This is a genomic window from Thiobacillus denitrificans (assembly GCF_001530125.1).
Taxonomy (GTDB): domain Bacteria; phylum Pseudomonadota; class Gammaproteobacteria; order Burkholderiales; family Thiobacillaceae; genus Thiobacillus; species Thiobacillus denitrificans_C.
Genome location: NZ_LDUG01000021.1, coordinates 66,882 through 108,288, shown reverse-complemented (window position 1 = coordinate 108,288; position 41,407 = coordinate 66,882). Strand labels below are relative to the sequence as shown.

The following is a 41,407-nucleotide window of genomic DNA, read 5'->3' as shown; positions in this document are numbered from 1 at the left end:
CCCCGGCACCCGCCGTGGCGGTCCCCGAATCGGCCAGCGCCGATGCCGCACCGGTGGCGGATGCGGACGGCAATTGCCGTTTCCGCATCGAACTGCCCGAGGTGCCGCAGCGCGATGTGGACGCGCTGGCGGCAGAACTGGGCCTGCTGGGGACGATCAGCCAGGAGAGCCTGGCCGACCAGCGCGTGGTGTTCACCCTGACCACCCCCGAGAGCCAGGACAGCATCGTCGCGATCTGCTCGTTCGTGCTCGACCCGGACGACCTCAAGATTACGCATGGTAGTGCGCAAACCGGCGCCGCTGAGGCGAAACCAGCAGCCGAAGATCCCGGTTACGGGCTATTCGAGCCGGAGAAAACGGATGCCGTCCAACCGGCCGTTGCAACGGCCGCTGCAACCGCAGCCGCTGCGCCCGCTGCCGAAGCCAGGAATCCTGGCCGTCGCGCCACCGACAAGGAAGGCACCGGCCAGGAATCCTCGTCGATCCGGGTCGGCATTGAAAAGGTCGACCAGCTGATCAACCTGGTCGGCGAACTGGTTATCACCCAGGCCATGATCGAGCAGCGCATCAGCGTGCTTGATCCGATCCAGTACGAACGCCTGCTCAACAGCGTCGGCCAGCTGACCCGGAACACGCGCGACCTGCAGGAAGCGGTCATGTCGATCCGCATGATGCCGATGGATTATGTGTTCTCGCGCTTCCCGCGCATGGTGCGCGACCTGGCCGGCAAGCTGGGCAAGAAAGTCGAGTTCGTCACGCGCGGCGCCGCCACCGAACTCGACAAAGGCCTGATCGAACGCATTGTCGATCCGCTGACCCACCTGGTGCGCAACAGCGTCGACCACGGCATCGAGATGCCCGAGAAGCGCCGTGCCAGCAGCAAGAACGAAACCGGCAAGCTGACCCTGTCGGCCGCACACCAGGGCGGCAACATCGTGATCGAGGTGAGCGACGATGGCGGCGGCCTCAGTCGCGAGAGGATCCTCGACAAAGCCAAGCAGCAAGGCCTGCCGGTATCGGACACGATGCCCGATGCCGATGTCTGGCAACTCATTTTTGCGCCCGGCTTTTCCACCGCGGAAGTCGTCACCGACGTATCCGGGCGCGGCGTCGGCATGGATGTGGTCAAGCGCAACATCACGGCGATGGGCGGCACCGTCGACATTCGTTCCGTTCCGGGCGCCGGCACCACGATCGCCATCTCGCTGCCGCTGACGCTGGCGATTCTTGACGGCATGTCGGTCAGGGTGGGCGAAGAGGTGTACATCCTGCCGCTGGGTTACGTCATCGAATCACTGCAGCCGGCGGCCGCAGACGTCAAGGAAATTGCCGGTCAGGGGCAGGTGGTCAAGATCCGTGGGGATTATTTGCCGCTGATCCCGCTGTATCAGATTTTTGCCATCGAACCGAACTTCACCGACCCGGCTCAGGGGATCGTCGTCATTCTCGAAGCCGACGGCAAAAAAGCCGCCCTGCTGGTCGACGCCCTGGTCGGGCAGCAGCAGGTCGTCGTCAAGAACCTCGAATCGAATTTTCGCAAGGTGGCCGGCATTTCCGGCGCCACCATTCTGGGAGACGGCGGCGTTTCGCTGATCCTCGATGTTTCCGCGCTGTTGCGCTCAAGCCGCCAACTCAACGCCGACCCCGTTTTTTCCTAAGGCCAGATAAGGATCAAAGCCATGTCGTACAGCACGCAGACGCAAGCACAAACCGAAGCCGGCGAGGTTGCCGGAAAAGAGTTTCTGGCCTTCACCCTGGGCAGGGAAGAGTACGGCATCGACATCCTGCGGGTGCAGGAAATTCGCGGCTACGAGCCGGTCACCCGGATTGCCAATGCGCCCGATTTCATCAAGGGCGTGGTCAATCTGCGCGGCATCATCGTGCCGGTCGTCGACATGCGTATCAAGCTCAACCTGGGCACGCCTACCTATGACCAGTTCACCGTGGTCATCATCCTGAGCATTGGCGGACGGGTCGTGGGCATGGTGGTGGACAGCGTCTCCGACGTCACCACGCTGTCGCCCGAGCAGGTGAAGCCTGCGCCGGAGATGGGGACGACCTTCGACAGTGATTATCTGATCGGTCTCGGCACGCTCAACGATCGCATGCTGATCCTGGTGGATATCGACAAGCTGATGTCCAGCAGCGAAATGGGCCTGATCGAGAAAATGGCAGCCTGAGCGGTCGGCAGAAAAATCAATGCTGCCATTCAAGTTAATCGGAGCGTTTTGAATGTTTGCAACCTGATCATCAAGCCGCGCCTGATCTCCAGCCTTGCTTCATTGGCTAGACCTCAGGCGAGAAGCGGGTCATCGACAAGCGTGTTTGGCCATGCGGCCATCGTTGGAATTGAAATGTGATTTTTTAAGTGAAGGCTTTGCAGATATGAAACTGAAATCAAAAATCGTTTTGAGCATGGGAATGGTATTCATGCTTTTCAGCGTTGCGATCGGCGTGGCGCTGACCGGCATGCAGAGCAACAAGAACCGGTTCGAGCATTTACTCGATCAGGATCTGGCGCTCGCCCAGGCGACCAACAATCTCTATGCCCACGGCCTGCAAATGGGCCAGGCCTTGCGCAACATCGTCATGGACTCGACCAACCAGGCGGCTTACAAAAACCTGGAGGCTTCGGCCGCCGAGTTCAAGGCAAGCAGCCAGACCGCCCTGGCACTGGCCGCGGCGAACCCCGCCGAGCTGAAAATCCTGGAAGAAGTGGTGGCCTTGCGCGAGCAGCAGGTGCCGCTTCAGGCCAAGGTCGTTTCGCTGGCAAGCACCGATCAGGCCGCGGCTATCGCGGTCATCAGCCAGGAAGAAACGCCGGTGTGGCGCAATATCCGGACGCGCCTGATGGATTTCAATAAGGCAAAAAGTGTCGAAGTCGAACAGACCAAGGCTGAGATGTCCGCATTCAGTGAGCGCATGCTGACGATCACGCTGGTGCTCGTGCTGGTGGCGCTGGTCGCGGCGAGCGCGATCGTTTACTGGCTGGTTCGTCACATCATGAAGCAACTGGGCGGTGAGCCTGCTTATGCCGTGGAAATTGCCCGCGCGATCTCCGGCGGGGACTTCTCCAGGTCCGTTACCGTTGAAAAAGGGGACACCTCAAGCCTGCTGTTTTCCATCAACGCGATGCGTGAAAACCTGACGGGAACAATTGGTGATATCCGCCATGCGACCGAGACCATTGCCACCGCATCGAGCCAGATTGCTGCCGGCAACCTCGACCTGTCCTCCCGCACCGAAGAGCAGGCGTCGAGCCTGGAAGAGACCGCCAGCTCGATGGAGGAGTTGACCAGCACCGTCAAGCAGAACGCCGAGAACGCGCGTCAGGCCAACCAGCTGGTCGTCTCCACCGCCGATGTTGCGGTCAAGGGCGGCAAAGTGGTGAGCCAGGTGGTCGACACCATGGCCTCGATCAAGGACAGCTCGCGCAAGATTTCCGACATCATCGGCGTTATCGATGGCATCGCCTTCCAGACCAACATCCTTGCCCTGAACGCCGCGGTCGAAGCCGCGCGCGCCGGCGAGCAGGGCCGCGGCTTTGCGGTGGTCGCCGCCGAAGTGCGCAACCTGGCCCAGCGCAGCGCCGGTGCCGCCAAGGAAATCAAGTCGCTGATCGAGGATTCGGTCGGCAAGGTCGACGCCGGCGGCAAGCTGGTCGACGAAGCCGGCAAGACCATGGACGAGATCGTCACCTCGGTCAAACGCGTCACCGACATCATGAGCGAGATTGCGGCGGCGAGCCAGGAACAGAGCGCCGGCATCGAGCAGGTTAATCAGGCCATCGGCCAGATGGATGACGTGACCCAGCAGAACGCCGCGCTGGTGGAGGAGGCCGCGGCCGCCTCCGAGAGCCTGCAGGATCAGGCCGGCAAGCTTGCCGAGGCGGTGAGCGTGTTCAAGCTGGAAAGCGGCTCCTACCGTTCGCAGGTCGAGCGTCCGGCTCTGGGCAGCCGGGCGGCGGCAATGCCGAAATCCACGTCCCGGGCAGCGCCGGCCAGGGCGATCGCCTCACCGAAGAAGCTTGCAGCTGCCGGCGGCGGCAATGAGGAGTGGGAAGAGTTCTGAGTATGGAATCGCAACCAGGAGGGTGGAGGGTCTTGTAGGAGGCCCGCCCTCGGGCCGAAGCCGTGGGGGTCGCAATGGTGTGAATTCGGGGCGAGGGCGCCCCGCCTACAGGCCCGCGGTGTCGTAGGAGGCCCGCCCCCGGGCCGATGGGTTGGTCGTCGCGGTGCGAATCGCGGCGAGGGCGCCGGTGCGTGGTTGTTGCCGCTTAAGCGGCTTACAACCATGGCCTACCCCTTGCGGGTGCTCCCACAGGTGGCGTTTGATGGCAGGCGTGTAAAGGTTTCTGGACGTGAAATCGGCAGCAGTGATTGTGTAAGTCCCGGATTAGGTTGTTTGAACGAGATGTAAAGGAAATAAAATGTTGGCGAACCTGACGATTAAATCAAGGCTGATCTTCGTGATCGGTTTCCTCTCCGCGCTGCTGGTGGGCATCGGGATCATGGGCCTGACCAGTCTGAACTCCACCAACAGCGCGTTCAAGAGCGTCTACGAGGACAGGGTGCTTGCGGTGGGGCAGCTGGAACGCATTTCCGCGATGATCAATAAAAACCAGATCATCGTTGGCGAAGCGGTTGTTGGCCAGCTCTCGGCCTTCCCTGAAGACGTGGCGGTGGTCGACAAGCAGGTGGTCGAGGCCCGGGCGGTGATCGAGGAAATCAACACCACCTGGAAGGCCTACATGGCCACCCGGCTGACTGCCGAAGAAACCAAACTCGCCGAAGCCTTCAACGCCAATCGCATTGCTTATGGACAGTCGGGCCTGAACCCGGCGCTGGCCGCCTTGAGCGGCCATGATTTCCAGCAAGCCAGCGAAATCCTGCAGGGGGAGATGAAAACGGCCTACCCGAAAGTGCGGGAAAGCGCGGAAGCGCTGATTGCATTGCAGCTCGCGATTGCCAAAAGCGAGTTCGAGGCAGCGCAAAGCCGTTATGTCATGGTGCGCAATATCTCCATGGCGGTCATTGTGTTCGGCGTGCTGCTGGCCACCCTGATTGGCTTCTTGCTGATCCGCGCCATCACCGGTCCGCTGAACGCTGCCGTGAAGCTGGCACGCGGCGTGGCCGCGGGCGATCTGACACAACGCATCGAAGTCAGCTCGACGAATGAAGTCGGTCAGCTGTTGCAGGCGCTGAAAGACATGAATGACAGCCTGGTCAGTGTGGTCGGTCAGGTGCGCAACGGTGTTGACACCGTTGCGCACGCGTCGAGCCAGATTGCCGCCGGCAACCTCGACCTGTCGTCTCGTACCGAAGAGCAGGCGTCGAGCCTGGAAGAGACCGCCAGCTCGATGGAAGAGCTGACCAGCACCGTCAAGCAGAACGCCGAGAATGCGCGCCAGGCCAACCAGCTGGTGGGGTCCACTGCCGACGTTGCGGTCAAGGGCGGCCAGGTGGTCGGTCAGGTGATCGACACCATGGCCTCGATCAAGCAAAGCTCGCGCAAGATTGCCGACATCATCGGCGTCATCGACGGCATTGCCTTCCAGACCAACATCCTTGCTCTCAACGCTGCGGTCGAAGCCGCGCGTGCGGGCGAGCAGGGGCGCGGCTTTGCCGTTGTCGCCGCCGAAGTGCGCAACCTCGCGCAGCGCAGCGCGGGTGCGGCCAAGGAGATCAAGGGCCTGATCGAGGATTCGGTCGGCAAGGTCGACGCCGGCGGCAAGCTGGTCGACGAAGCCGGCAAGACCATGGACGAGATCGTCAGCTCGGTCAAACGCGTCACCGACATCATGAGCGAGATTGCGGCGGCGAGCCAGGAACAGAGCACCGGCATCGAACAGGTCAATCAGGCCATCACCCAGATGGATAACGTGACCCAGCAGAACGCCGCGCTGGTAGAGGAAGCCGCGGCTGCGGCTGAGAGCATGCAGGAGCAGGCGGCCAAGCTTGCCGAGGCGGTGAGCGTGTTCAAACTGGAGAGCGGGGCGTACAGCACACAGGCTGCGCTTCCGGTCCTGAAGGACGTCGTGTCTGTATCGACGAGGTCCAGCCCCAGGGCAATGCCGGCACCGGCTGCGCGGCCGAAGAAACTGGCAGCCGCTGGCGGTAATAACGATGAGTGGGAAGAGTTTTGAGGTGCGAAAATCGCGGCGAGGGCGCCGCGCCCACAGGTTCCGCGCTGTTGTAGGAGGCCCGCCCTCGGGCCGATGCCGTGAAGGTTGCGACGGCACGAAATTCACGGCGAGGGCGCCGCGCCTACATCCGAAAGCAATTACTAAAAACTATCGTTTGAGGGAAACAAGCAATGCGATCGAACATGCCGGTAACCAATGTCGAATACGTCCTGCAGGACACCGAAACGGTGGTGTCGAAGACGGACCTGCACGGCAACATCACCTACGTCAACCAGGACTTCATCAACATCAGCGGGTTCAGTGAAGCCGAGCTGATCGGGCAGCCGCAGAATATCGTGCGCCACCCCGACATGCCGGTCGAGGCGTTCGCGGATTTCTGGAGCACGCTCAAGGACGGCAAGGCGTGGACCGGCCTGGTGAAGAACCGCTGCAAGAACGGCGATCACTACTGGGTGGAGGCCAATGCCGCGCCCCTCATCGAAAACGGGCAAATGGTCGGGTATTCCTCGATTCGGACCAAACCCGCCCGGGACCAGGTTCAGGCGGCGGAAGGCGCCTACCGTGCCATCAAGGGCGGCGACAAGGGGCTGAAAATTCAGGAAGGCAACGCGGTCAGGCCTTCTTTCCTGCAGCGTTGCTGCCTCAGCAAGTTGAGCGGCTTGTCCCTGAAAGCGATCCTGACGCTGGCCGCCATTTCGATGACCATCCTGTTTGTGGCGATGGGCATTCTGGCCTGGCTGGCAACAAACGAAGCCAATCAGTCGTTCACCGGCTGGCTGATCACGATTGCCGCATTGGGCGTGCCGCTGGCGGTCTTGTTTGGTGTGATGTGCTACCGCATTGTCGTCGTGCCCCTGGAGCGCGTGCGGGACGATATCGAGCGCATGAGCGCAGGCGACCTGACCGGGCGGATCGTGGCCAGTGGTGCCGACGAGGTGTCCAGGCTGATTCAATCGCTGCGGGTGCTGCAGATCAACATCAAGTTGCTGGTCGGGCAGATCAAGCAGAGCACCGAGATCGTGAGCATGGGGGCCGGCGAGATCGCTACCGGTAACGCCGACCTGTCCGGACGCACCGAGTCGCAGGCGTCGAGCCTGGAAGAAACCGCAAGTTCAATGGAGGAGCTGACCAGCACCGTCAAGCAGAATGCCGATAATGCGCGTCAGGCCAACCAGCTCGTCGTCTCCACCGCCGATGTTGCGGTCAAGGGCGGGAAAGTGGTGAGTCAGGTGGTCGAGACCATGGCCTCGATCAAGGAAAGCTCGCGCAAGATTGCCGACATCATCGGCGTCATCGACGGCATTGCCTTCCAGACCAACATCCTGGCGCTGAACGCCGCGGTGGAAGCCGCGCGTGCCGGCGAGCAGGGACGCGGTTTTGCGGTCGTCGCCTCCGAAGTGCGCAACCTTGCACAGCGCTCAGCGAGCGCGGCCAAGGAGATCAAGGGCCTGATCGAGGATTCGGTCGGCAAGGTCGACATCGGCGGCAAACTGGTGGACGAAGCCGGCGAAGCCATGGACGAGATCGTCAGCTCGGTCAAGCGCGTCACCGACATCATGAGCGAAATTGCAGCGGCGAGCCAGGAACAGAGCGCCGGCATCGAGCAGGTCAACCAGGCCATCACCCAGATGGATGAAGTGACCCAGCAGAACGCCGCCCTGGTCGAACAGGCCGCAGCCGCCTCCGAGAGCATGCAGGAGCAGGCGATGAAGCTTGCGGAGCTGGTGGGCGTTTTCAGGCTGGTGCAGGGCGGGCAGGGTCAGGTTCGTCAGCAGGCACGGGCACCCGTCAAGGCGGCCGGCAGGACGAAGGCATTGGGGCTCCGCCCGACCACAGGACGCAAACAGCTGGCTGGCACTTGATGGCGAGGGGCAGGATGCCGGCTGATGAATGAGGCGTGGTGTTGTACAGTACGGTTATATCGAGCTCGCTTTAACGCGCGCACATGTTGAAAACAGAGCACTGAGCACACGAATAATTTCGACATGAAGCCCGCATTGAAAAAACAGCAGGACAGCACCAAGATATTCGAATTCACGCCGCGTGATTTCGCGCGGGTGCGTGCCCTGATCTACAAGCAGGCCGGGATCTCGCTCGGCGAAAGCAAACAGGAGATGGTCTACAGCCGTCTGGCGCGGCGCCTTCGGGCAAAAGGTCTGAACACCTTCGAGGCATACCTCGACGGTCTGGAAAGTGGCCGTGACAACGAAGAGTGGGTGGCCTTCACCAATGCGCTGACCACCAACCTGACCTCGTTTTTTCGCGAGGCGCACCATTTCCCCATCCTGGCCGAACATCTCCTGAGCAGGAAGGCGTCGCTGTCGATCTGGTGTTCGGCCGCTTCGACCGGGGAAGAGCCCTATTCGATCGCCATGACGGCATGCGAGGCATTCGGCACGCTTACGCCGCCGGTCAATATCGTGGCCACGGACATCGACACCAACGTGCTGGAAACGGCGGCCAACGGGGTATATCCGGCCGAGCGTATCGACAAGATGGCGCAGGATCGCGTCAAGCGCTTTTTCCAGCGCGGCCGTGGCGAGCGTTCCGGGCTGGTGCGGGTGCGCCCCGAACTGCGCCAGTTGGTGACCTTCAAGCCGCTCAATCTGCTGGCCAGCAGCTGGCCGGTGAGCGGGCCGTTCGACGTGGTGTTCTGCCGCAATGTCATGATCTATTTCGACAAGCCCACGCAGGGCCAGATTCTTTCGCGATTCGTGCCGCTGATGAAGCCGGACGGCTTGCTGTTCGCCGGCCATTCCGAAAACTTCATGTACGCCTCCGATGCGTTCAAGCTGCGCGGCAAGACGGTCTATGAGCTGGACCCTCGCCATGGGGGGGCAAGGAAGCCGGCATGAATTCCGCCATTGAAGAGCAGCTTGCGACCAACCTGTATTACGACCGGAACTTCGACTGTGAAACCGCCAAGATATTGCCCGGAGAGTATTACTTCACCGGCAAGCCGATGCTCATCGTCACGGTGCTGGGTTCCTGTGTGGCGGCGTGCATACGCGACCGCGTTTCGGGCATCGGCGGGATGAACCATTTCATGCTGCCGGACAGCGGTGGCGATGCCGGCAGTCCGGCCTCGGCGTCGATGCGCTACGGCGCCTATGCCATGGAAGTGCTGATCAACCAGCTGCTGAAGGCGGGCGCGCGCCGCGAGAACCTGGAAGCCAAGGTGTTCGGTGGCGGCAATGTGCTGCGCGGCTTTACCAGCATCAACGTGGGCGAACGCAATGCCCGCTTCGTGCGCGACTTTTTGCGGACCGAAAATATTCGCATCGTGGCGGAGGACCTGAACGACGTGCATCCGCGCAAGGTGTATTTCTTTCCGGCCACCGGCAAGGTACTGGTGAAAAAACTCAAGCAGCTCAACAACTACACACTGGTGAAGCGCGAGCAGGACTATGCCAGCCGACTCAAGACCAATCCGGTGGGCGGCGACGTCGACCTGTTCTGACCGGAAGAAAACTAGCATGGTAAAAATCAAGGTTCTGGTTGTGGATGATTCGGCGCTGATCCGCGGCGTGATGAAGGAGATCATCAATAGCCATCCCGATATGGAAGTGGTGGGTGTGGCGCCCGACCCGCTGGTGGCGCGCGAGTTGATCAAGCAGACCAACCCCGACGTACTCACGCTGGACGTTGAAATGCCGAAAATGGACGGCCTGGAGTTCCTCGAGAAACTGATGCGATTGCGGCCGATGCCTGTGGTGATGGTGTCGTCGCTGACCGAGCGGGGATCGGACATCACCCTGCGCGCGCTGGAGCTGGGCGCAGTGGACTTCGTGACCAAGCCGAAGATGTCGATCCAGAGCGGCATGCTTGAGTATGCCGAGCTGATTGCGGAAAAAATCCGCGTCGCGGCGCGGGCCAACATCAAGCCACGCGTCACGGTGCAGAGCCACACCGACGGCACCCCGCTGGCGGCCGTGCGCAATCCGTTTGTCAGTAGCGAAAAGGTGATCATCATTGGTGCCTCCACCGGCGGCACCGAAGCGATCAAGGATTTTCTGATCCAGCTGCCGCCCGATTGCCCCGGCATCCTGATCACCCAGCACATGCCGGAAGGCTTCACCCGCTCGTTTGCCAACCGGCTCGACAAGCTGTCCAGGATTTCCGTCAAGGAAGCCGAAGGCGGCGAGCGCGTGCTGCCGGGCCATGCCTATCTGGCGCCGGGGCATTCCCACCTGCTGCTGGTGCGCAGCGGCGCCAACTACATGACCAAACTCGATCAGGGGCCGCCGGTGAACCGCCACCGTCCTTCCGTCGACGTCCTGTTCAACTCGGCCGCAGTGAGTGCGGGCAAGAACGCGGTCGGCGTCATCCTCACCGGCATGGGCCGTGACGGCGCAGCGGGAATGTTGGAAATGAAAAAAGCCGGCGCCTACAACCTGGCGCAGGACGAAGCCTCGTGCGTGGTCTTCGGCATGCCCAAGGAGGCCATCGCCATCGGCGCCACTCATGAGGTCGGTCCCCTGCACGAATTGCCGGGACGGGTGCTGAATTTTTTTGCGGCGCATGGCAACCGGGCGATGCGGGTTTGAGTCCAGCTTGAACCTTCGCGTGAATCGATTTTCTGTCGGCTTGACGGCTCAAGTTTGACGCCGCTTTGCCGATTCTTCCAGTAGCAAAATAAACCGCATTTTTGGAGTTATGCATGGCCGATCCGAACACGAAATTTCTGGTTGTTGACGACTTTTCCACGATGCGACGCATCGTGCGCAACCTGCTCAAGGAACTGGGTTATTCCAACGTTGAAGAAGCGGAAGACGGCGTCGACGGCCTGGCCAAGCTGCGCGCGGGCAACTTCGACTTCGTCGTATCCGACTGGAACATGCCGAACATGGATGGCCTCGACATGCTGAAGAATATTCGTGCCGATGCCGCGCTGTCCAAACTGCCGGTGCTGATGGTGACGGCCGAAGCTAAAAAGGAAAACATCATCGCCGCGGCGCAGGCCGGTGCCAGCGGCTACGTGGTCAAGCCTTTCACCGCCGCCACGCTCGATGAGAAGCTCGCGAAGATATTCGAAAAACTTGAAAAAGCAGGGGCCTGACGTGGATACGCAATTCGCCAGCGCTGCCGCGGCTGCTGCCGCGCCCGATGCCGCGCCCGATGCCGCGCCCGATGTCGTGGGCGTCGAAGGGAACGAACACGACGAGATGCTGGCGCGCGTCGGCCAGATCACCCGCACCCTGCACGACAGCCTGCGCGAGCTGGGTTTCGACAAGGTGCTGGAAAAGGCGACTGCGGATATTCCCGATGTACGGGAGCGCCTGAACTATGTGGCGCGCATGACCGAACAGGCGGCGCAGCGCGTGCTCAACGCCACCGATGCCGCCATCCCCATGCAGGAGCGCATCGATGCAGGTGCCGACGAAATCCTGAATGGCTGGCAGGCCGCCTTCAAAGCGCCCTTTTCGGAAGCCAATTACCGCGACATGGCCACGATGACCATGCAATGCCTGACCGATATGCGCAACGACACCAGCGCAACCAAGCAGCAGTTGCTGGACATCATGATGGCGCAGGATTTTCAGGATCTCACCGGCCAGGTGATCCGCAAGGTGACCGATCTCGCGCATGGCATGGAGCAGCAGCTGGTGCAGCTGCTGATCGACTATGCGCCGGCCGAGGTGAAGCGGGAATCCAATAGCGGCCTGCTCAACGGCCCGCAGATCAACCCGGCGAACAAGAGCGACGTGGTGGCCGACCAGGGCCAGGTCGACGACCTGCTCGATAGCCTGGGTTTTTGATTAGTCCGGCCACCTGTAGGAGCGGCGCCCTCGCCGCGATTTTCGCACCGTCACAACCGCCACCCCATCGGCCCGAGGGCGAGCGTGCGTGGTTGTTGCCGACTTGTCGGCTTACAACCACGGCCTCCCCCTTGCGGGGGCTCCTACAACCCCACCTGTTCCACCTGCGCCTGATGCCCTTCAGGTGCTCACCGCGATTTCGGTAGCACTAATTCTTACCGGCCACCTGTAGGAGCGGCGCCCTCGCCGCGATTTTCGCACTCCTCTCGGCCCGGGGGCGGACCTCCTACACTCCGCCCGGGCGCAGCGTCTGGATCACCATGGTCGTGGCTTTGAACCCATTCTGGAGCATCTGTTCAAGCTGGGGGACGAAGTAGGGCAGGGTGAGATCCAGCACGATCAAGCCCACGCCCAGGGTGATGGGGAAGCCGATCGCAAAGATGTTGAGCTGGGGCGCCGAGCGCGTGAGGATGCCGAGCGACAGGTTGGTCATCAGCAGGATGGCGATCAGCGGCAATGCGAGCTGCAGGCCGGCGGCAAACACGGTGGAACCGAAGGCGGCCACGTTGTAGAACCCTGCGGCCGAGAGCGGTTGCGGGCTGATGGGCAGGCTCTGGAAACTGTCGACCAGCACGCCAATCAGCAGCAGGTGGGCATTCACTGCGAGGAACACCAGCAGCGCCAGCATATTGAAGAACCGGGCGAGCACCAGCGTTTGGCCGGCACTTTGCGGGTCGAAAAAGGATGCAAACCCCAGGCCCATCTGCAGGCCGACGATTTCGCCCGCGGCTTCGACCGCAGCAAAAACGATGCGCATGATGAAGCCGATCGCCACGCCGATGAGCAGCTGCTGTACCAGAATGAACAGGCCATGCCAGGACCCCAGGCTGACGTCGGGCATCGGCGGCAGAGTGGGCGCAATGATCAGGGCGATGAAAATGCCGAGTCCGATCTTGACCCGCCCAGGTACGGCACGGTGTCCGAATACCGGCGCCACCATGATCAGCCCGAGAATGCGGGTGAGCGGCCAGATGAAATTGATCAGCCAGGCATTGAGCTGGGCATCGGTGAGGCTGATCATCCTAAAAAAGAAGTTGAACCACAGAGGCACAGAGACACAGAGGAAAAGCAACGACTATGAAACATGGCAGGATCAACTCCATTGGGTGAGCCGGCAAAAATTGCTCACGCATCGTTTTCTCTGTGTCTCTGTGCCTCTGTGGTGAAAGAATTGCCGTTTTAAGTAGCATGGTTTGCCCGAGGCGTGACTAGCCGATGATGCCGGGCAGGCCGGTCAGCACCCGTCGCATGTAATCGGTCATCACCGTCAGCATCCACGGCCCGGCAAGGGCAAAGGTGACGAGCACCGCGAGCACCTTGGGAATGAAGGAGAGGCTGGGATCGTTGATCTGGGTGGCGGCCTGGAAGACGCTGACGGCAAGGCCGACGGCCAGCGTGACCAGCAGAACAGGAGACGCCACCAGGATGGTGATTTCCAGTGCGGTGCGGCCTATGGTCATTACACTTTCGGGCGTCATGGCGGGACTCGGTCAGGTTAATCCTGGAAAAGCATTTGAACCACAGAGGCACGGAGACACAGAGGAAAAACAAGAGGTTGCGGCACGCTGCGTTTTCACTCATTGGGTGAAAGCCTCATCGATGCAACACAAGTATTTAACGGGTTTCTCTGTGTCTCTGCGCCTCTGTGGTAAAGAATTCGGGTTAATAAAAGCTTTGCGCCAGCGAACCCAGCAGCAGATTCCAGCCGTCGACCAGCACGAACAGGATGATCTTGAAGGGCAGGGAGACGATGGCGGGCGACACCATCATCATGCCCATCGCCATCAGGATGCTGGCGACGACCATGTCGATGATGAGAAACGGGATGAACACGGCAAAGCCGATCTGGAAAGCGGTCTTGAGCTCGCTGGTGATGTAGGCGGGGATCAGCACGCGCATCGGCACGTCGGCGACCGAGTTCATCGGGCCGTTGCCGGACATTTTGGCGAACAGGGCGAGATCGGTCTCGCGCGTCTGCTTCATCATGAACGCGCGCAGGGGAACCGCGCCTTTTTCAAGTGCCTCCTGCATCTCGATACGGTTTTCCGACAGCGGCTGGTAGGCCTCGACGTAGATCTTGTCGAAGGTCGGGCCCATCACGAACAGTGTCAGGAACAGCGCCAGGCCGATCAGCACCTGGTTGGGCGGTGTCGACTGGGTGCCCAGCGCCATCCGCAGCAGCGACAGCACGATGATGATGCGGGTGAAACTGGTCATCATCAGCAGCGCGGCCGGCAAAAACGACAGCGAGGTGAGCAGCAGCAGGGTTTGCAGGCTCAGCGTGTAGGACTGGCCGCCGCCGGGAGCCGGCGTGCTGGTGAACGCAGGCAGACCTGCCCCCTGGGCCAGCGCCAGGGACGGCAGCAGCAGCGCTGCCAGCACGGTGCCAGCCTGCGTCAGGGGCAGCTTGGAAAGCACTGAACAAGCCCAATTGCCTGTCATTGCGAGCAACGCGAAGCAATCCAGTGTCTTGCCTGGCGAGCAAAGTCTGGATTGCCCTAAAGGACTCCGATCCACTATGGGCTGAAGCCCATGTGGAATCGTATGCCACGTCGCTGCGCTCCTCGCAATGACGAGTTGTTCAGGGCTTACCTTATTTGACACGGCGCTTCTCGATCATCTGATGCAGGCGCGCAGCAAAGCTGGCGTTAAGGCCGGGCGTGGTTGCTGACTGGATGTCACCCTTGGGCAGGGTCATCAAGGCATTGACGCTGCCGGGGGCCACGCCCACCACCAGCCAGGATTCCCCCACTTCAACCACCACGACCCGCTCGCGGGTGCCGACCGAAGCGCTGCTGACCACCCGCAGCAGACTGGTCGAGCCGCCCTGGGTGACGCCCAGCCGCTTGGCCACCCAGGCGGTGCCGGCAATCAGCAGCAGCACGGCCACCAGGCCGATGAATACCTGCAGCAGGCTGCCTGCGGCGGAGATGGCGGGTTCCGCGGGGGCGGCTACCGGGGTGCCGGTCGCCAGCGCCAGCGCCGGCAGGCTTAGCAATGTGCATGCAGCAATGAAGCCACGTTTCATTCTAAATTCCTTACCACAGAGGCACAGAGATATGTCCCGCAGGGACGGTATCCCTTGGGACACAGAGGAAAAAACAAAGACTTACATCGCGATGCCCAGTCACCTATCGGGTGAGTGGGCAAGTGCGGGCAAGCTATTGATTTCCTGTCTTTCTCTGTGTCCCAAGGGATACCGTCCCTGCGGGACATATCTCTGTGCCTCTGTGGTTCAAATACGGTTTTCAGCTTCATTTGTTAAGTTTCCGGATCCGCTCGGCGGGGGTAATGATGTCGGTCAGGCGCACGCCGAACTTGTCGTTTACCACCACCACTTCGCCTTGCGCGATCAGGCAGCCGTTGACCAGCACGTCCATCGGCTCGCCCGCCAGACCGTCGAGCTCGACCACCGATCCCTGCGCCAGCTGCAGCAGGTTCTTGATGGTGATCTTGGTGCGGCCCAGCTCCACCGTCAGCAGCACCGGAATGTCGAGAATGAAATCGATATCCTTGGCCAGTCCGCCGGAGGTGGTGGTGCCGGACAGCTCCTTGAAAATTTCCGGCGCCGTTGGTGTGGCAGTCACCGCTGGGGCCTGTTCGGCCATGGCGGCCGCCCAATCGTCTTCGGCAATGGCTTGGGTAGAGTCTTCAGACATGTTTTTCTCCTGTTTGCGGCTCGGTCGAGTTGCTCGACAGCAATTTTTCGACGCGCAAGGTGTATTGGCCGTTGAATTTTCCGTATTCGCATTCCATCACCGGCACGCCGTCGACCTTGGCCTCGATGGTTCGCGGAATGTCGAGCGGAATGATGTCGCCCACTTTCATGTCGACGATGTCGCGCAGGCTGATCGCTGCCGTGCCCAGATCGGCGACGAGCTCGACTTCCGCCAGCTGGATTTGCTGCCGCATCAGGCGGATCCAGCGCTTGTCCACTTCCAGGTTTTCAGCCTGCAGGCTGCTGGTCAGCAGATCCTTGATGGGTTCGATCATCGAATACGGCATGCAGAAATGCATTTCGCCGCTGATTTGGCCAAGCTCGATGGCAAAGGTGACCGCGACCACCACTTCGTTGGGGGTGGCGATGTTGGCGAACTGGGTGTTCATTTCCGAGCGGACGAACTCAAACTCGATCGGATAAATCGGTTCCCAGGATTTCGAGTAGGCCTCGAAAACGATAGCGAGAATGCGCTGGATGATGCGGTGTTCGGTCTGCGTGAAGTCCCGGCCTTCGACGCGGGTGTGGAAACGTCCGTCGCCGCCGAACAGGTTGTCGACCATGAGGAAAACCAGGTCGGGGTTGAAGATCATCAACGCCGTGCCGCGCAGTGGCTTGAACTGCACCAGGTTCAGGTTGGTGGGCACCACCAGGTTGCGGATGAACTCGCTGTATTTCGAGACCCGCACCGGGCCGACCGAAATTTCCACCCCGCGCCGCAGGAAGTTGTAGAGGCCGATGCGGAGCAGCCGCGCAAAACGCTCGTTGATGATTTCGAGCGTCGGCATCCGGCCACGCACGATGCGTTCCTGCGTGGCCAGGTTGTACGAACGCACCTCCGAACGATCTTCCTCGACCGGTACCTCATCGGCTTCGCCGGTCACGCCTTTCAGCAGCGCGTCGACTTCATCCTGCGAAAGAAAATTGTCGGCCATAAACGGTTTACTGGATCACGAACGAGGTGAACAGGACGTCGTCCACCTGTTGGGGTTTGCCTTTGGCGTAAAACGGCTGCTTCACCTGCGCCAGGATTTCCTGTGCGAGTTTCTGCTTGGCCTCGGCAGTGGTCAGCGCCTCGGCATGCTTGCTGGAGAGCAAGGCCAGCAGGCGGCTGCGGACGCGCGGCATGTGCAGCTTGATGGCGTCCGCCTGGGCCTGATCGGCCACCTGCAGCGTGACGTCGACCTGCATATAGCGCTCGCCGTCCTGAAGGTTGACGGTGAAGGTTTCGAGCGCCAGGTAGATAGGCGCTGTCTGCGGTTTTTCCTTGGCTTCCTTGGGGGCACCGTCTGACTGGGTGAAGAACCAGGTGGCCGCGCCGCCTCCCCCCAGCAGAACCACGAGGGCGCCGATGATGATGAACAGCGTCTTCTTCGACTTCCCGGCTGGGGCGGCTTCTACAGCCTCGTCAGGTTCGGCGGATTTGGCGGATACGGCGGATACGGCAGGTCTGGCCATCGATACGGTTCCTCTGTAGGGACAATGCGGTGTGGATGTTTGTCATTATTGAAAGAAACAAGCGCCTTCGATACCGGGAAAAGAGGGGGAAAAGGGACGCATATCGTTCAATGCAGGCGGCAGGTCTGCGTCAGTGCGGTTTTCAACCAAGGCGCAAATCCATCCGCCCTGCATCATTCCTGTGGGAGCACCCGCAAGGGGTAGGCCGTGGTTGTCCCCGCAAGGGGGAGGCCGTGGTTGTAAAGCCGACAAGTCGGCAACAACCACGCACTAAAGCCGACAAGTCGGCAACAACCACGCACGGGCGCCCTCGCCCCGAATTTCGCACCGTCGCAACCTCCACGGCTTCGGCCCGGGGGCGGGCCTCCTACAGGGGCACGGACCTGTGGGAGCGGCGCCCTCGCCGCGATTTCGCACCGTCGCAACCTCCACGGCTTCGGCCCGGGGGCGGGCCTCCTACATCGGCACGGACTTGAGGCTTTCGTGTAGGAGGGGCGCCCCCGCCCCGATTTCGTCCCGTCACCCCAGGCTCCGGCAGGCGGCGGGCCGTCAGGCGAAGGTGTCGATCAGTCCCCGCCCGGATTGTTGGATTGGTGCATGAATAGTCTGCAAGCCAGCCGTGACGGCTTCATCCGCGCCAATCGGCGGGGTGACCCGTTGTGCCTGGTGATCGGACGGATTGTCCTGCCGCGGCGTGTCCGCGCTCACTGTCGCCTGCTCCAGCTGGATGCCGGCTTCGTTCATCATTTCCTTCAGGCGGGGGAAGGCGGCCTCCAGCGCCTGGCGAACTTCGGGCTGGGCGGAGAAGAAGTTGGCCGTGGCCTGGTCGTTCGCAAGGTTCAGCACAATCTGCAGCGGCCCCATGTTGGGCGGGTTGAGCGTGAGCGTGGCCGTTTGCTGGGCACCTGCCGCCATCCACACGACCTTCTCGCCCAGGGCCTGGTTCCAGGCCGTTGTGCCCAGCGTGGGGGCCAATTTGGGGGATGCTACTTCATTCAGCGTGTGCAGGGTTTCAAACGCGGCCTGCGAGGCGGGGCGCATGGCGGGATTGCTCATGAGGTCCGACATGAACTCGCCTTTCATGGCATCGCCCTGCCGGGCCGCTGCCAGCTGACCCGAAAATGCGGTGGCCATGGCAGCCGTCGTTGACGCCTGCAAATTGGCTTTGCCAGACAGGGCGGGGTCGATTTTCTGCGTGTCGTGCGCATTGCCGGAAAATTGCCCGGCCTGCGCTGTCCGGCCCTTGCGGGAATTCTGGAAGGGCAGGATGCTGGCGTCCTCGTCGGATGGCTGATTTGCGTCAGCGCTGTCCATCTTGGCCGGTGCCGGCTTCAGCTGGTCCGGGTTAATCGCCAGTCCGAGCAGGGTCGCCGGATCGGTCTTGGCGTTCTCGGCCAGGGGCGGGGCAAGCGGATCGCGTACGGATTCACCAGCTTCCGTTGCCTTGGCTGCGGCATTCTCGCCGGATTCTGTCGGGCGGCCCGCCTGCGCCGCCGCGTCCTTGCCGGCATCGGCATCGGCGCCTTGCCTGGTCTCGCTGTTGCGCCGGTTCTGCGCCATCTCGCTCGACAAGACCTGGCTGAACGGCACGTCCGGCGCGGCGGAATCCTGCTGTTTGCCGGCGGCAGGCTGCGGCTGCGCAGCATTGACCGGATTGATATTCATGGGGGTCGCGTTCATGGTCTTGTGTCCTGTCAGATTTCAGGAAGGGTTGCGCTTGTACAGCGCGGTCCGGGCGGCGTGTTCGTCGTTCTGCTTCTGGTCGAGCCACAGTTCGCGACGCGCGGTTTCCTTGCTTGCGCGGTCAGCCAGTGTGACGAACGACATTTTCTTCTGCTCGCAGGCCTGCCAGACGACACGTGCCTGGGCGATCTGCAGTTGGGCGTCGCTGACGACTTTCTGCTGGCCGGCGATGGCGTGGTCGAGCTTTTGCATGAAGACCTGGAAGTTGTTGAAGTGCGTCGTGCTGATCCCGCTGGCCAGATTGGACTGGCAGCGCGCGGCATAATCGTCGCGGTACTGCGTCAGCAGGTCGAGTTTCTGGCCCGCCTCCTCGCCGGCGCGCAGCGTGGCGCCTAGCCGTTTCGCGGCCGCGTCGGTTTCCTTGTTCGCGAGATCGATCAGCGTATCGAGTGCGGAGGGATGAGCCATTCAGTGTGCCTGTCGTTCGGTGAGGGTTATTGGAACAAGGCTTCGAGTTCGTTCAGGCTTTGCTGGACGTTTGAGTGCTCGGAAATGGTTTGCTGCAGGAAGGCTTCAATGCCCGCCTGCAATTTGATGGCTTCGTCCAGCAGCGGGTCGGTGCCTGCCGCATAGGCGCCGACGTTGATCAGGTCGCGGCTGCGCTCGTAGCGCGAAACCAGTTTTTTCAGGCGGTGTGCGCGTTGCTGGTGTTCCGGCGTGGTGATGCCCTGCATGACGCGGCTGATCGACTGCTCGATATTGATGGCGGGGTAGTGGCCGCTTTCAGCCAGCGAACGATCCAGCACGATGTGGCCGTCGAGAATCGCGCGCGCGGCATCGGCAATCGGGTCCTGCTGGTCGTCGCCCTCGGTGAGCACGGTGTAGAAAGCAGTGATCGAGCCGCCGCCCGGCTTGCCGTTGCCGGCGCGTTCGACCAGCGCCGGCAGCTTGGCAAACACCGATGGCGGATAGCCCTTGGTGGCCGGCGGCTCGCCGATGGCGAGGGCGATTTCGCGCTGCGCCATGGCATAGCGGGTAAGCGAATCCATGATCAGCAGCACGTGCTTGCCCTGGTCGCGGAAATGCTCGGCGATCGAGGTGGCGTAGGCCGCGCCCTGCATCCGCACCAGCGGCGGGGTGTCGGCGGGTGCGGCCACCACGACGGCGCGTGCCAGGCCTTCCTCGCCGAGAATCTGTTCGATGAATTCCTTGACCTCGCGGCCGCGTTCGCCGATCAGGCCGACCACGATCACGTCCGCGCTGGTGTAGCGCGCCATCATTCCCAGCAGCACGCTCTTGCCGACGCCGGAACCGGCGAACAGGCCCATGCGCTGGCCGCGCCCCACCGTCAGCATGCTGTTGATCGCACGCACGCCGACGTCGAGGATGCTGTTGATCGGCGCGCGCGACAGCGGATTGGCGGCGCGGTTGTTCAGTGGTGCGGTGGCGGTGGTCTGCACCGGGCCGAGGCCGTCGAATGGCCGCCCGCTGCTGTCGAGCACGCGGCCCAGCAGGCCGTCGCCGACCGGCAGGTGCCGGGCGCGGTCGCTCGGCCGGCGACGGGGGTGATTCACCAGGCCCAGGCCGGGCAGGGTGGGGATCACCTCCACCGGGAATACCCGGGCGCCGGGCACGATGCCCTCGACGTCGCTTTGCGGCATCAGGAAAATCCGGTTGCCGTCAAACCCCACCACCTCGGCCTCCAGTTGCGTCCCGTTGGGCAGCGGAACGGTGCAGGCGCTGCCGACCGGCAGTTTCAGGCCGACCGCCTCCATCACCAGGCCGGCCACGCGGGTGACGCGCCCCGATACCTGCATCGGCTCGGCGATCGCAAGCAGTTCGCGGCAATCCTGCAGATAGGCTTTCCAGCGGGCGCTGTGGGGCTGCGTGTTCATCCTAAATTCCTCACCACAGAGACACGGAGGCACAGAGAAAGACAAGAGGTCAATAGGCTACCCGCACTTGGCCACTCACCCGACAGGTGACAGGGCGTCGCGATGTCAGTCTTTGTTTTTTTCTCTGTGCCTCTGTGCCTCTGTGGTTCAAATGCGGTTTTCGGGTTCATTCGTGTACCTCAGGCGGCCAGCCAGTCCGAATCCTTGCCGAGCGCAGCGGCCAGGCGTTGCCAGCGGGTGGGCAGGGTGGCATCGATCTGGTTGCTGGCGGTTTCCACCCGGCAGCTGCCGCGCCCAAGTTGTGCATCGTCGGTCAGCTGCCAGCCCGTTTTCGTGAGTTCGTCGCCGATCCGCTCCCTGACCAGCACAGCATCATCCGGATTCAGGAACAGCAGGGCCGGCTGGTGCAGCGCCGGCAGGTAGCGAACCGCTTCCTTGACGATGGGGATGACCAGTTCGGGGCGGACTTCCAGCGCCGATTTCAACAGCGCACGGGCAAGATCGACCGACAGATCGAGGACGTGCTGCGAGATGGTTTCATCGGCCTTGCCGACTTCCGTCGTGAACGTGTTTGCCAGGTCGCTCAAGCGGGTAGCTTCGAGCGCCGCTTGTTGCTGGCCCTCGGCATAGCCCTTGGCAAGGCCCTCGGCATGCCCGGCGTTGTAGCCTTCCTGTCGCGCCTGATCCTGGATGCCGCTGATCTGTTCGATCGTCGGCAGGGTGATGCCTGGGTGGCTCGCTTTATTGACCGAGTGAGGCGAGCCCTCGAAGCTGGCCATCTCCCAGGGCTTGAAGGCTGGCTGTTCCACGCTGCTAGACATATTGCTCTTCCCCGTTTCCGCCCAGCGAGATCTGGCCTTCATCGGCCAGGCGGCGAACCACCATCAGGATTTCCTTCTGTTGCGCCTCGACCTCGGACAGGCGAACCGGCCCCTTGGACTCCAGGTCTTCACGCATCATGTCAGCGGCACGCTGCGACATGTTCTTGAATATTTTTTCCCGCATGTCCTCTGACGCGCCCTTGAGCGCGATGATGAGCGAGTCGGACTGCACTTCGCGCAGCAGCAGCTGGATGCCGCGGTCCTCGATGTCCATGATGTTCTCGAACACGAACATCTCGTCCATGATTTTTTGCGCCATCTCGGGGTCGTAGCTTTTCAGGTACTCCATGGCGGCGGATTCATTTTCGCCGTTCATGAAGTTGAGGATGTCGGCCGCCGCGCGCGTGCCGCCCATCGGCTGCTTCTTCAGCACGTCGTTGCCAGACAGCAGCTTGGTCAGCACGTCATTAAGTTCGCGCAGCGCGGTCGGCTGTACGCCGGAGAGCGTGGCAATGCGCAGCAGCACGTCGTTGCGCAGGCGCTCGGTGAAAAAGCCCAGCACCTCGCAGGCCTGGTCGCGTTCCAGGTGAACCAGAATGGTTGCGATGGTCTGCGGATGTTCGTTGTGGACGAGGTCGGCCACCGATTCAGCGTCCATCCACTTCAGGCTTTCGATGCCGCTGGCATCGCCGCCGCCGCCGAGAATCCGGTTCAGCAGCGAAGACGCCTTGTCGTCGCCCAGCGCATTTCTGAGGACGGTGCGGATGTAGTCGTTGGAATCGAGGCCCAGCGAGGAATTCAGGTCCACCACCGTGTTGAAGTTCTCCAGCACGTGCTCCACATCCTCCTGCGGAATGGATTTCATGCTGGTCATGGCTTCGCCCAGCTTCTGCACTTCGCGCGGGCCGAGAAACTTCATCACTTCCGATGCGCCGGTCTCGCCCAGCGCAAGCATCAGGATCGCGCCCTTGGTCACGCCGCTTGGTTCACTCATTGCTGCCTACCCAGGTTTTTACAATGTTGGCGACCACGCGCGGATCCTCGTTGGCCATCTTTTGCGCCCGCGACAGGTTTTCCTGATAGTTGCGCTGGCCGGGAAGCGCCAGCATTCCGGCATCGGCGTGCTGCAGCTGGGCAGTTTGGCTGACCGGGGGCTGCGCCATCGATGCAGAGAGTTTCTTCAGCATCGGCTTGAGCACGCGCAGATACAGGATGAGCAGGAGCAGCGCCATCAGCAGGTATTTGCCTGCGGTCTTGGCCATCTGGATGTATTCGACATTTTCAGATTGCTTCCACCAGGGCAGGTCCGGGAGCGCTTCCGGTTGTTCCGCCAAGGCGAAGGGCGTGTTCACCACGTTGACGGAGTCGCCGCGTTCCGCGTTAAAGCCCATGGCCTCCTTGACCAGATTGTTGATCTGGGTCGTCTCGGCCCCGGTCAGCGGCGTCATGACCACCTTGCCATCGGCGTCGGTGGTTTTCTTGTAGTTGACGACCACAGCAACCGACAGCCGCTTCAGCCCGCCGACGCCCTGCTGCACGTATTGAATGGTCTTGTCGACTTCGTAGTTGACGGTTGCGTCCTTGCGCGTGTTGGTGCTGGCTTCCCCGTTGGCCGGGGCGACGGCGTTCTGTTCCGGCGCATTGATCGGCGCCGCATTGATCGGAGCGGTGGCCGGAGCCGGCGGCTGGTTGGTGAGCGCGCCCGGCACGCCGCCCGGGTTGCCGGTGCCGTTCAGCGATTCGCTGGTCTGCTGGCTGCGGATCACCATCGCGTCGGGCGTCTGGTTCGGCTTGTAGGATTCCACCGCCTGCTGGCTGCGCGAAAAGTCGACGTCGGCCGTTGCTTCGGCGCGCACGTTGTTGGGGCCGACGATCGGGGTGATGATCGATTCGATCCGCTTCACCACGTTTTGCTGCAGCTCCTGCACATATTTGATCTGGCTGGGGTCCATGCCGTTGGCGCTGGCCATCTTGCCGGTTTCGGAAAGCAGGTTGCCGTGCTGGTCGACCACGGTCACGTTCTTGATCGACAACTCGGGCACGCTGCTGGCCACCAGGTGCATGATGGCGCTGATCTGCTGCACATCCAGCACGCGGCCGGGATGCAGGTTGAGCAGCACCGAGGCAGTGGGCGTCTTCTGCTCGGACACGAAGACTGAATCCTTGGGCATGGCCAGGTGTACGCGCGCAGACTGCACCGAGGAGACCGATTCGATCGAGCGCGCCAGTTCGCCTTCCATCGCGCGCTGGAAATTGACGCGCTCGACGAATTGTGAAGCGCCGAGTTTCTGGTTTTCCATCAGCTCGAAGCCGACATTGCCGCCCTTGGGCAGGCCTTGCGAAGCCAGTTTCAGACGCGCATCGTGCACGCGGTCGGCGGGCACCAGCACCGCGCCGCCGCCTTCGGAGTATTTGTAGGGGACGTTCATTTTTTCCAGCTCGGCGACAATCGAGCCGCCGTCGCGATCGCTGAAATTCGAGAACAGCACGCGATAGTCCGGCTGCTGCCCCCACATCCAGACCGCGCCCATCACCGCAATGGCTGCGGCCACGCCCAGTGCCAGCATGATTTTTTGCCCGCCGGCAGTCCGGGTGAAATCCATGACGTTGCCCGGAACCACAATCTCGCCGCCTGCTGCCATATTATTCTGCCCCCCTCGTGCTGGCGTCATGGATCGCCTTGTTTCTGATTGTCGTGTTCATGTCGTGCTTTCCCATGAGGTATGCCCTATGTGATCGAATTATCGGCACTGCCAGGGTTTTCAATCGGGGGAATAGGCGCCGGTTTTCCGCGCTTATCGAACTTATGGCTTGCGGCCCGGCTGATAAGGTGAGCACGTGAAAAACCGCCTGCGCAGGCGGTGAATTGAGCGAAGGAGGACGCGATGAGCATTGGTGCAATCGATACAAGCCGGATAGAAGCGATGATGGCGCAGCTGCAGGCTGCGGCGGCACGCACGTCCCCTGCCAACGTCAACCCCCTGAGCGACGGTGGGCTGCAGACCAAACAGGCTAGCGCAGTCGACTTTCAGTCAGTTCTCAAAACTTCGCTCGACCAGGTCAACCAGGTCCAGCTGCAATCGCAGCATCTTGCCCAGCGTTTCGAGATGGGCGACAGCACGGTCAGCCTGTCCGACGCCATGATCTCATTGCAGAAATCCAGCATCGCCCTGCAGCAGACCGTGCAGGTGCGCAACAAGCTGGTGTCCGCCTATCAGGAAATCATGGCGATGGGCGTTTAAGCTACACCGCTGCGTGGCGGGTCCGGAATTTGTAGGAGGGGCGCCCCCGCCCCGATTTTCGCACCGTTGCTACCTTTACCCCATCGGCCCGAGGGCGGGCCTCCTACTTGTGCAGTCCGGAATTTGTAGGAGGGGCGCCCCGTCCCGATTTTCGCACCGTTGCTACCTTTACCCCATCGGCCCGAGGGCGGGCCTCCTACTTATGCAGCGCCTTGCGCAGCGCATTCGCCAGATCCTCGGCGACAAACTTCGCCACATAGGCATCCGCGCCCACTTTCTTGACATGCGCTTCGTTGGTCGAACCGGTCAGCGAGGAATGAATCACCACGGGAATGGAACTGAAGCGCGGGTCCTGCTTGATATTGCGGGTCAGGGTGAAGCCGTCCATTTCGGGCATTTCCAGATCGGTCAGCACCAGGGCGATCTTGTCGTGCACGGTTTTGCCCTCGGCTTCCGCCTTGTTGGAGATGGCCTGCAACTGGTCCCAGGCTTCCTTGCCGGTCTTGCACATGATGAAGGGCAGGCCCATGGCTTGCAGTCCCTGTTCGATCATGGTGCGAGCGATTAATGAATCGTCCGCTGCCAGGATGACGGTGCCGGGTTTGATATTCACCGTGGCGCCAATGCTGGCGGAGTCAATTTCATCTTCGGCCGGTGGCATGACCTTGCGCAGGATCGTTTCCACGTCCAGCACCTGCGCCAGGCTATTGCTGTTTTCGCCGTCCAGGCGGGCGAGGCTGGTCACCATGCCGCCCGCGGCATTGCCCTCGGCGGATAGCACCTGCTTCCAGTCGAGGCGAACGATATCCTCGACCGATTCCACGGCAAAGGCCTGGGTGCTGCGGGCATATTCGGTGATCAGCAGGATATTCAGCCCGGTTTTGGGGGTGCATCCGGTCACCGCCGGCAAGTCGATGACGGGGATGATCTGGCCGCGCAGGTCGACCACGCCCATCATGTGGGCATGCGATCCGGCCACCGCCGTGATGATCGGCATGGGGATGATTTCCCGTATCTTGAAGACGTTGATGCCGAACAGCTCGTTTCGATCGAGATTGGCATCCTCGCCCAGACGAAACAGCAACAACTCCAGCTTGTTGGAGCTGGTCAGATTGGTTCTTTCGTCAATTTCCTGCTGGATCGTTTGCATGGCGGAGATTCCTCGAATTATCTTAAAAACTTCAGTTCATTCACCACAGAGACACAGAGGCACAGCGTTAAAAGCAAGAAAAAAACATTTACCCGTCGTCCACCGGGGGGACAGCAAGTCTTCCGGCAGCTTCTTGCTTTTCTCTGTGTCTCAGTGTCTCTGTGTCTCTGTGGTTAATTGTTTTTTTTCTGGTGCGGGCGCTTCTAAAGGCTGTTGCGCCGTGCACGCTCGATATCCATGACAAAGCGTTGCAACTTGGCCGCCATGTCGTTGGGCAGGTCAATAAACTTGCAGCCAAGACGAGTCTGGAAGGCGCCGTTGGGCAGGCGGATCTGGGCCGAATTGCGCACTTCCAGCGACGTGGTGATCGTGTCCGACTCGGGCAGCAGCAGTCGGCAGTTCGGCAGGATTCGGCCGGTTTCTGGACCGAGACGGCCGCCGGTTTCGGCAATGGCCACCCCGCCGCAGCTGATATCCACGAGGTGCGTGGTGATCGGGTCGGTGTCGCCATCCGCTGTCGACGGCACGATGCACTTGACCGGGTTGGCGATGGGCATCGGCACCCTGAAGTGCTCGCGGCGCTGCAGGCGGACCAGCGACATGGGAAGCGCAATGCGCAGCGCGGGCAGCCCCTCGTACTTGCACCAGGTCACCGGGCCGGTGGCAAACGAGATCGAGACCCCGTCGAGCTGGGCGACGAACTCCGCGCCCTTGCCGGACATCAGTTCCTGGTTGAGCGCGTCGCCGCGGGCGCTGTCGAGAATCAGCGTGTTTTTGGCCTCATTCACCATGAGCACCGAGGTGACGATGATCTGCCGGCTGCCCAGCAGATCGAGATTGACCAGCAGCTTGCGTTTCTGGATCGCGCGCAGCTGGAACAGGATTTCCGAGCGCGAATGCAGGGTGTAGCGCGCCAGCAGGTCGTCGTGGTCGGCAGGATTCGGGTCGTGTTGCGGTGAGGAAAGCATAGGATCAGGCGTAAGGGTCAACGACGCGAAGCGCCACGATAGACCCCCTCGCCCGCAAGCGGGAGAGGGTCGGGGTGAGGGAACGGACATGGCGATTGGCGACGGTCATGATCCGGGACGGCGCTGATCGCCATGTTCGTTGGGGTTCGGAAGGACCTTTTCGGCCTCTTCCAGATGATAGAGCCAAGCCAGCAGTTCGGCCACGACGATGTATAACTGAGGCGGGATGTGGCTGTCGAGGTCGATCTGCATCAGCAGCGCCAGCAACTCGCGCGATTCGTGAACGTACACCCCGGATGCGCGCGCCCGCTCGATGATGGTGTCGGCCACAATGCCGCGCCCCTTGGCGACCACGCGCGGCGCGCCATCGCCTTCGCGGTAGGCGATCGCGGCGGCGGCGCGCTGCTTGTCAGGCGTCGCCATCGTGCTGCACCGTCAGGGCCTGGAGCGTGCAGCCCGCCGCCGCCAGCTGCTCGATCAGCCGCCCCTGGTTCTGCCGCAGCAGGGGTTCGACTTCGGCTTGCGCCGGCACCACGCGGATGCTGAACGCCTGATTTGCGTCGAGCTTGATGTGCACGGTCAGGGTGCCGAGTTGCGGCAAGGTCAGCTTGAGTTTCGATTCCCAGCCTGCGTCGGTCTCGTTGGCAGCCGTCGCAGCCGAGTGATCCTGCGCCTGTTCGGATTCATGGCGCAGCAGCCATTCCAGCGTCTGCCCCGGCCACACCTCGCTCCGCCAGACGAACTGGGGCGATTCCAGCACCTGCAACTGCTGCGACAGCAGGGCATGCATCGGATTAAGCGGTTTCTGGCCGGCTGCTTCCGCGGCGTTGAGCAGGGCCAGCGGGTTGGCCGCGGCGCGCGCGGCCTCGGCCGCCGCCAGCTTGTTTTGCGGCTCATGCATCAGGCCGTCCAGGCTGTCTTGGCCGACCGCCCAGTTGGCCAGATGCGACTCATAGAACAGCCCGCTGCGGACCAGCGCGGTGCGCAGCGCGAGGGCGATCAGGGCCGGGTTCGTCGTCGGCTGGTCGAGCAAGGGGCCGGGCGGGGTGAGCGTGGGCAGGGCGTTGCGGCCCGGCAATTGCTGCATCAGATCGCTCAGCATGCGTGCGGTCTGGCTCAGCTGCGGGGCATCGCTGGCTGCGGATTCGGGGGGGGCAAGCAGAAACACCGCCTGCGGCATGTGGCCGGCAAAGCGCAGGCGCAGGGTGTCGCCGGCCGCTGCCGGGTGGGGCAGGCGCATCGCAACAGTTTGCCCCTCGACCTCGACCATCGAAATACCCTTCGCCTGGCTCTTCACCAGGCCAGTGAGCGTTTGGCCGACCGTCAGCTGGTCGAATGCGGCACGCGGCCCAGCCTGGTCGCGTTCGGTGGCGTTCAGTACCGGCTGGACCCCTACCAGGCCGGACAGCGGCCGCCCGGGGGCGTCCGGCGTGGGCGGGACATCCAGAATGCGGGCCAGATACTGAACCGGGAACATGAAATCAGCAGTTACACGCGCTGCGCGCCGTAAGCATCGACGCCGCGCTGGCCGCTGCGCATCATGTGCAGGTTTTGCTGCAACTCGTGCAGGCGCGGCTCGGTGAGGGCGCGGATTTTGGCGTCGTTCTGCAGAATGGTGCGAATGATCGCAACCTTGGTGCGCTGCTCGTTCTCGTTCAGCGGCAGCGGCGCGGCCTGCATCAGGCTGCCGACGTAGCCTTGGCAGCGCTGCTCCAGCGCGGCCAGGTCATCCCATTCGCCCTGGCGGGCGGCGTTCAGCATGGTGCCGGTCAGTTCGGAGAGCGATTCGTAGGTGGTGAGCATTTCGTTGCTGGTCATGGTGGTCTCCGGTTCAGGCGGCATAGGAGTGAGAAGATTGCTGCGCGACCTGGCTTGCGGTGCCGATCTGCTGCCACGCGTCACGCAGTTCGCGCAGCAGTCCCAGCACCTCTTCCAGTGGCGCGGTCTGGTTGTTGACGTGGGCGAGCATGAGGCGATTGTTCATGTAGTCGTACAGCGCATCCAGCCGTTGTGCGATTTCGCCGCCCTGCTGCGGGTTGAGCGCAGCTTTCAGGCCATCCAGGATGATGCTGCTGGCCTTGCTGATGGCGGTGGATTTCTTCGCGATCTCGCCCTCGTTCATGTGCTTGATCGCCATCCGCACCGCAAGCTCGGCGCCTTCGTACAGCATGATGATGAGCTGGTGCGGGCTGGCTGCAACCACGCCGGTTTCCAGACCGACGTTGGCATAGGCATGGGCGGCGTTGCGCGAATTCGAGTACACGGTCTTCTCCTGATTTATTAGTTCTGGCTGCTGCCAGGCAAACTGGCCAATTGCTGGGCCAGGAATGAACTGGTGGTATTCATGCTGCTGAGCATGGTGTCTAGCGCACTGAACTGCGCGCGGTAGCGTTTTTCGATCTGCGCCAGCCGCGCTTCGAGCTGCAGCTGACGTTGATCCAGGCTTTTGATACTGCTGTCGATACCGGTGGTGCGGGCCTTTAGGCTGCCGTCATTAGCGAGCACAGCGCTGAGATAGGTGTTGATCTGATAGGCATATCCCGTGCTGAAGGTCACGGTACCGCGCGCGCCTAGCGCGCCGCCGTTGATGAGCAAGCTCAGGCCTTCACTGACCCCGCCGGTTGCGCCCGTTAGAATCTGGCCGCTGCCAGCTGCGATAGTGCCATCAATGGTGCCGACGACATCGACGCCTGTGATGGGGGTGGGCGCGCCAAACAGGCTGGCTAAACCGTTGCCGCCAGTGAGCGCCGCTTGCGAGGCGCTGCCATAGCGTGCCGAGGTGATGCTGAGTATCCCTGCGCTCTGGCTGACCACCACACTGCCCGCGCTGCCTGCCGCGCCATTGGTCTTGCTCTGGATTTCTGCGGCCAGTGCGCTTGCGCTGGCATACGTGGCGGCCGCGAGGGTGACACTGATGGCTGTGCCATCGACAGTCAGGTTAAGTTGGTCATTAACCCCAGCAGTTACCGTCAGCGATGCAGCCAGCGTCCCTTGTGAAACGCCACGCGTGGCCAATTGGCTGACGTTGACGGCATAGGCACCCGGTTGGGTTTTACTGGTACTGGCGCTCAGGCTGACCAGGCTGTCCGTGGCTTTGGCCGCTTTGGCGAATAGCGCGGTGATATCACTGAAATTCGTGCTGATTGCGGTGTTGAGCTTGGTGCTGTCGAGTGCCAGGGTGCCGTCGCTTTTAAAGCTGACGCCAATCTGCGACAAGGTGGTGAGGCTGCCGCCACTGTCGATCGAGGTGTTCAGCAGGTTGCGCATCCCCACCTGGATGCCGCGCGCCGTGCTATCGCCGAGCAATACGCCGTTTTGTGAACCCACGCCCTTGAACGCGGTGAGATTCTTGAGCGTGCCGCTGGTGCCGTTGTATGCGGTAACAAACGATTGCACCGCGTCGGTAATGGTTTTGGTGTCGCGGCTGACATTCAGTGTCAGCGGCACGCCGACATTCGTCGTGGCAAGATTCAGCGTCACGCCGTCTATCGCATTTTTGACCGTATTGGTGGATTGATTCACCGTAATGCCATCGATTTTGAGTTGCGCGCTTTGAGCAGCGGCCACCTGGCTGAGATTCTTGCCGCTGCCCACCGCTGCCGTCGGATTGTAGGCAAGTGCGGACAGGCCACTCATGTCGGTGCTGATTGTGTCGTCGTCGGTGACGCTGATTTTTAAGCTGTTGTTCGCGCCGCTGTCGGTTGAGGTGAGCACCAGCCGGTTGCCGGTGGCGCTGCCGTCGTTGACGATGGTGGCTGAAACGCCTGCATTGGCAGCATTGATCGCATCGCGCACGCCGGCGAGGGTGTTGTTGGCCGGGGCGATGGTGATGGTTTTTGTTGCCTTGTCGGCGTTGGCGGTGAAGGTGTTCAAACCGCTGTCATACGTACCGAACTGAATCGTCAGCGTGCCCGACCCCACGACATCGCTGGTTGCGGCATAGCCTGACGAAGCCAGTTTATGTTGTTGTGCCAGTTGCAACACTTCGAGCTGATAGCTGGCGGGGGTGGCATTGCTGCTGGCACTGGCGCTGAGCACCTTGGTGTCGGATGCGGTGGCACTGAGCGCCTGGAACTTGCTGCCGCTGCTGAGATCCTGCAACGCGGTCTGAAAGCTGGCGAGTGTGCTGCGCACCTGGCCAAAGGCCGATAACTTCTGGTTATACGTTTGTTCCTGCCGAGCCAATGCAGCAAGCGGCTGGCGTTCGGCCGCCATCAACTGGCTGACGATGCCGTTAACGTCGAGTCCTGATCCGATACCGGGGGCTGAAATCATGACCGGCTCCTCAGGCTTCGCGATTGATCAACAGACCCTGCATGCGGTCGATGGAACGGGAAATGGCCAGCATTTCCTCGCTTGGGAACTGGCGCAGTACTTCCTCGGTTTCGGTGTCGATCATCCTGACCACGGTGTGGCCGGTGTCCTGGTCAAGCGAAAACTGCAGGTTGCTTGAAACGGATTGCATGTACGCATTGGCCGACTGTGCGGCGGCAGCGATCGCTTCCTGGGTGACGGGTGGCGCGGGCGCGAAAACGGGGCTGTCGAGCGTGGCGCGCTGCGCGGGGGTAATGGGTGCGGATGGGGGAGCCTGCCGCATGGGGGCAAGGTCAACTGAATCGACTTTTCCAATAGACATGATCATCTCCTAATTTATGCGGCAAGGGCGGAGCAGGGTAAAACCCCTTGCTCCGCCGCTTCGCCCAGACGCGTGAGCGCCTGTTTACTGCTTAACGCAACAGCGAGAGCACGTTGTTCGGCAGCGAGTTGGCCTGCGCCAGCATCGCCGTACCGGCCTGCTGCAGGATCTGGCCACGGGTCAGCGCTGCGGTCTCAGCTGCGAAGTCGGCATCCAGGATGCGGCTACGTGCTGCGGAGACGTTTTCTGATGTGGTTTGCAAGTTGGCGATTGCCGAGCTGAAACGGTTCTGGTAAGCGCCCAGATCGCCGCGCGAGCTATTGATCGTAGCCAATGCGGCGTCGATTGTGGCGATGGTGCTTTGCGCGCCGCTAGCGGTGGCGATGCTGGCCGCAGCGACAGACGCAAGGGTGCTGGTATTAATGCCAGCCGAAGCAAAGACATCCGCGTTGGCGCCAGTGGTGGAAATTGTTCCCTTGCTGCTGGACAGTAGTACGGTGCCAGTTTTGATCGAGGAGTCGTTGCCGATACCGCCGGTCAACGTTTGCCCAGAGAAGCTGACTGTTTTTGTGGCTCCTGAATTAGTAAAGTCCAAGACACTGATATCGCGACCGTCGGCGGCCGTCAGTGTCAGCGAGTTGGTGAGCCCGGAGGTGGTGAAGCTGGCCACCACGCCGGTGGAACCGGTCGAGGCGTTGATTGCGGACAACAGGGTGCTGTAATCGGAGGTGGTCACGCCTGTTGCAGATATCGCAGCACCGTTGAGCGTCATGGCCACGGTACCGTCGCTGGCAATGCTGCTCAATGTGGCGCTGTTCGTGGCCGTGGCTGTAACGCCGAAGCCAGATGCTGCCGTATTGATGGCGGCGGCAATGGTTTTGGCGTCAGAGTTTGCCGCGTAGGAGATTGCAGTTGATGTGCCGCCGTTAGCCGTTGTGATGGTCAGGTCGGTTTCGGCGCCAATAGTGTTGCCGCCAGTAAGGTCAGTCGCTGCCGCTTTGGTGTTGCCGGTTACTGTTCCATCCAGCGTCAGATTGTGGGCACCGAGCGCGGTGGCCTGGGCGTTGCCAATTGAATCGAAGGTGATTGTCTGGTTGGCATTGGCGCCCACTTGGAATGCCTGGCTGGCGAAACTGCCATTCAGCAGATTAATACCGTTGAACTGGGTCTGGCTGGCGACACGGGTGATTTCTTCTGTTAGCTGGGTTGCTTCCGCCTGCAGCGAAGCGCGGTCAGAGGCGCTGTTCGTGGCGTTGGCGGACTGTACTGCCAACTCACGGATACGCTGAAGGTTGTTACCGATTTCGCCGAGCGCGCCTTCAGCGGTCTGTGCCAGTGAAATACCGTCGTTGGCGTTGCGCACAGCCTGGTTCAGGCCACGGATTTGCGAAGTCATGCGCTCGCCAATCGCCAGGCCCGCAGCGTCGTCCTTGGCGCTGTTGATGCGCAGACCGGAAGACAGACGCTGGATCGAGGTGTTGAGCGCGGACTGCGACATGCCGAGGTTGCGCTGGGCGTTGAGCGATGCGATGTTGGTGTTGATTACTGCTGCCATGATATTTCTCCTTAAGTGGGTCGATTGATTCGGCTAGGTGCCGTCAACTTTGGTCTGCCCGCTGGGCTACATGAACCGCCGTTGTGTGAGGAATCGTCGGGGGTTGGAGAAAGTTAAGGCTGTTCTGTAAAAAACTTCATGGCGAGAATGTGTAAAGTCAAATTATTCATCAAGCGAACACCCCTGTAGGAGGGCCGCCCCCGGCCCGAAGCCGTGGAGATCGCGACGGTGCGAAAATCGGGGCGAGGGCGCCCCTCCTACAGGTTCGCGCTGTTGTAGGAGGCTCGCCCTCGGGCCGATGGGGTGGTCGTCGCGCACGCGCATTCCTGTCCAGTCGACTATCCGGCTTCCGCGGGCGCCGCAGGCGCCACGCACACGCGGTTCTTGCCGCTGTGCTTGGCTTCGTACATGGCGCCGTCGGCGCGTCCGATACTGGCTTCCTGCGATTCACCGGCGATGCGTTCGGCGATACCGGCGCTAAAGGTGATCAGCACCTTTTCGTTGTTGTCGAGGAAGTATTTCTTGGTGAGGCTGCGCTGCAGCCGGGTGACGATCTGCGCGGCCTCGTCGAGCGGGGTGTTGGGCAGGATGATGAGGAATTCCTCGCCGCCCATGCGTGCGATGTGGTCGGTGAGCCGCAGTTCTTCGCGGGCGATCTTGACCAGATGGATCAGTGCTTCGTCGCCGGTCTTGTGGCCGCGCTTGTCGTTGAGCACCTTGAAGTTGTCGATGTCCAGCACGGCGATGCAGAACGGGGCCTTGTAGCGGTCGGCGCGCGAGGCCTCGCGGGCGAACTCGTCGTCGAGCCCGCGCCGGTTGAGGCTGTGGGTGAGCGGGTCTTCGCGCACCAGGGTGCTCATCTGGGCAAGCTGGTTTTCCAGTTCCTGGATGCGGCTTTCGGCCTGCAGCGCGGCGTCGCGCTCGTGCACCAACTGGTCGTGCGCGCGCCGGTTGTCGGCCTGCGCGCTGCGGGTTTCATCGATCAGGCTTTCGAGAATGCGGTTGAGCTCCCGCACGTCTTCGGTGCCCTTGATGCGCTCGACGTGGGTGCTGATCTTGCCCTGGTACTCGTCGTTGGCGGCCAGCACGTCGCTGAGGCGGCTGACGAAGGTGGTCATGGTGGCCTTCAGCGTGGCGGTGGCCTCGCGCAGGCCATGCTTGACCATGCCCTGCTTGTAGATCACTTCCTTGAGCCGCTTTTCCGCTTCCTGCAGCGACTGGATCTTGATCGGGCCGGCAATGACCTGCTGGACCATATCGAGCTGGCCGCGCAGCCAGGTGTCGTCGTCCAGCAGTTCGCCGATGTTTTCCACCAGCAGCAGCAAAATGCGCTTGAGCGTTTCCTGCTGGTTGTGGACGTCGGAGGCTTGCAGCTCGATGCTGACCCACAGGTTTTTCAGCCCGGATGCGGCCTTGAGCAGGGCGGCGGCAGTGCCGGACTCGCGCACGGCAACGGCCAGCTGCTGGGTCTGCTCCACCAGGTGTGGGTTGTGCGTGAGCTGCGACGCGACGCCGAATTCCAGGGTTTTGGCCAGCAGGTCGCGCAGCTGGGCCAGGTTTTCCCCCTGCTCGCGGTCGCCACTGTCGACCGGCGGCCTGACCGGCTGCGGCTTCAGCTGCACGGCGATTTCGGAAAGCTGCCAGCTGCATTGCCGCCAGTCGCGCTTGCTGATGGCCTTGTTGAGGCTGGCCACCTGGGCCGAGAGTGCGGGGTGATGTTCCTGCAGGTCGCTGACCAGTCCGGCCAGCGCCGTTTCGGCGGAGGCCTTGTTGGCCGGCGCGCTGGGCACGCCAACGATTTCGTCGTACAGCGTCTGGTAGTTGTCCGGGGTCGGGGAAATCCGCCGCATGGCAAGGCGGCGCAGGGTTTCGCGCGCCACCTCGGTGGGGTTCGAAAGATCGATCTTGACGCTGGGTTCAGCCATGTTTGCGCTCCGGCACCGCTTGGGCCTTTTACTATGCTTCGCATGGTAAGGCGGGCAGGGGCGGGGTGAAGTGCGGATTAGGGCAGGAAAAGCCCGGTATTTCCGCGCCCTGCAGGTTATCACCCTGATGGAGCCATGGCCTAGGGAGACGCTGATTAATCCGTCTTTGCGAGGAGCGAAGCGACGCGGCAATCCAGAAATGCCTGCTTAATCAATGCGCTGGATTGCCGCGCTTCGCTCGCAATGACGGTTATATCGAATTAATCAGTGTTTCCCTAGCGGAAAGGGGCAGGTCCGCGCGGCTGTAGGAGGGCCGCCCCGGCCCGATGCTGTGGAGATTGCGATGGTGCGAAATTCGGGGCGAGGGCGCCCCGCCCACAGGGATGCTGTCGCCTTTGCCATCCGCGCAGCTGTAGGAGGGCCGCCCCGGACCGATGCCGTGGAGATTGCGATGGTGCTCCTACGGTTGGGTATGATGGCGTGCCTACAAACATCCAATGACCGATGTCCATTTCAGCGAGTGCGCCGATGCCGGATAAACACGCCAAGCCGCACGGGAAGGATTTGCGCAAGGGTCGCGTGTCACTGCCCGGGCAGGTCTACCACATCACCACCATCACCTTCGACCGGCGGCCGGTTTTCTCCGACTTGCGATCGGCGCGCTTGCTGATCAATGCCCTGCGGGAAGCGCAGGCGTGCGACGAGGCGACGACGCTGGCTTTTGTGGTCATGCCCGATCACCTGCACTGGTTGCTGCAACTGGAGGCGGACGCTTCATTGTCGGCAGTGGTGGGTGCGGTTAAAGCCGTGACGGCGCATGGCCTAGGGGAGCGAATCTGGCAGAGCGGGTTTCATGATCATGCCCTGCGCCAGGAGGAAGACCTGGCGAAGCTGGCCCGGTACATCGTGGCCAATCCCCTGCGTGCCGGCCTGGTCCTGCGGGTGGGGGATTACCCGCATTGGGATGCGGTCTGGCTGTAGGAGCCCCCGCAAGGGGGAGGCCGTGGTTGTAAAGCCGACAAGTCGGCAACAGCCACGCATGGCCGCCCTCGGCCCGATGCCGTGGTGGTTAGCAAAGGTGCGTAAATCGCGGCGGGGGCGCCGCGCCTACAGGTGGATGCCATAGGCCCATCCATCCGCGTTTTTGTAGGAGGGCCGCCCCCGGCCCGATGGGGTGAAGTTTGCGAAGGTGTGAAAGGGCGCCGGTGCCCCGATACCGTGGTGGTTAGCAAAGGTGCGTAAATCGCGGCGGGGGCGCCGCGCCTACAGGTGGATGCCATAGGCCCATCCATCCGCGTTTTTGTAGGAGGGCCGCCCCCGGCCCGATGGGGTGAAGTTTGCGAAGGTGTGAAAGGGCGCCGGTGCGTGGTTGTTGCCGCTTTAGCGGCTTTACAACCACGGCCTCCCCCTTGCGGGGACTCCTACATTAATCAAGCAGCCCTTGCTTGATGGCGTAATGGGTCAGTTCGGCGTTGTTCTTGAGCTGCATTTTTTTCAGCAGGCGGGCGCGGTACATGCTGATGGTCTTGACCGACAGGGCGAGCTGGTCGGCGATGGCGGAGACGGGCAGGCCGGAGGCGATCAGGCACAGGGTCTGGTATTCGCGGTTGGAGAGGCCTTCGTGCGGCAGGCCGTCGCGTTCGCCGCTGACCTGGCTGGCGAGTTCCTGGGCGACTTCGGCGCTGATGTATTTCTTGCCGGAGGCGACCAGGCGGATGGCGTCGACCAGCTGATCGGGCGCGCTTTGCTTGTTGAGGTAGCCGGCGGCGCCGGTCTTCAGCGCGCGCACGGCATACTGGGTTTCGCGATGCATGGACAGCATCAGCACCTTGATGCCGGGATGCTCCTTTTTCATCAATTCCAGGGTCTCGAGCCCACTGCGGTCGGGCATGGAGATGTCCATCAACACCATGTCCCAGGGTTCGAGTCGGGCCATCTGCAGGGCGCGGCTGGAGCAGTCGGCCTCGCCAGCGACTACGATGTCGTCGACTTCGGCCAGGATCTGCTTGAGCCCTTCGCGAACGATGGCATGGTCGTCGACGATGAGAATGCGATACGGTTTTGCAACAGCCACGTGAGTTCTCTGCTTGGAATTATGGATAGATTATGCCGTTATTTTGCCGCGTCGGGCGTCGGCATCGGGATGCGCAGGCTGACCTGGGTGCCCTGACGCCTGGCGGGCGCTACCGCGAGCTCGCCGCCCAGCGCGGCGGCGCGCTCGCGCATGCCGAGCAGGCCAAAGCCGTGCTCGCTGTTTATGCCTTGCGCCGGCTGGATGCCCCGGCCGTTGTCTGTGACCGTCAGCAGCAGGCTGTCCGGTTCCCGCGCAAGGGCCACTTTGACCCGGCTGGCGTGGGCGTGTTTGGCCACGTTGGTCAAGGCTTCCTGCGCGATGCGGAACACGGCGATCGCGATGTCGGGGCTGAGTGGAATGGCTTCATCGGGCGCGCTGAATTCGTAGGCGAGGTCGGTGTTCTGGCCAAAGCGCTCCAGTTGCCATTCGATGGCGGACACGATGCCGAAATCCAGCACCGGCGGCCGCAGGCTGGCCGCAATGCGGTGCGTGGCGTCAATGGTCTGGTTGGCCACGTTGTCGAGATAGGCGGTGCGCTTGTACAGGTTGATCTCGTCGGGCGGCAGATGCCGCATCACCCACGACAGACCGATCTTGATGGCGGTGAGATTGCCGCCGAGGTCGTCATGCACCTCGCGCGCCAGGTGCAGGCGTTCCTGCTCCCTGACCGTTTCGACGTGCGCGGCCAGCGCGGCGAGCTGCGCCCGCGAACGCCGGATTTCCGCTTCGGCCAGCTTGCTTTTAGTCACGTTCAGCATGATGCCGTCCCAGATCAGGCCGTCCGCCGCCGCGCGCTGGCTGACGCGGATGTTCACCCACTTCACGTCCTTCCAGGCTTCCATCCAGATGCGGCCTTCCCAGTTGAAGCTCATGTGGACGCTGCCTGCTTCGGCCAGACGCGCCAGGTAGTCGGCCTTGTCCTCGTCCATGATCAGCTTGAAGAAGCGTTGCGGGTCGGCGCGCAGGGCAGCCGCCTTGATGCCCAGCAGCTGCGCGGATTGCTCGCTGACGTAGCACAGCGAGGTGCTGCCGTCGGGCGTGCGCAGCACTTGGTAGGCCATGCCCGGGATGTGCGCGACGATGGCGCGCAAATCCGATGCTGAATGCGCCAGCGCCTGCTGGGTGGCTTCGCGTTGGCTGACGTCGCTGGCGATCCAGATGAAGATCGGCTTGCCCGGGCCAACCGAGCGCGACAGTTTGGCTTCGACCGGATAGCAGCTGCCGTCGCTGCGGCGGCAGTGGGCATTGAATGAGGCCCGGCGCTTTTTGCCGCTTTGCAGGGCGGCCAGCAGGGTGGTGAAAGCTTGCGCATCCTCAGCTGACAGGCAATCCAGCGGCGTCGACTGGCGCAGGGCCTTGAGCGGGCGCTGCAGGTTTTTTGCCGCGGACGGATTGGCCTCGATGATTCGCAGGGTCTCCGCGTCGAAGACCAGAATCTCGTTGGCCGATTCCTGCAGGATCGCCTTCAACAGCGCGTCTTCGTCGGCAGCTTTGAATGAACGCATGCTTTTCTCATTGGTTGAACCTGGAAACGATCGCGATTTCGGTCGCCTCGAGCGGAACATTATCGGCCGAAACGCGCTGTCTGGCAGGCCCGGCTTGAAACCCTGGCAATTCCCCCGCATCTACTAAGCTTGATGAAGGAGGGAATGCATCATGCCTGCTATCCGACCCGCCGCCATGGCGGGAATGTTCTATCCGGACAACCCCATTGTGCTTAGGCAAACGCTTGTCGACCTGCTGGCGAATGCCCCGGCGGCCGACGCGCTGCGCGCGCCGAAGGCGCTGATCGTGCCGCACGCCGGCTATGTCTATTCCGGTGCGGTAGCCGCCAGCGCCTATGCGCGGCTGGCCGGGCTGCGCGGCCACATTTGCCGGGTGGTGCTGCTCGGTCCCACCCATCGCGTCTATGTGCGCGGGCTGGCGCTGCCCGGGGCAGAGCGTTTTGCCACGCCGCTCGGCGAGATCCAGCTGGATCGTGAGGCGATGCAGGGCATTGCCGATCTGCCGCAGGTGACCACAAGCGCGGCGGCGCACCAGATGGAACATTCGCTGGAGGTGCAGCTGCCTTTTCTGCAGCAGGTGCTGGGCGATTTCATGCTGTTGCCGCTGGCGGTGGGCGAGGCCACTGCGGACGAGGTGGCCGCGGTGCTGGAGCAGGTGTGGGGCGGCGACGAGACGCTGATCGTGATCAGCTCCGACCTGTCGCATTTTCTGCCCGACGCGCTGGCGCGCAAGGTGGACGGCGGCACCGTGGACGCGATTCTGGCACTGGATCCGCATCTCAGCCACGAGCAGGCCTGCGGCGCCACGCCGGTCAACGGCCTGCTGCTGGCGGCACGCCGGCATGGCCTGCACCCGGTGGCGCTGGATGTGCGCAATTCAAGCGACACCGCCGGCGATCCCGACCGGGTGGTCGGCTATGCCGCCTTCGCTTTTACGGCCGCAGCCAGTCCCGAGAAAAGCCGAAAGGTCGAGGCCGATCAGGCGGAAGCGGAAAAAGGCGCGTCGCTGCTGACGCTGGCGCGCGCCGAGATTGCCAAACAGTTTTGGGAGCATGTTCAGGAGCCGTCGGCCAGGCCCTGGATGGCCGAACCCGGGGCCAGTTTCGTCACGCTCACCCGGCAGGGCGAGCTGCGCGGCTGCATCGGCACCCTGGAAGCGCATCGCCCGCTGGGGCTGGATGTGCGGGGAAACGCAGTGGCAGCGGCGTTTCGCGATCCCCGTTTCATGCCGCTTTCGCGCGCGGAATTCGACGACGTCCGGGTCGAGGTTTCGGTGCTTTCGCCCCATCAAGCGCTGGCGGCGGGCAGTGAAAAGGACGCGCTGGCCGTTTTACGACCCGGCATCGACGGCGTGGTGTTCGAGTACGGCCATTACCGCAGCACCTTCCTGCCGCAGGTGTGGGAGCAGCTTCCCGAGCCGGCCGAGTTTCTCGCTCATCTCAAACGCAAGGCAGGCCTGCCGGTGGATTTCTGGGCGGAAGAAGTGCGCCTGTCGCGCTATACAGTTAGCAAGTGGAAGGAGCCGCATGAGCAGTGAGCCTCGGCACGTGCGGACGACCGCCAAACCTAAATTCCTCACCACAGAGGCACAGAGCATATCGACAATTGGTCATGCACTTTACTGATTCACCCATCGGGTGCAAGCAGATCTGGCTACAACGCCTTGTTTTTACTCTGTGCCTCTGTGTCTCTGTGGTTCCAATTGTTTAAATGAAAGAGGTGGCAGCATGAGCATTCCCGAATCGCATTACCCCGCACGCTGGTGGCACGCGCTGCCCGACGGCCGCATCCAGTGCGACCTGTGCCCGCGCGACTGCAAGCTGCACGAGGGCCAGCGCGGCCTGTGCTTCGTGCGCAAAATGGAAGGCGGCAAGATGGTGCTCACCACCTACGGCCGCTCGTCCGGTTTCTGCGTCGATCCCATCGAGAAAAAGCCGCTCAATCACTTCTATCCGGGCAGCTCGGTGTTTTCCTTCGGCACCGCCGGCTGTAACCTGGCGTGCAAGTTCTGCCAGAACTGGGACATTTCCAAGTCGCGCGAGACCGACACCATGGTCGATCAGGCGATGCCGGACGAGATCGCCGCCGCCGCCGCGAAGGCAGGCTGCAAGAGCGTCGCCTTCACCTACAACGACCCGGTGATCTTCGCCGAATACGCGATGGACGTGGCCGACGCCTGCCATGCGCGCGGCATCAAGACCGTGGCGGTCACCGCCGGCTACATCACCGAGGAACCGCGCCGCGAGTTCTATTCGAAAATGGACGCAGCCAACGTCGACCTCAAGGCCTTTACCGATGACTTCTACGTCAAGCTGACCGGCGCGCACCTGCAGCCGGTGCTCGATACCTTGATCTATCTGAAGCGCGAGACGAACGTCTGGTTCGAAATCACCACGCTGCTGATTCCCGGCCACAACGATTCCAACGCCGAAATCGAGGCGATGAGCCAGTGGATCCTGCGCGAGCTCGGCCCCGACGTGCCGCTGCATTTCTCCGCCTTCCACCCCGACTGGAAGATGATGGATGTGCCGCTCACCCCGGCGTCCACGCTCACCCGCGCGCGCGACATCGCGCTCAAAGCCGGCCTGCATTACGTCTACACCGGCAACGTGCACGACACCACCGGCGGCACCACGTTCTGCCCGGGCTGCCACGAAGCCCTGATCGTGCGCGACTGGTATCGCATTGACCATTACAGCGTCACGCCCGACGGCCACTGCCCGCATTGCGGCTCTGCCATTGCCGGCCGTTTCGGCGCATTCAGCCATCCCTTCGGCAACCGCCGCATCCCGATTGCCATGCACCGTGAGAAC

At 62.1% G+C, this 41,407-nt stretch carries 39 protein-coding genes; 14 read left to right on the top strand and 25 right to left on the bottom strand.

Annotated features, from left to right (window positions below; all coding sequences use genetic code 11):
• The 10 genes from ABW22_RS08690 to cheZ all read left to right on the top strand — a co-directional run.
• The coding region (locus tag ABW22_RS08690; RefSeq protein ID WP_082708652.1) for a chemotaxis protein CheW at window positions 1-1,658 on the top strand (1,658 nt) is incomplete at its 5' end.
• Between the two features lie 21 nt (window positions 1,659-1,679).
• A complete protein-coding gene (locus tag ABW22_RS08685) occupies window positions 1,680-2,180 on the top strand; it encodes a chemotaxis protein CheW (RefSeq protein ID WP_059754939.1) in 501 nt (166 codons plus the stop codon).
• A 250-nt stretch (window positions 2,181-2,430) separates the two neighbouring features.
• Entirely contained in the window at window positions 2,431-4,071 is a 1,641-nt protein-coding gene (locus tag ABW22_RS18335) for a methyl-accepting chemotaxis protein (RefSeq protein WP_330218758.1), read from the top strand.
• A 358-nt stretch (window positions 4,072-4,429) separates the two neighbouring features.
• Window positions 4,430-6,145 (top strand): methyl-accepting chemotaxis protein, encoded by a 1,716-nt coding sequence (locus ABW22_RS08675; RefSeq protein WP_059754933.1) that lies wholly within the window; start codon window positions 4,430-4,432, stop codon window positions 6,143-6,145.
• Window positions 6,146-6,315: 170 nt separating this feature from the next.
• A complete protein-coding gene (locus ABW22_RS08670) occupies window positions 6,316-8,007 on the top strand; it encodes a PAS domain-containing methyl-accepting chemotaxis protein (RefSeq protein ID WP_082708650.1) in 1,692 nt (563 codons plus the stop codon).
• A gap of 123 nt (window positions 8,008-8,130) precedes the next feature.
• Entirely contained in the window at window positions 8,131-9,000 is an 870-nt protein-coding gene (locus tag ABW22_RS08665; RefSeq protein ID WP_059754930.1) for a CheR family methyltransferase, read from the top strand.
• On the top strand, window positions 8,997-9,605 hold the full coding sequence (cheD, locus tag ABW22_RS08660; protein ID WP_059754927.1) for a chemoreceptor glutamine deamidase CheD: 609 nt from the start codon (window positions 8,997-8,999) through the stop codon (window positions 9,603-9,605). The genes ABW22_RS08665 and cheD overlap by 4 nt, the downstream gene beginning before the upstream one ends.
• Window positions 9,606-9,621: 16 nt before the next feature.
• Window positions 9,622-10,692, top strand: a complete 1,071-nt coding sequence (locus tag ABW22_RS08655; RefSeq protein ID WP_059754922.1) for a protein-glutamate methylesterase/protein-glutamine glutaminase — start codon at window positions 9,622-9,624, stop codon at window positions 10,690-10,692.
• A gap of 113 nt (window positions 10,693-10,805) precedes the next feature.
• Window positions 10,806-11,204 carry a chemotaxis response regulator CheY gene (gene cheY / locus ABW22_RS08650; protein WP_059754918.1) on the top strand — a complete coding sequence of 133 codons (399 nt, stop codon included), beginning with the start codon at window positions 10,806-10,808 and terminating at the stop codon, window positions 11,202-11,204.
• A gap of 1 nt (window position 11,205) precedes the next feature.
• A complete protein-coding gene (gene cheZ / locus ABW22_RS08645) occupies window positions 11,206-11,904 on the top strand; it encodes a protein phosphatase CheZ (protein WP_059754915.1) in 699 nt (232 codons plus the stop codon).
• Between the two features lie 286 nt (window positions 11,905-12,190).
• On the opposite strand, the gene fliR is transcribed toward cheZ, so the two are convergent.
• From fliR to fliF, 13 genes are all read right to left on the bottom strand, one after another.
• Window positions 12,191-12,985 carry a flagellar biosynthetic protein FliR gene (gene fliR, locus ABW22_RS08640; protein ID WP_059754910.1) on the bottom strand — a complete coding sequence of 265 codons (795 nt, stop codon included), beginning with the start codon at window positions 12,983-12,985 and terminating at the stop codon, window positions 12,191-12,193.
• Between the two features lie 187 nt (window positions 12,986-13,172).
• On the bottom strand, window positions 13,173-13,442 hold the full coding sequence (fliQ, locus tag ABW22_RS08635) for a flagellar biosynthesis protein FliQ (RefSeq protein WP_059754907.1): 270 nt from the start codon (window positions 13,440-13,442) through the stop codon (window positions 13,173-13,175).
• 184 nt (window positions 13,443-13,626) lie between these two features.
• Window positions 13,627-14,334 carry a flagellar type III secretion system pore protein FliP gene (fliP, locus tag ABW22_RS08630; RefSeq protein ID WP_419184924.1) on the bottom strand — a complete coding sequence of 236 codons (708 nt, stop codon included), beginning with the start codon at window positions 14,332-14,334 and terminating at the stop codon, window positions 13,627-13,629.
• Window positions 14,335-14,557: 223 nt separating this feature from the next.
• Window positions 14,558-14,992 (bottom strand): flagellar biosynthetic protein FliO, encoded by a 435-nt coding sequence (fliO, locus tag ABW22_RS08625; RefSeq protein ID WP_059754901.1) that lies wholly within the window; start codon window positions 14,990-14,992, stop codon window positions 14,558-14,560.
• Between the two features lie 226 nt (window positions 14,993-15,218).
• Window positions 15,219-15,623, bottom strand: coding sequence for a flagellar motor switch protein FliN (gene fliN / locus ABW22_RS08620; protein WP_059754899.1), 405 nt, complete (start codon window positions 15,621-15,623; stop codon window positions 15,219-15,221).
• Complete coding sequence (gene fliM, locus ABW22_RS08615; RefSeq protein WP_059754897.1) at window positions 15,616-16,617, bottom strand: flagellar motor switch protein FliM; 1,002 nt, start codon at window positions 16,615-16,617, stop codon at window positions 15,616-15,618. The genes fliN and fliM overlap by 8 nt, the downstream gene beginning before the upstream one ends.
• A gap of 7 nt (window positions 16,618-16,624) precedes the next feature.
• The gene (fliL, locus tag ABW22_RS08610; protein WP_059754894.1) at window positions 16,625-17,140 is read right to left on the bottom strand and encodes a flagellar basal body-associated protein FliL; all 516 of its coding nucleotides are present in this window, start codon (window positions 17,138-17,140) and stop codon (window positions 16,625-16,627) included.
• A 549-nt stretch (window positions 17,141-17,689) separates the two neighbouring features.
• Window positions 17,690-18,820: a flagellar hook-length control protein FliK gene (locus tag ABW22_RS08605; protein ID WP_082708648.1), complete on the bottom strand. Its 1,131-nt coding sequence runs from the start codon at window positions 18,818-18,820 to the stop codon at window positions 17,690-17,692.
• Between the two features lie 21 nt (window positions 18,821-18,841).
• Entirely contained in the window at window positions 18,842-19,291 is a 450-nt protein-coding gene (gene fliJ, locus ABW22_RS08600; RefSeq protein WP_059754887.1) for a flagellar export protein FliJ, read from the bottom strand.
• 26 nt (window positions 19,292-19,317) lie between these two features.
• Complete coding sequence (fliI, locus tag ABW22_RS08595; protein ID WP_059754883.1) at window positions 19,318-20,718, bottom strand: flagellar protein export ATPase FliI; 1,401 nt, start codon at window positions 20,716-20,718, stop codon at window positions 19,318-19,320.
• Between the two features lie 179 nt (window positions 20,719-20,897).
• Complete coding sequence (locus ABW22_RS08590; protein ID WP_059754880.1) at window positions 20,898-21,539, bottom strand: flagellar assembly protein FliH; 642 nt, start codon at window positions 21,537-21,539, stop codon at window positions 20,898-20,900.
• Entirely contained in the window at window positions 21,532-22,533 is a 1,002-nt protein-coding gene (fliG, locus tag ABW22_RS08585) for a flagellar motor switch protein FliG (RefSeq protein ID WP_059754878.1), read from the bottom strand. The genes ABW22_RS08590 and fliG overlap by 8 nt, the downstream gene beginning before the upstream one ends.
• Window positions 22,526-24,181, bottom strand: a complete 1,656-nt coding sequence (fliF, locus tag ABW22_RS08580; RefSeq protein ID WP_059754873.1) for a flagellar basal-body MS-ring/collar protein FliF — start codon at window positions 24,179-24,181, stop codon at window positions 22,526-22,528. Before fliF ends, fliG begins: the two co-directional genes overlap by 8 nt.
• Before the next feature lie 243 nt (window positions 24,182-24,424).
• Here fliF and fliE point away from each other — a divergent pair, with 243 nt between their 5' ends.
• Window positions 24,425-24,781 carry a flagellar hook-basal body complex protein FliE gene (gene fliE, locus ABW22_RS08575; protein ID WP_059754870.1) on the top strand — a complete coding sequence of 119 codons (357 nt, stop codon included), beginning with the start codon at window positions 24,425-24,427 and terminating at the stop codon, window positions 24,779-24,781.
• Window positions 24,782-24,977: 196 nt separating this feature from the next.
• Here the strand turns inward: fliE and ABW22_RS08570 are convergent, their stop codons facing one another.
• The 10 genes from ABW22_RS08570 to ABW22_RS08525 form a co-directional block, all read right to left on the bottom strand.
• Entirely contained in the window at window positions 24,978-25,931 is a 954-nt protein-coding gene (locus tag ABW22_RS08570; protein WP_059754867.1) for a chemotaxis protein, read from the bottom strand.
• A gap of 203 nt (window positions 25,932-26,134) precedes the next feature.
• Window positions 26,135-26,899, bottom strand: coding sequence for a flagellar brake protein (locus tag ABW22_RS08565; RefSeq protein WP_059754864.1), 765 nt, complete (start codon window positions 26,897-26,899; stop codon window positions 26,135-26,137).
• Between the two features lie 105 nt (window positions 26,900-27,004).
• Window positions 27,005-27,322 carry an EscU/YscU/HrcU family type III secretion system export apparatus switch protein gene (locus ABW22_RS08560; protein ID WP_059754862.1) on the bottom strand — a complete coding sequence of 106 codons (318 nt, stop codon included), beginning with the start codon at window positions 27,320-27,322 and terminating at the stop codon, window positions 27,005-27,007.
• Window positions 27,309-28,376 (bottom strand): flagellar hook-length control protein FliK, encoded by a 1,068-nt coding sequence (locus ABW22_RS08555; RefSeq protein WP_059754859.1) that lies wholly within the window; start codon window positions 28,374-28,376, stop codon window positions 27,309-27,311. The genes ABW22_RS08560 and ABW22_RS08555 overlap by 14 nt, the downstream gene beginning before the upstream one ends.
• A gap of 11 nt (window positions 28,377-28,387) precedes the next feature.
• On the bottom strand, window positions 28,388-28,717 hold the full coding sequence (locus ABW22_RS08550) for a flagellar protein FliT (protein WP_059755253.1): 330 nt from the start codon (window positions 28,715-28,717) through the stop codon (window positions 28,388-28,390).
• Window positions 28,718-28,730: 13 nt separating this feature from the next.
• Complete coding sequence (gene fliS / locus ABW22_RS08545; RefSeq protein ID WP_059754856.1) at window positions 28,731-29,162, bottom strand: flagellar export chaperone FliS; 432 nt, start codon at window positions 29,160-29,162, stop codon at window positions 28,731-28,733.
• A gap of 17 nt (window positions 29,163-29,179) precedes the next feature.
• The gene (gene fliD, locus ABW22_RS08540; protein WP_059754853.1) at window positions 29,180-31,174 is read right to left on the bottom strand and encodes a flagellar filament capping protein FliD; all 1,995 of its coding nucleotides are present in this window, start codon (window positions 31,172-31,174) and stop codon (window positions 29,180-29,182) included.
• Between the two features lie 10 nt (window positions 31,175-31,184).
• Window positions 31,185-31,535 carry a flagellar protein FlaG gene (locus ABW22_RS16755; protein ID WP_157648584.1) on the bottom strand — a complete coding sequence of 117 codons (351 nt, stop codon included), beginning with the start codon at window positions 31,533-31,535 and terminating at the stop codon, window positions 31,185-31,187.
• Window positions 31,536-31,626: 91 nt separating this feature from the next.
• Window positions 31,627-33,090, bottom strand: a complete 1,464-nt coding sequence (locus ABW22_RS18330; RefSeq protein ID WP_059754848.1) for a flagellin — start codon at window positions 33,088-33,090, stop codon at window positions 31,627-31,629.
• A gap of 338 nt (window positions 33,091-33,428) precedes the next feature.
• The gene (locus ABW22_RS08525; protein WP_059754845.1) at window positions 33,429-35,015 is read right to left on the bottom strand and encodes a GGDEF domain-containing protein; all 1,587 of its coding nucleotides are present in this window, start codon (window positions 35,013-35,015) and stop codon (window positions 33,429-33,431) included.
• Between the two features lie 528 nt (window positions 35,016-35,543).
• Here ABW22_RS08525 and ABW22_RS08520 point away from each other — a divergent pair.
• Window positions 35,544-35,996 (top strand): REP-associated tyrosine transposase, encoded by a 453-nt coding sequence (locus ABW22_RS08520; protein WP_059755247.1) that lies wholly within the window; start codon window positions 35,544-35,546, stop codon window positions 35,994-35,996.
• Between the two features lie 445 nt (window positions 35,997-36,441).
• Here the strand turns inward: ABW22_RS08520 and ABW22_RS08515 are convergent, their stop codons facing one another.
• Together ABW22_RS08515 and ABW22_RS08510 are read right to left on the bottom strand one after the other, a co-directional pair.
• Window positions 36,442-37,089: a response regulator transcription factor gene (locus ABW22_RS08515; protein WP_059754842.1), complete on the bottom strand. Its 648-nt coding sequence runs from the start codon at window positions 37,087-37,089 to the stop codon at window positions 36,442-36,444.
• Between the two features lie 38 nt (window positions 37,090-37,127).
• On the bottom strand, window positions 37,128-38,594 hold the full coding sequence (locus ABW22_RS08510; RefSeq protein ID WP_059754839.1) for a PAS domain-containing sensor histidine kinase: 1,467 nt from the start codon (window positions 38,592-38,594) through the stop codon (window positions 37,128-37,130).
• A 151-nt stretch (window positions 38,595-38,745) separates the two neighbouring features.
• On the opposite strand from ABW22_RS08510, the gene amrB reads away from it, so the two are divergent.
• Both amrB and amrS read left to right on the top strand, forming a co-directional pair.
• Window positions 38,746-40,131: an AmmeMemoRadiSam system protein B gene (amrB, locus tag ABW22_RS08505; RefSeq protein WP_059754836.1), complete on the top strand. Its 1,386-nt coding sequence runs from the start codon at window positions 38,746-38,748 to the stop codon at window positions 40,129-40,131.
• A 190-nt stretch (window positions 40,132-40,321) separates the two neighbouring features.
• On the top strand, window positions 40,322-41,407 hold a 1,086-nt coding region (gene amrS / locus ABW22_RS08500), incomplete at its 3' end, for an AmmeMemoRadiSam system radical SAM enzyme (protein WP_082708642.1).

Bases quoted from the DNA above. Each gene is read 5' to 3' on its own strand.
- fliL (WP_059754894.1), bottom strand. From the start codon at position 17,140: ATGGCCAGACCTGCCGTATCCGCCGTATCCGCCAAATCCGCCGAACCT.
- fliR (WP_059754910.1), bottom strand. From the start codon at position 12,985: ATGATCAGCCTCACCGATGCCCAGCTCAATGCCTGGCTGATCAATTTC.
- ABW22_RS18330 (WP_059754848.1), bottom strand. From the start codon at position 33,090: ATGGCAGCAGTAATCAACACCAACATCGCATCGCTCAACGCCCAGCGC.
- fliI (WP_059754883.1), bottom strand. From the start codon at position 20,718: ATGAACACGCAGCCCCACAGCGCCCGCTGGAAAGCCTATCTGCAGGAT.
- ABW22_RS08550 (WP_059755253.1), bottom strand. From the start codon at position 28,717: ATGACCAGCAACGAAATGCTCACCACCTACGAATCGCTCTCCGAACTG.
- ABW22_RS08510 (WP_059754839.1), bottom strand. From the start codon at position 38,594: ATGCGTTCATTCAAAGCTGCCGACGAAGACGCGCTGTTGAAGGCGATC.
- ABW22_RS08685 (WP_059754939.1), top strand. From the start codon at position 1,680: ATGTCGTACAGCACGCAGACGCAAGCACAAACCGAAGCCGGCGAGGTT.
- amrB (WP_059754836.1), top strand. From the start codon at position 38,746: ATGCCTGCTATCCGACCCGCCGCCATGGCGGGAATGTTCTATCCGGAC.
- fliG (WP_059754878.1), bottom strand. From the start codon at position 22,533: ATGAGTGAACCAAGCGGCGTGACCAAGGGCGCGATCCTGATGCTTGCG.
- ABW22_RS08675 (WP_059754933.1), top strand. From the start codon at position 4,430: ATGTTGGCGAACCTGACGATTAAATCAAGGCTGATCTTCGTGATCGGT.
- ABW22_RS08555 (WP_059754859.1), bottom strand. From the start codon at position 28,376: ATGTTCCCGGTTCAGTATCTGGCCCGCATTCTGGATGTCCCGCCCACG.
- ABW22_RS08565 (WP_059754864.1), bottom strand. From the start codon at position 26,899: ATGCTTTCCTCACCGCAACACGACCCGAATCCTGCCGACCACGACGAC.
- ABW22_RS08525 (WP_059754845.1), bottom strand. From the start codon at position 35,015: ATGGCTGAACCCAGCGTCAAGATCGATCTTTCGAACCCCACCGAGGTG.
- fliN (WP_059754899.1), bottom strand. From the start codon at position 15,623: ATGTCTGAAGACTCTACCCAAGCCATTGCCGAAGACGATTGGGCGGCC.
- ABW22_RS16755 (WP_157648584.1), bottom strand. From the start codon at position 31,535: ATGTCTATTGGAAAAGTCGATTCAGTTGACCTTGCCCCCATGCGGCAG.
- fliJ (WP_059754887.1), bottom strand. From the start codon at position 19,291: ATGGCTCATCCCTCCGCACTCGATACGCTGATCGATCTCGCGAACAAG.
- cheY (WP_059754918.1), top strand. From the start codon at position 10,806: ATGGCCGATCCGAACACGAAATTTCTGGTTGTTGACGACTTTTCCACG.
- ABW22_RS08570 (WP_059754867.1), bottom strand. From the start codon at position 25,931: ATGCAAACGATCCAGCAGGAAATTGACGAAAGAACCAATCTGACCAGC.
- ABW22_RS08655 (WP_059754922.1), top strand. From the start codon at position 9,622: ATGGTAAAAATCAAGGTTCTGGTTGTGGATGATTCGGCGCTGATCCGC.
- ABW22_RS08520 (WP_059755247.1), top strand. From the start codon at position 35,544: ATGCCGGATAAACACGCCAAGCCGCACGGGAAGGATTTGCGCAAGGGT.
- ABW22_RS08665 (WP_059754930.1), top strand. From the start codon at position 8,131: ATGAAGCCCGCATTGAAAAAACAGCAGGACAGCACCAAGATATTCGAA.
- fliQ (WP_059754907.1), bottom strand. From the start codon at position 13,442: ATGACGCCCGAAAGTGTAATGACCATAGGCCGCACCGCACTGGAAATC.
- ABW22_RS08560 (WP_059754862.1), bottom strand. From the start codon at position 27,322: ATGGCGACGCCTGACAAGCAGCGCGCCGCCGCCGCGATCGCCTACCGC.
- fliF (WP_059754873.1), bottom strand. From the start codon at position 24,181: ATGGCAGCAGGCGGCGAGATTGTGGTTCCGGGCAACGTCATGGATTTC.
- ABW22_RS08605 (WP_082708648.1), bottom strand. From the start codon at position 18,820: ATGAACGCGACCCCCATGAATATCAATCCGGTCAATGCTGCGCAGCCG.
- fliM (WP_059754897.1), bottom strand. From the start codon at position 16,617: ATGGCCGACAATTTTCTTTCGCAGGATGAAGTCGACGCGCTGCTGAAA.
- fliD (WP_059754853.1), bottom strand. From the start codon at position 31,174: ATGATTTCAGCCCCCGGTATCGGATCAGGACTCGACGTTAACGGCATC.
- ABW22_RS08670 (WP_082708650.1), top strand. From the start codon at position 6,316: ATGCGATCGAACATGCCGGTAACCAATGTCGAATACGTCCTGCAGGAC.
- ABW22_RS18335 (WP_330218758.1), top strand. From the start codon at position 2,431: ATGCTTTTCAGCGTTGCGATCGGCGTGGCGCTGACCGGCATGCAGAGC.
- fliO (WP_059754901.1), bottom strand. From the start codon at position 14,992: ATGAAACGTGGCTTCATTGCTGCATGCACATTGCTAAGCCTGCCGGCG.
- ABW22_RS08590 (WP_059754880.1), bottom strand. From the start codon at position 21,539: ATGTCTAGCAGCGTGGAACAGCCAGCCTTCAAGCCCTGGGAGATGGCC.
- fliE (WP_059754870.1), top strand. From the start codon at position 24,425: ATGAGCATTGGTGCAATCGATACAAGCCGGATAGAAGCGATGATGGCG.
- cheD (WP_059754927.1), top strand. From the start codon at position 8,997: ATGAATTCCGCCATTGAAGAGCAGCTTGCGACCAACCTGTATTACGAC.